Here is a 56,419-nt window from a genome sequence, read left to right as displayed (position 1 = left end):
GCTGCCGCAACGGCTGCAGCCATCCAGGGAAGGGCGATAGCCGAGGATATTGAGGAGATTGATCTCAAAGAACCGCCGATTGGAAGGATCTGCGGGATGACGGTCGAGATGGTCCAGATAGGCGGTGAACAGCCGAAAGAGCCGCGGGTTGGCCATCCCCTCCGGGGAGAGGGCTGCCAGGAGCTCGCAGGCATAACCGGCATGGGCGATCCGTTCGATATCCGTGCGAATCCCCTGGTGGATGGTGATGATCTCCGCCTCCAAAAAGCTGCACAGCCCCGGCTTGATGCCGACCTGCAGCTGCAGCCGGGCAAACAGCTCCAGAGCGCCGCCGAAACGGCGCACGCTCCGCTTCGCCCCCCGGGCAACCCCCGACAACAGCCCGTGTTCAAGGGTATAGACGGTTACCAGGCGATCATTCTCCCGGTAATCGGCAAGCTTGAGGACGATGGCTTCGCATCGCACCGTTTCCATGCCGCTACCCTAGCACTCCGCCGGTGCGGCGTCAACCGGACCAATGGCAGCAGTCCGCTCGTACACGACCAGGGTGCAGCGAGGCTCCGCTGCCAGGAGTTCCCGCCGGACTGCCGCAAAGGCACCTTCCGGCAGGGGGGGGAAATAGGTGTCCCCAGCAACCTCGATCTCCACCTCGGTGAGATAGAGCCGGTGCGCCAGGGGAAGTGCCTGGCCGTAGATCTCCCCGCCGCCGGCCACGAATACCTCGTCGTCCCCGGCGCAGAGCGACAGCGCAGCGGCAAGACCGCCGGCAACCTCGACCCCTTCCGGGCGATACCCCTCCTGCCTGCTGAGGACGATGATCCTGCGCCCCGGCAACGGTCGGCCGATGCTCTCAAAGGTCTTTCGTCCCATGATGAGCGGATGGCCGGTGGTGAGCTCACGGAAACACCGGCGGTCGGCCGGAATATCCCAGGGGATCGTCCCGGCCCGGCCGATGACCCGGTTTGTGGAGAGTGCCGCAATCAGCGAGATGATCATCCGCTCCTCCTGCCCCGCATTGTAACCTCACCGTTCCCCAGGGGCAACAGCTTCGTGTCCCGCGCGCTACAGTGACATTTGTGCGCGGCATGGTAGAGTATACCTCAACTCCTCAACGACCGGAGGCCAGGATGCACTCACTGAGCGATGCAGAACTTCTGAACGAGTTGGAGAACCACTTTGCCCAAACCCGCCTTGCCATGGAAGAGCTCTCGGCGGCCAATGCCTCTCTGATTGCCATGAACGAGAAGCTCAAGGATTCCGAGTCGCTGAAAAGCAACTTTCTCTCCAACATCCGCAATGAGATCAACAACCCCTTAAGCTCCATCATGTTGCTCGCCTCGCGCATCCAATGGGGGCTGGAAGAGGGCCACCCCCTGGGCCAGGCTGCTGCCGTGATCCACGAAGAGGCGCAGAATCTCAATTTCCAGCTCAACAACTTCATCGCCGCCGCAGACCTGGAAGCAGGGGATTGCTCGGCCAGCCTGGAAGAGGTCGATATCGGCACCATCCTGCAGAACATCGCGGACACCTTCGTCACCCCCCTGGCCCGAAAGCAGCTGCACCTCAGCCTGCCCAAAGAACCGGCCGGTACCCTGGTCTTTTTCACCGATGCCACCATCCTGGCCCTTATTCTGGCCAATCTCGTGGATAACGCCATAAAATTCAGCAACAAGGGAGAGACGATCGCCATCATGGCCACCTGCACCGAAGCAATACTCACCCTCACGGTGCAGGACACCGGCATCGGCATAGCACAGGAGGACCAGCAGAGGATCTTCGACCGTTTCGAGCAAATCGAACGGGGCTCCACCAGGACCCACCGGGGCCACGGCCTGGGCCTCAGCATCGTCAAGGCACTCGTGGAGCTCTTGAACGGCACCCTGACCATAACCAGCAGCCCGGGCAAGGGGACCAGCATCTCCGTCTCACTGCCCATGCCGGAGTTCACCAATGAAGTCGACATCTTCGCGGAAGACGGGAACCTCTTCATCTTCGGCGACACCACGGAAAAATAGGATCGACGAGACGCCCCGGCACTTTCTCCTTCCCGGCACCATCTTTGTCCACCCGGAAGAACACCTGGTGACGACAGTCCTGGGCTCGTGCGTAGCAGTCTGCCTTTGGGACCGGGCAACCGGCATCGGCGGCATCAACCACTACATGCTCCCCCTCTGGAACGGCGAGGGGCTCCCCACCCCCAGATACGGCAACATCGCCATCGACCTCCTGATCCGCCGCATGACGGAATTCGGCTGCCAGCCGAAAGGCCTGGTGGCCAAGGTGTTCGGCGGAGCCAACCTCTTGCCGGGCACCGGCATGTATGCCATCGGCGACCGCAATACACGACTCGCACGCAGGGTCCTTGACGGGCTCGATATCCCCATTGTCAGCGAAGAGACCGGCGGCTCCAATGGCCGGCGCATCATTTTCAACACCGCAAGCGGTGTGGTCTATCTCCGCAAGGACACCACCAAGGATTGAGCCCCACCCCGGCGGATCGCATTCCCCTTAAGATTTCCCCCTGAAAACCGAAACATGTAGAGAGTCACCCCCTTGAAAGGATACCCCGTGTCAGAGGAAAAGATCTACCTGGCCCGACAACCGATCCTCGATCTGAACAATGAAATCGTTGGCTATGAACTTCTGTTCAGGGCCACGGATGTCCCATATGCCGATATCGACGACCATGCCCTTGCCAGTGCCAGTGTGATCTTCAACACCCTCTCCAGCTTCGGCTTTGAAAAAGTCCTGGGGAACCACAAGGGTTTCATCAACCTGAACAACGACATGCTGATGAGCGACAACCTGGAACTCCTCCCCCCGCAACACTTCGTGCTGGAACTCCTGGAAATCGTCGAGATTACCAATGCCGTGATCGAACGGTGCCGGGAGCTCAAGCTCAAGGGGTTCTCCATCGCCCTGGACGATAACCTCTTCAGCGAGGCCTACAGCCCGCTCTACGATCTCGTGGACATCGTCAAGATCGATGTCCTGCACATGACCAAAGAGACGCTGACGCGGATGGTGGAACTGCTCAAGCGCTGGCCGGTTACGCTCCTGGCCGAAAAGGTGGAGAATGACCATCAGCAGAAATTCTGCCTCGAACTTGGTTTCCAGCTATTCCAGGGGTACTACTTTGCCCGTCCGACCATGCTCAGGCAGAACCGGATGGACAGTGCCAAGGCAACCCTGATGCGCCTGCTCAACCAAGTCCTGTCCGATGCCGAGTTCGAGGATATCGAACAGACCTTCAAGCAGAACCCCGACCTGACCTACAAGCTGCTCAGGCTGGTCAATTCAGTCATGATCGGCCGGCGGGAAAAAACCTCAACCCTACGCCAGGCAATCGTCACGGTAGGGATGCAACACTTGAAACGGTGGGTGCTGATGGCGCTTTTTGCCAATCGCGACGGCGAACGGCCCGGCTCGCCCCTCCTGGAGATTGCCGCCAGCCGGGGACGGCTCATGGAATGTCTGGTGGAACGTCAGCCGCTCTTGAAAACACGGAGTGATTCCCCCGAACTGGCCTTTCTCGCCGGGCTGCTGTCTCTGCTGGATATCCAGCTCGGAGTGAATATGGAAGAGCTCGCCGAACAGCTCAACCTGATCGAGGAACTGCGTGAGGCCCTGCTCATGCGAAGCGGCCCGCTCGGCACCCTGCTGTCGCTGTGTGAATGCCTGGAACATGAAAACAGCGGCGGGGTGGCAGAGATCCTGGAAAAGATCCGGATAAGCGAAAGTGAGTTTCTCAGGACACAGCTCGAGGTGATCGACTGGACCAATACACTCTGTGGAATTTCCGAATAAGACATGCTCTGCAGAACCGACGGGAGGGATGAAACATGAGCCTGGCATGGGATGAAACTCTGGTAACCGGCATCAGCGAGATCGACGAGCAGCACCAGGAGATATTTTCCCGGTTCACGGCATTTTCGGATGCCTGCGGCAAGGGGGCGGGAAACGAGGGGCTTCAGGAGCTGGTGGCCTTTCTGGAAGAATACACAGCCTCCCATTTCGAGTACGAAGAAAACGCCATGCGGCGGAGCGGTTTTCCCCAGCTCTCCAGCCACCGGGACGAACACCGCACCTTCATGGCCGATTTCACCCATCTGAAGTCGAAGATCGGCGAGCCGGACAACAAACGCGAGGCGCTCATCCTTGCCGAACGTATCATGATCAAGTGGCTGATCATTCATATCGGCCATCACGACAAGGCGCTGGCCGAGCATCTGCAGACCGCCGTAGCAGCCTGAAAAACCAGCGGTCTCCAACAGAAACAGGGCCGGCATCATCCCGGCCCTGTCCCATTATCCTTTTCACCTGTCAGCGCAACGAAACCACGGTGGCCCCGTTTCCCCCCTCGAACCGCTCTCCCAGCCTGAAGGCACTCACCAGCGGATGTCCGTCCAGGTGCTCGTGCACGGCCCGCCGCAGCGCACCGGTGCCGACCCCGTGGATGATCCGCACCTCGCCGTAGCCGGCCAGCGACGAGTGGTTCAGGAAGGGTTCCAGCAGGGCCAGGGCATCGTCAACCCGCTGACCGATCAGGTTGAGCTCCCTGGCTGCCTCCTCGTCGCCTCCTGAGCGCCGCTGTTCGCGATTTCGCGGCGCAACCGCCTTGCCGCTCGGCCGCGCCAGATCGTCCATCGTGACATCCAGCTCCAGCCTCCCCGCCTGCACCCGAAGCCTTCCCTGTCCGACCTTCAGAACCGTGGCGTCACAACCGAGGGAGCGGACCAGAACCCGACTTCCCGGCACGATCTCCGTCAGCTCCAGGGGGCGCTCCCCGCTCAGCTGCCGCAGGGCACCCTCCACCTCCAGCTCCTTGGCACGGAGCTGTTCGCGGGCTGCGTCGCGTTTTTCGTGCCGCGCCTCGTCAAGTATCCGGTTCAATTCGCGACGGGCCGACTGGACCAGTTCCTTGGCATCCTGCCACGCCTTTGCCATTGCATCGCGGCGACGTTCCTCCTCTTCGGCCTGCCGCTGCCGCTGCTTTTGCTCCTGTTCTGCAAGCACCGCCTCCCTGTCCGACAGTTCGACCAGACGTGCCTCATAGGACTGACGCTGTTCCTTGAGCTCTGCAAGCAACCCCTGGAACTCGCTTCCCACCCGCCCAACCAGCCCCTGGGCAAAGTCGATGACGTGATCCGGCAGACCGTAACGCCGGGCCGTTTCCAAAGTGTGCGACTCTCCCGGTTCGCCCACCTTCAGACGGTAGAGCGGGAGCAGGCTCTGGCGGTCGAACTCCATGGCAGCGTTCAGCATGCCATCAGTTCTGTGCACGAAGCCGACGATCTCGGTCAGGTGGGTTGTGGCAAGAACCAGGGCGCCCTTTTCCAGCAGCTCCCGGAGGACGGCACAGGCCAGTGCCGCCCCCTGCAGCGGTTCGGTGCCGGTTCCCAGCTCGTCCAGAAGGATCAGGGTCCGGCTGTCGGCTCGGCGGAGTATGTCCGCAATCCTGGAAACATGAGACGAGAAGGTGGAGAGACTGCTCTCGATGGCCTGCTCATCGCCAATATCCACGAGCAGGTCATGCACCCGGGGGAAGATGGAGGTGGACGCAGCCGGCACCGGGATACCGGCAAGGGCCATCAGGGTCAACAGGCCCACGGTCTTGATGGCAATGGTCTTGCCGCCGGTATTGGGACCGGTGATGACCATGACCCTGTTCGGCTCCTCATCGTGCAGCCTCAGATCCAGGGGGACCACATCGCCCCCCCCACGCCCGGTGTGCATGTTCAGGAGCAGGGGATGCCGTGCACCGACCAGGCGGATGGTAGCACCGTCGTCGATGGTCGGTACCTCGGCCCCGAGTTGATCGGCGCAGGCAGCAATGCAGTTGAGCAGGTCGATCTGGATGAGAATCCGGAACTCCTCCTCGATCCCTGCTGCATCCTCCCGGAGCCAGGAGCAGATCTCGCGCAGGATGCGGATCTGTTCCGCCTTTTCCTCGGCAGCCAGGTTCTCCAGCTCGTTGGCCATGCCGATGATCTCGATCGGCTCCATGAATGCGGTTTCGCCGGTATTGGAGACATCGTGCACCACCCCCGGCACCATCCCCTTGGAGTCCATCCTGACCGGGATCACCCACCTGCCGGAACGCTGGGTGATGAAGTCGTCCTGCAAGAAGATGGCAACGCTCCGTTCGCGGACGATCTCCTCCAGACGCCTGCGGATGCGTGCGGTCAGGGAGCGTTTCCGCTCCCGGATCTCGTACAGAAGTCGCGAGGCGGTATCCAGCATACCGCCGTCGCGATCGATCGTCCGGACCAGCGCCTCCAGGATATCGGGGAAGCCGGTCACATGGCCGGCAAGCTGCACCAGCAGCGGAATATCCTGGCGATAGCCGAACTGGCGCGAAAGCGTGGCCAGGATCTGGAACGGCGCGATGAACGCTTCCAGGTCGATGGGATTGAGCAGGGAATCGGTCGGTCGGACCAGCTCCAGAACCGGCAGGATATCGGTAAAGGGGGCAAGCCTGAGCGGCACCCCCAGACGGGCGAGGGAGCGGATCTCCTCCACCCGGCCGAAACGGAGGATAATCTCCTCCCGCCGGTCCAGGGGAACAATCGCCAGGACCGCTTCTCGAGTCGCCTCGCTCTGGGCATACCCGGCAATCATCTCCAGGATTTTGTTGAACTCGATCTTGCGCAGGGTGTCACTGTTGATCATGGGGTTCACCGGTTGCTGCGGAATATTTGCGGCGCGCCTTCTGCCGGCGTTTCGCCTTTTGCCGGCGGAGTTTCTCCTGCTCCGCGCCACGGGGGGTCACCTGTCCGGCTTGCGCGGCAAGCCGCTCCACCAGTTCGCGCCGGGCCAGAAATCGGTTTACCGACTGGCTCCTGTCGCGCATGCATTTCACTTCCAGCCCGCTGGGGCGATGCTTCAACCAGACGCAGGTGGCGGTCTTGTTCACATGTTGTCCGCCGGCGCCGGACGACCGGACAAACCGCTCCTCCAGGTCCTCCTCGCGGATACCCAGGGCTGCCATCGCCTCCCTGAGCTGGCGGTTTTTCTCTTCGCTCACCGCAAAGGTCATGGGGCCTCCCCCCCAGAGGTAAGATGTCGACATTCAGGTTGTTCAAAAATGGTCAGATCGTCGCACCCGCAGAAAGCCCCGCGGAGGCGTGGCAGCGCCACGCCGCACAAGGCGGCTTTCGAGGACGGCGGCGAGATGGCCGTTTTTGAACAACCTGCTGCTAAAGCGTCAGGCTGACCAGCAGGCCCCTGATCTCCTGGATCTTGGCGGCGATCTTGATCCGGTCCTTCTGTTCGCTCATGATCAGACGGTAGAGAGAATCGGCATGTTTGTCAATGACGGTAATGATCTCGTGATAGGCCGGGGCTTTGGGGGTGCCGCTCAACAGCTCGACGCGATAGGCCTCGGCTGTCACCTTGCGGGCCATGGAGGTCAGGAGTTCGCGAAACTCCTTGAAATGGGCCATGCTCGGGTCGCGTTCCAGATTGTCACCGGCAAGGTCGATCTCCTTCTTCAACTCTTCCAGCTCGACGGCCCGGTCGACGAGGAGATCTCCACTCTTGACCAGAGCAGTGGAAAAGGGGGAGGGACGCGCCCCGCTCCCTTTTCCCGATTCGGAGCGCTGCGCCTTTTTGTCCACACGTCGAGCCGGCAGTTTTTCGTCGATGCGCATTTTATTTTCTCGTTAAATATTTCTTATTTTATTTTGTATACGTTTCTGTTATTATGAGTAAAAATATTTACCAACAATAAAAGGTGTCATATGAAGCTGGAGATCAAGAATATTTCCGGCGAGCAGGTTCCGACCGTCATCGCAGACTGTACACAGTGCGGCGGCGCCATTTCCGTCCGCGAGCGCGATTTCCTTTTTTCGCGCCCCCTGCGCTGCAACTCGTGCAACCACGTACGCACCCTCAGCTACCGTGAATACGTCCTGGCCTGCAACTCCCTTGCCCCCCAGCTTCTGGAGTATTCCATCTCCCGGATGGCCAAACGTCGCGGCATACGTTCGCATCGCCTCTGACCGCCCCCCTTCCTCTCCCGACATTGTACCTGCCCCCTGTCCCTCTCCCCTGTTACGGTTCAAGAAACTCGTCGGTGATCCGCTCGTGCCGAAGCCACCAGATCAGCGCCAGCGGTAGCGCCACCCAGAGTGCGATCATGAACAGGGTGGTCATGAGCCCCACCAGATAGTAGAGCAACGAGGGTGAATCCGAGGATCGCCGAACCCAGCCGACAAAATCGGCAATCTCATATCCCGCACCAATGGCCAGGCCGGCCCACCCTCCCCACTCCAGCCCTTTCAGTGCCCAGTGCTGCAATCTGACGAACTGGCTAGCCACAATGAGCATGCCGCAGCCGTACAGGGTCAGCACCCAGGGGAACAGCCCGTGGCGCAGGAAGATCGCCCCGCGGGAAACCGGTTCAAGGGCAGTCTCGTTGATCTGGGTGTAGAGATCCCTGCCATGATAGCCCATCACCCCAAAAAACCCGAAGGCGGCGACCAGGGCTGCCACGGCCATGACCCCCCAGCCGGTGTAGCGGACAGGCGCCGGAACCAGGGGGATTGCAGCCTCTGGCTCCTTGGTGGGAGCCTTGATGAAATCGTCCTGGCGGTAGCTTCGCTGGAGCCGCTCCATGTCCTGTTTGTGCTGCTCCGCTTCCTCCTGCTTCCGTTTCTTTTCCTGGTAGACACTCCCCTGCAGCCCGCACTTGGGGCAGACCTCGAACATCTCGTCGGTGAACGTCGAGTAGTTGCAGTGGGGACAGACGCTCATCAGGTTGGGGTTCCAGCCCTGGGTGGCCGGCTTTTTCACGTGGAATCCGGTGTTGCAGCGCGGGCAATCGATGTAGCGTCCATCCAGCGGCACGTCCTGGTCATTGAGCTCGCCGGAAAGATGACAGTGCGGGCACTCGATCTTCATGAATGTTGACACTCCCCCTGGAAACTGTGCACTATGCAGCCCTTACACTATACCAACTTCACATCTCGCTGCAATCCGACAGTTGAGAGACCCCGCAGCCGTACCCAAGGAGCAGCCATGCATCTCCCCGACCACCTGCTGAACGGCACCCTGATCAGCCGCTACAAGCGTTTTCTGGCCGACATTGCCCTTGACAACGGCTCCGTCGTTACGGTCCATTGCCCCAATTCGGGGAGCATGAAAGGGTGTGCCCTGCCGGGCAGCCCGGTCATCCTTTCCCGGAGTGACAACCCGGGAAGGAAATACCCCCATACCTGGGAGATGGTCCGGGTCGGCGGGTTCTGGATCGGCATCAACACCTCGCTCCCGCCCCGGCTGGTGGCAGAAGGGATCAGGGAGGGGGTCGTCGCGGAACTGCAGGGATACGCAAGCATCCGGGCAGAGGTCCCCTGCGGCCAGAGCCGCATCGACCTGCTGCTGCAGGGAGGAGCGGCGCCCTGCTGGGTTGAGGTGAAGAACGTCACCCTGGTGGAGGGAAAGATGGCCCTTTTCCCCGACGCGGTAACGACGCGGGGGCAGAAGCACCTGCGCGAGCTGATGGAGATCGTGCAGAACGGCCAGCGGGGGGTGATCTTTTTCGTAGTCCAGCGGGGGGATGCCGAGGCGGTCGCCCCTGCCGACAGCATCGACCCGGCATATGGCACGCTCCTGCGCCAGGCCCTGGATGCCGGCGTCGAAGCCCTGGCATACCGGGCCACGGTTTCACCTGACGGGATCCGTCTGGAGAAACGGTTACCGGTCTTGCCGTAAGCAACGATGCAGAAAAAACTGTCTAATGCCCCGAATCGGGACCTTCGCCATGCGCATGGCATGATTACCGGTCCAGTGCCTCGCGGACCCGTGTGAGAAACCTGTTCGCAGTGAATGGTTTCATCAGCAGGTCCACCTCTCCTTCCAGAATTCCCTTGTACTGTATCACATCGAACGTGTAGCCACTGATAAAGAGGACCCTGATGGCGGGAAGGTGCTCCCTGATCCGGTCGAGGAGTTCCTTTCCCGTCATGCGCGGCATGATCAGGTCGCTCACGACAAGCCTGATACCCGTGTGATCCTTCTGCAGCAACTCCCAGGCCTCATCGCCATCACTGGCCTCAACGACATGGTAGCCCCCTTTCTGCAGCATCAACTTGAGTACCTGACGAACCTCAGTCTCGTCCTCAACAAGGAGAATCCGTTCGTTCCCTCCCCGTGCAGGAGTGTCCTCGACTGCCGCCGTTACGGCCTCTCCGTCCGCCACCAACGGCAGGTAAATCTTGAATGTCGTACCGATTCCTTCGTTGCTGTAAACGCGGATTAAGCCACCATGCTGTTGAATGATCCCATGGACGATCGACAACCCGAGACCGGTCCCCTTCCCCGTCCGCTTGGTAGTGAAAAACGGCTCGAAAATCCTTTGAACCGTTGCCTCGTCCATGCCGATCCCACTATCGGAGATGCACAGAAGGGCAAAACTGCCGGTCACGGGTAACGTACCCTCAAATTCACGGGAGGATGCATCCATCATGGTCTGTAGCGTTACGATGCTCAACAGCCCCCCTGATGCCATTGCATCCCGGGCATTGGTGACGAGATTGAGCATGACCTGTTCTATCTGGCTGACATCGGCATTAATCAGCAGAGCTCCCTCTGCCAGGTCTGTTTTCAGATCAATGTCCTCACCAATGATCCGGCGCAGCATCTGTTCGAGATTACGGATAATTGCATTCAAATCAACCGTCTGCATTTCCATCTTCTGCTTGCGGCTGAAGGCGAGAAGCCCCCGTGTCAGGCTCGAAGCACGCTCGGAAGCGTGAAGGATCTTCTCAGCCACCGACCGCCGCTGCTCATCGACACCGGCCATCTCGATGAGCATGGAGGAGTACCCCATGATGGCTGTCAGGATGTTATTGAAATCATGGGCGATGCCGCCGGCAAGGTGCCCGATGGCCTCCATCTTCTGGGACTGGCGCAGTTGTCCCTCCAGTTCGAGCCGCGCCCGCTCCGCTTGCAGCCATTCCGTTTCATCGCGGAACACGATCACGACGCCGATTGACTCTCCTTGGGCATTAATGATCGGGGCGCCGCTGTCTGCTATGTTCCGCCGAGCACCATCCCTGGCAACCAGCAACGCATGAGCCACAAACTCAATTGCCCGTCCCGCCTCGACGATCCGCTGCAACGGGACAGTGATCGGTTCGCCGGTGTTCTCATCCGCCACCCGGAAGACCTTGTCGAACGGCTGCCCGAAAGCTTCGGTGGCATCCCAGCCAGTGAGAACCTCTGCAGCCCGATTCATCAGCATGACCCGACCTTCCCGATCGCAGGCCAACACGCCTTCGCCGATGCTCCTGATGGTCACGGACAACCGCTCCCGTTCGGCATCCAGCCGCTCCTCAGCAGCCTGCAGCTCGGCAGATGCATGGTTGAGTGCATCTGTCAGCAGATCGATCTCCATGGCACCTCTCGCCACGTTCACCTGGCGGCCTTTATGCCGGTTCAGGTCACGGGCGAAAAAACTGAGCTCGCGGATGGCTTGCAACGGGGGTTTCAAGACAAGGTACATGAGGCCAATGCCGACGACAATCCAGAGCGTACCCATCAGCAGGATATTTTCCCAAATCGACTCGCGCATCTCCTCCACAGCACGGAGGCTGAAGGTGATTTTCAACCAGCCAAGCGGTTTGCCGGCAAGGATTGGGGTCCAGCTGACCAGGCGTCCGTTTTCCTGCAGCATGATCGCATCGCGCCGGGAAGGGACCGCCACCTTGTCCCGCCGATAGGACAGCTTTGGTTCCGCTTTCAGGGATGGGCGGGCCAGATCGCACAACACCGTGCCATCCATCTCCATGACGTTGATGCTCAGGATATTGGGGAGGCGCGCCACCTCCAACATCTGTTCTTCGAGTCCGGCAAACTCGTTCACCACCAGCAGGTGCGCAGCGTTAGCGGCATGGGTTGCGGAAAGCACCCGGGCGTTTTCCGCCATGGTACGGACGTAGAGATCCGATTGACGACTGGCGATACGCCACCCGAAGACGGAAATCATGGTCGTCAGGATCAGGGAAAGGAGCAGAATGATTTGTACATCGAGACGCCTCAGCATGGGCTGCTCGCATTCAGCGTGCTGACTGACTGTCCAGACGCTGGAAATCGACTTCGGCAAAAATGCCATAGTCGCGATTGAATGACGCCTTGATGGGATGATCCAGCTTGACCGCTTTCAAGAGCTCCCGGCCGTCAACGCTCTTGTTCATGGACAATACCGCCCTGGTCACCGCATCCCGAACCTTTTTCGGCAGACGGGGATGGGCGGCAAGAGGATGGGAAGCGACCTTTTCGGTTTCAAGCAGGATGCGGAATTCTTCGGCCATCTTGGGGATATCGGTCATGATGGTCGCATCGAGGGTTGCTCCCGCGTCGGCCTTGCCCAAGAGGACACTCTTGGCCACATTGGCCGTCGATCCGCTGAAGGAGGCATTGAAGTCGATCGCACCGACACCCGTCAACAGGGCTTGACGGGTGATGACGCTGCAGACGTTCTTCGGCCCGACAAAGGCAATGGTTTTACCCTGCAGATCTTTAATGCTGGTGTAGGGAGAATCCTTGCGGACAAAGACGATCCCGCTGAACTTGCGGGAACTCCGCACCAGAGGGATGTACTTCTGCTTCTGATGGGCAAGGTAGAACATGTTGGGAGCACTGAAGATAAAGTCCGGTATGCCATCCTCGGACTCCGTCAGGAAGGTGGCGATCTTGTCGTAGAGCTTGAGTTCTATCTGAGCACCGACTCGGCGTGAAAGCTCCTCGACAAAAGGAGTCCAGTTCCGATGCAGGACAACGGCTGGTTTGTTGGGAATGACTGCGAGGGTATAGCTTTTCTTCTGGGCAGCAATGGCGCTAAGCGGCACGCAGAACAGAACTGCAACAATGATCCATCGGACAGCCCGAAGGGCAAACTGCTCTCTGCCTGCTGCCATCGCCAACCTCCCGCAACCATCGCCCGCAAAAGCCACTAAATTGTAACGGTTTTACTGTAATAGTCAAATTCACCCCCTCCCGAAAGGCCATATCCCGTTCTGGCGGTCAGTGCGCCTCGGCCCAGTTGGCACCGTAGCTCATATCGACCTTCAGCGGTATCCTGAGCGGTACGGCATGCTCCATCTCGTGGACCACCAGTTGCTCCATCCGGACCAGCTCGTCCTCCGGCACCTCGAAGACCAGTTCGTCATGCACCTGCATGATGAGCCTGCTCCTGAGCCCCTCCGCCCGCAGACGCCGGTCGATGTTTACCATGGCCTGCTTGATGATGTCGGCTGCCGACCCCTGGATCGGGTAGTTGATGGCGTTCCGTTCGCCAAAGGAGCGGACCGCGGCGTTGCTGCTGCCGATGTCGGGGATGGGGAGCCTCCTTCCCAGCAGTGTCGTCACATGCCCTTCCGAGCGGGCCTGCGCCACACAGGCGTCGAGAAACGCCATGGCGCCGGCGTGACGCTCCTTGTAGCTGCCGATGAAATCCTCCGCCACCCTGCGCGCCACCCCCAGCTGGCGGGCCAGGCTGAATGCCCCCTGGCCGTAGATCACCCCGAAGTTGATGGTCTTGGCCTGGCGCCGCATCTCCGACGTCACCATCTCCGGGAAGAGACCGAAGACCTCAGCCGCGGTCCTGGTATGGATGTCCTCATCATTTCTGAAGGCATCGCAGAAGACCGGATCGTCCGAAAGATGGGCCAGCACCCGCAGCTCGATCTGCGAATAGTCGGCTGAGAGGATGCAATGCCCCTTTTCGGCCACGAAGGCATGGCGGATCCGCCGCCCTTCCTCGGTGCGGACCGGGATGTTCTGCAGGTTCGGATCGGACGAGGAGAGACGCCCGGTCGTGGTCACTGCCTGGTTATAGGAGGTATGAACCCGGCCGTTTTCGTCGACCTGCCCTGCCAGGGCGTCGGTATAGGTGGATTTGAGCTTGGACAGGCTCCGGTACTGGAGGATCAGCCGGGCGATCTCGTGTTCGTCGGCCAGACGCTCCAGCTCGTCCACATTGGTCGACCAGCCGGTCTTCCCCTTGGTCTTCTTCCCCACCGGCAGTTTCAGCCGCTCGAACAGCACCTCACCCAACTGCTTGGGCGAATTCAGGTTGAACTCCCCGCCGGCAAGCCGGTGGACCTCCTGTTCCAGGATGCCCATCTGGCTGCCGAATTCCGCGGAGAGATCGGCCAGGAGCGCCAGGTCCAGCTTCACGCCGGCCAGCTCCATCTCGGCAAGGATTCGCACCAGCGGCATCTCCAGTTCGAAGAAGAGCCGTTCCATGTCGCTCTCGCCAAGCTTCGGCAGGAGCATGCGGTGCAGGAGAAAGGTGGCGTCGGCATCCTCGCAGGAATAGCGGCTCGCCAGGTCGATCTCCACCTGGGCGAACCCCTTCTGCTCCTTCCCCTTGCCGGTCACCTCGGCATAGGAGATCATCCGGTGGTCGAGAAACTCGGCCGCCAGCGAATCCAGGCCATGGCTGGTCCGGCCGGGGTTGAGAAGATAGGCGGCGAGCATGGTGTCGCACCAGAGGCCGGTCATGGCGACACCTGAACTCCTCAGAACCTGGTAGTCGTACTTGATGTTCTGCCCCACCTTGCGAATGGCGGGGTCCTCCAGGATCGGCCGGAGGCGCTCCAGGACCATCGCCCGGTCGAGCTGGGCCGGCACCCCCGGATAGTCGTGCCCCACCGGGATGTAGCAGGCCTCGTGATCCCGGAACGAACAGGAGATACCAACGACCTCCGCTGCCAGCGGGTTGAGGCTGGTAGTCTCCAGGTCGATGGCAAAGGGGTGTTCCGCCACCAGGTCCCTGAGCAACCCGGCGAAATCCTCCTCGGTCGCAATGGTCCGGTACTGTTCGATGGAAAGGGTGGCGCGGCTGGTCAGCTCCTTCAGAAGCGTGGTGAATCCGTATTCCTTGAAGCAGGCTGCCAGCTGCTGGTTGTCAGGGGGCTCGGCGACAAAGTCGGCGAAATCGTACGAGAGGGGAACCCGGCAGTCGATGGTGGCAAGCTGTCGGGAGAGCCGAGCCTGGTCGGCAAACTCGCGCAGCTTCTCGCCAACCTTCCCCTTGACCTCGCCTGCCCGTGCCAAAAGCTCGTCCAGGGAACCGTATTCCTGGATCAGCTTGATGGCGGTCTTCTCGCCGACGCCGGGAACGCCCGGGATGTTGTCGGAGCTGTCGCCGGCAAGGCCCAGGATATCGATCACCCGCTCCGGACCGACACCGAAACGCTCGACCACCTCGGCCAGGCCGGATTCCTTCTCTTTCATGGTATCCAGGAGGCGGACTGAATCGGTGACGATCTGCATCAGGTCCTTGTCGCCGGTCACCACCACCGTGGTGATGCCGCGCCCGGCGCAGTCGGCGGCGATGGTGCCGATGATGTCGTCCGCCTCGTACCCCTGCAGCTCCAACACCGGGATGCGAAAGGCGCGGATAATCTCCTTGATGGGATCGATCTGTACCCTGAGGTCGTCCGGCATGGCGGCCCGGTTGGCCTTGTAGTCGGGATAGATGTCGTTGCGGAAGGTATGCCGGGAGATGTCGAACACCACTGCCACGTGATCCGGCTGCCGTTCCTTGAGCACCTTGAGCAGCATCTGGGTAAAGCCGTAGATGGCGTTGGTGGGGAAGCCGCTGGGGGACGACAGGTGGCGGATGGCATGGTAGGCCCGGTAGAGGTAGGAAGAGCCGTCGATGAGATAGAGGGTCGCCCGGTCTGACATCTATGCGCCCTCCACGCGGGTGAAGATGACAAAGGCCATGGAGGGCCGCTTCTGCGACTCGCGCATGGCAAAGTGCAGTCCGTCGAAGCGCCACCCCGCAGCGGTCCATTCATTCAGCACCTCTTCCAGGATATCCTCGGACACGGTATTGATCTCCACCACCTTGTATTTCAGCATCGTTCACCCCCCTGCCGTAGTGCAAGCCATGGTAGCCGATTCACCCCTGTCCGTTCAAGGGCTATTGTCTGCAGCACGCGGCACTGTATTGCAGCGACCCGAAAAAATGTTACACTTGTCGCACGAGAAAGGAGGTGCCGTCGAGCAGAACCATTGAGAAACAATCACCCTAAACGCCATTGGAGAGAGGGAGCCAGGTATGACAACAAAAGAGAAGGAAACGATCGAGCTGCTGGCAGAACAGACCGAACTGATCCTCGAAACCGATTATCAAAAGAAGGACCTGAAAGAGATGCGCTCTGTCACGAAAAATACCCTCTACGACGGCTCCAAGAAGCTCAAGCACAGTATCCCCAAAGGAAAACGGGTCTAGCAGGTTGTTGAAAACGAAGTTTCAGCGGAGCTAAAAACAGCCATCTCGCCACCATCTTCGAAAAGCCAACTTGTGCGGCGTAGCGCTGTTTATGCCCTGTGGGTACTACGCCTCCGCGGGGCTTTCTGCGGGTGCGACGATCTGACCGTTTTTGAACAACCTGAATCTTAACAGCCTGCTAGGACCCGCGACAGCATCGAGAGGGAGAGAGAGGCGGACGCCCCTCTCTCCCGCGGTATAAAAACGAAGATCATGGCAACGGAGGCACGAGATGGCAATCGTGAAGTACAATCCGATCAAGGAACTGAGATCGATGCAGGAGCAGATGAACCGGCTCCTGGACCTGGCATGGAACCGGGAAACCGGCGAAGACCTGCGGGAAGGGGTTTGGCAGCCGGCAGTGGATATCTATGAAGACGACGAATCGGTGGTGATCAAGGCGGAGATTCCTGACATCGACCAGAAGGATATCGAGGTAAAGATCGAGGACAACACCCTCATCCTGCGGGGCGAACGAAAACACGACAAGAGCATCCGCAAGGAGAACTACCACCGGGTAGAGCGCTATTATGGCGCCTTCCAGCGCAGCTTCCAGCTTCCCCACACCATCGATCAGGAACAGATCAAGGCGACCTGCGACAAGGGGGTCTTGACGATAACACTCCCCAAGAAAGGCGAAACCAAGCCGAAGCAGATCACGGTCGAGGTGAAATAGGCCGGAAACCGCTCGTTTCTCGGTCACAGCGTGGCGGCCTGCTGCTAGCCGACCGTCGCCTCGTTCATGCTCCCGGTTCGATACCCCTCCAGGTCCAGTGCAACAAACCTGAACCCTGCCTTCCTGAAGAGAGCCACCACCTGCCGGCGGAGCTCAACATCGAGCATCCGCCCGATCTCCTCCGGAGAAAGCTCGATACGCGCGGTATCGCCGTGGTACCGTACCCGGTAGGTGCGAAAACCCGATGCTTTGAGATATTCCTCGCAGACCTCGACCATCCGCAGTTTGGCGGCAGTGATCTCCTCGCCGTAGGGAAAACGGCTCGCCAGGCAGGCATAGGCCTGTTTGTCCCAGGTGGGAAGCCCCAGCTCCCGACTCAGGAGCCTTACCTCGTCCTTGGTAAATCCTGCCTCCAACAGAGGGCTGCGTACGGCAAGCTCGCCTGCTGCCTGCCGGCCGGGACGGTAATCCCCCAAGTCGTCGACGGTGGTGCCGTCGCAGATGCCGGCAAAACCGAACTCTTCGGCCTTGGCCCGGCAGATCAGGAACAGTTCTTTCTTGCAGTGATAACAGCGATCCTTCGGGTTTGCGGCAAAACCGGGGATCTCAAGCTCATTGGACTCCACCACCACCTGCCTGATGCCGATGCCCTCCGCCAGGCTGACCGCCTCCCGGAATTCCGACTCCGGATAGGTCGGCGAGGTCGCGGTAATGGCGCAGGCCCGCTCCCCCAGGACATCAAAGGCGACCTTTGCCAAAAGCGTCGAGTCCACCCCTCCGGAAAAGGCGATCAGTGCCGATTCCATCTCTGCAAGTATCTCCCGCAAACGGGCATGCTTGTCGGACAACAGGGTCATTTACCGCACTTCCGCGATCCCTTGCGGGGAATGGCCGCGGCGTCCTTTTCCAGCCCCATCGCCTCTCCCCGCTCACAGAGGTTCTCCAGGCTGATGCCCGAGAACAGCTCTTCGAGCTTGGCAGTCGCCTCGCACCAGACGGTCTGAGTGACGCACTTGCCATCCAGGGCACAGACGCTTCTCTTCCGCCCGTTTTTCTTTTTCCCGCAGTCAACCAGGAGCAGGTCCCCCTCGGTGGCAGCCACCACGTCCCTGACCGAGATCTCATTCAGGGTTCTGGCCAGGAGATACCCCCCCTGCGGCCCCCGCTTGCTTTTGAGGATACCTGCCCGCTTCAGGCTCTGGAAAATCTGCTCCAGATACCGGGGAGAGATATCCTGACGGTTGGCGATATCCTGGATCTGAACCGGCCGGTTGGCTGCGTAAAAGGCAATGTCGCAGACAGCCCGCAACCCGTAACGACTCTTCGTGGACAACCGCATAAAGCCCCCTCCTTGGGTATTACCAGCATTTCTCGGGTGGATCGACTCGCTCTATAAGCTTGATCTCCCCGTCGATCACCTGAAAGACATCACCAAAATCATTGATCCAGCGATCACCCTCATCCAGCGGCATAGGCACCTCGCGGCGGCCCAGAAAGACCTCTTCTTCGCCAATATAGGTGAACCACTCCAAGTTACCGGTCATCCAAACCTTGTTCTTAAGTTCCACTACAAACCTCCGCGGGAATCAAAATTGCCTGCGGATAATACCCGAATGGGCGTCTCCGGTCAAGCAGCACCTGATTTTACTTGTTGGGCCGATCCATTTCTGCTATGAAAAGAGCGTGTCAACTTCGCCACTCTAGAGGAGCTTTCCGATGAAATTCACCAAGATGCACGGTGCGGGCAACGATTATGTCTATGTGAACTGCTTTCAGGAGCAGGTCGCCGATCCCCCCGAAGTCGCCATCAAGGTCTCCAACCGCAACTTCGGCATTGGTTCCGACGGCTTGATCCTGATCATGCCTTCGGACAAGGCCGACGTACGGATGCGTATGTTCAACTCCGACGGCTCAGAGTCGGAGATGTGCGGCAACGGCATCCGGTGCGTGGCCAAATACGCGTTCGATCACGGCATCGTCACCAAGAAGGAGATCACGGCCGAGACCGGGGCAGGCATCCTTACCCTGCAGCTCTATACCGGCACGGACAACAGGGTGGACAGGGTCAGGGTCAACATGGGAGCGCCTCGCCTCACCCGCGCCGAGATACCGATGCTGGGCGAAGCCGGGGAGCAGGTGGTCGGGCAGCCGCTCAACATCCTCCACACCACCTTCAGCATCACCTGCGCCTCCATGGGCAACCCCCACTGCGTCATCTTCGTCGACGACGTGGAGCATTTCCAGGTGGAAAAATACGGCCCGCTCATCGAAAACCACGAAATGTTCCCACGGCGCACCAATGTGGAGTTCGTCCAGGTCCTCTCCCGCACGGAAGTCCGCCAGCGGACCTGGGAACGGGGCGCAGGCGAGACGCTTGCCTGCGGAACCGGCGCCAGCGCGGTCTGTGTGGCTGCTTTCCTCAATGGCCTCACCGAACGGCGGATACTAAATCATCTGTCGGGTGGCGACCTTGAGCTGGAATGGAGCGAAGCTGGCCCCGTCTTCATGACCGGCCCGGCCACCGAGGTTTTCTCCGGAGAGATCGACCTCACCCGGCTCTGACAGGTTGTTGAAAACGAAGTTTCAGCGGAGCTAAAAGCAGCCATCTCGCCGCTGTCCTCGAAAGCTGCCTTGTGCGGCGTAGCGCTGTTTATGCCCTGTGGGTACTACGCCTCCGCGGGGCTTTCTGTGGGTGCGACGATCTGAGCGTTTTTGAACAACCTGAGTTTTTCAAACAACCTGCGAGAAATCCTGTATCAAGCCCTCAGGCCTTCGGCATCAGGGCTTTTTCTTCATCCGGAGAGGACACTATGCCTGACTGCCCGATGTGCACAAAATGGGACGACGAGCCGGAGCTGCACATAGCGGAGTTCAAGCACTGCTTCGTCCTTCTCAACCAGGACCAGTTTTTCCCCGGCTACACCTTCGTCTTTACCAGATCTCACGTCACCGAGCTGTTCCACCTCTCCCCGCAGGTCCGCTCGGCGGTCATGGAAGAGGTAAACGTCGTCGCCGCGGCACTCTACAACGCCTTCTCCCCGGCCAAGATCAACTACGAACTGCTGGGAAACATGGTGCCACACATGCACTGGCATCTGGTGCCCCGCTTTACCGACGACCCGCTCTGGCCCCGCCCCATCTGGAGCGAACCCCATGAGCCGGTCATCCTCTCGGCAGAGCAGTACCGGAAGCGGATCGGTATCATCCGCACCCTGCTGGAAACGCAACAAAAAAACGGCGCCTGAAAAGGTGCCGTTCTTTTGATTCCACCACCTGCTTCGGAGGCATGACGTTACTTCCTGAACCTCCGGTAGAGACCGAGTCCGGTCAGGCCGAATCCCAAGAGCAGCATGGTGCCCGGCTCGGGGACAGGGGCAGGCTGGTCGGCATCCACGCAGAGGTTGGCCTGCTGGATCCTGAAATCGTTGAGCGGTGCCGAGCAGGATGAGAAATCCAGCGCCAGGACGGTGGTGACGAATTTGCCGTCATCCAGGAAGCTGGCAAGCCCGAGATCCAGAAGGTCGATGGACAGATCGGCATACTTGTAGATGCCGAAGATTTCGGTCAGGCAGTTGCCGAGCGTATAGGACCTCTGTGCCAGCAGCGTAGTGCCGTCATAGATGCCGCTCCGGATCGTCACCTGTTCGTATGCCGCATCGCTGGAGGAAAAGGTCAGATTGAGCCGTGCGGCATTGATGCTGGAACCGGCAATGAACCCGGAACCGTCGGTGGTCGGGTTACGGGTTGCCACGACCTGATTGTGGTTGTTGAACAGCGTGGCCGTATCTCCGGGCGCAGTCAGGTTGAAGGCGAACTGCGCTTTCCATCCTTCCCAAACATCGAAATAGTTGCTATCCTGCTTTGCGCCGAGGAAGGTTTCGCTGTAGGTCAGTGCCTGGGCTGCAGATGCCAGGCTCGACAGGGCAACCGCAAACGCAATGATCACGGCAAACTTTTTCACGGTATCCTCCTGATGACAATTAAAGTAATTTCTTTTCATATATTCAAATAGTGGGCCAAGCCCTTAACCTGTTGATATCCGTATTGCCATATCCATATATTGGCCATGGTAACGCCAAAGATGTAAAACTTTCCGACAATGGATAGTGCTTTTCTTTACAGATTGCACGGTTACTTCCCATCAGCAAAGGAGATCCCATGGATTATCTCGGTGCCCACATGTCCATCAGCGGCGGTCTTCATCTTGCGGCAGAGCGGGGGATAAAGGCCGGTTGCGGCGTCATACAGATATTTACCCAGAACGCCAGCCAGTGGCGGGGAAAGATGCCTTCAGATGCCGACGCCGCCCTGTTCCGCGAGGCATTCGCCCAATCGGGACTGCACGAGGTGGTCAGCCACGACATCTACCTGATCAACCTGGCAGCCGCACCGGGCGAGATTCGTGACAAAAGCCTGGCAGGTTTCAGGGAAGAGATGGTGCGCTCAGCCCGGCTGGGAATCGCCAAGATCGTCATGCATCCGGGCTCGCACCTGGGAGACGGCGAAGAGACCGGTATCAGGAGGATCTGCGAGGCGTTCGACCTGCTGATCGCCGAAACCCCCGAGTTTACCGGCCGCATCCTGCTCGAAACCACTGCCGGCCAGGGGACCAACCTGGGGTATTCCTTCGAACAGCTGCGGGCAATCATCGACGGCTCTGCCTTCCCTGACCGCTTCGGGATCTGCTTCGACACCTGCCACACCTTTGCTGCCGGCTACGACCTCACCAGCCGCGACAGCTACGAACGGGTCTGGGCGGAATTCGACCGGATCATCGGCCTGGAACGCCTTAGCTGTTTCCATATCAACGATTCCAAGAAGGGGCTCGGCTGCCGGGTCGACCGCCACGAGCATATCGGTCAGGGGGCCATGGGGCTGGAGCCGTTCCGCTTTCTCATGAATGACCCCCGTTTTGCCACCATCCCCAAGGTCCTGGAAACCGCCAAGGGGGACAACGACGAGATGGATGCCGTAAACCTGAAGGTACTGCGGGACCTGCAGGCCTGAAAACCGGGAGCGTACAGAGATGAGCATCTTCGACCGACTGAAACAGTCCGGCATGGCCGACCTGATCCGCGACCAGCAGATGAAAGAGCTGCTGACCAGGGGAGAGTTCCGCATCACCGAGGAATATGTCCACCGCGAATTTCTGAGCTCTGCCGGTGACGATGACATCCGTGGCCTCTCCCTCCGTTTTTGCAACGGCCACGGCGAACTGAGCGGGACCGTGAAAAAGCGCCTGCTCCCCGCCATCTCCTTTGCCACCCGCTTCGGCATCCAGGGGATCGAGTTCGGCAGAATGGGTAAACGGATCTACCTGCAGCTGCAAGAGGTGCGCCCCCTGGACCTGAACTGGGTGAACGAGCGGATCATCGGCCGGGTACCGTTTCTCGACTATCACGGTGGCCTGGTCGCCTGCGACCTGGCGCGCATACCCCGCATTGCCGAGCTGCTGGAATACCGGGTCAAGGGGATAAAGGTCGCCGATTTCCTCACCATCAAGGAACTGATCCTTCGTGAAGGGGAGCTGGTGGGGCGACTGGGGTTCTGCCTGTGAACGACTACCTGGTCCGCATCATCACCGAAAACGGTTCGGTCCGGGCTCTGGCCTGTGTCACCACGGCCCTGGTAAACGAGGCCTGCCAACGCCACGGTGCCTGGCCGACGGCGGCAGTGGCGCTCGGGCGGGCGCTTACCGGCGGCACCCTGATGGGAGCCCTGCTCAAGACCGGCCAGCGGGTGGCGCTCTCCTTCGAAGGGAACGGTCCGCTGCAAAAGCTCCTGGTGGAAGCCGACGCCAACGGCGCCGTGCGCGGCTCCGTCAGGGTCCCCGCCGTCCATATGGAGGACTCGGAAGGACGCCTGGATGTGGCCGGAGCACTGGGCAAGGCCGGGCTTCTCACCATCACCAAGGACCTGGGGCTCAAGGAGCCATACAAGGGGATCGTCCCCCTGGCGACCAGCGAGATCGGCGAGGACCTGGCCCAGTATCTGACCGAATCGGAGCAGATCCCGTCGGCAGTGGGACTGGGGGTCTTTGTCGAACCGGACAACAGCGTCTCCGCTGCCGGCGGCTTCCTGATCCAGGCCCTCCCCCCCTCCGACGATGCGGTGGTGGAGCGCCTGATGCAGCGAATCGCCGAACTCCCCCCCCTCACAACCCTGCTCCGACAGGGGACCACCCCCGAAGACCTGCTGGCGAAGCTCTTTGCCGGCATCCCCTACACCGTCCTGGAAAAGCGGGCTCTGGCATTCGTCTGCTCCTGCAGCCGCGAGCGGATCGAACGAGTGCTGCTCTCCCTGGGAAAACGGGACCTGGCAGAACTGTTGGAAAAGCAGGGAGAGACCGAGGTGACCTGCGAATTCTGCCGGGAACGCTACCATTTCGACCGCTCTGACCTGGAGCGGCTTCTCGACAGTATCTGAATTTAGCCCTTGCCAAAAAGGACTAATTTGGTATTATTTGGGACATCCAAGAAATCGAGCAAGGAGCTTACCCATGAAAGATACCATCGAAATCAAGCCGAACGTCCACTGGATCGGTTCCGTGGACCCTGAACTGCGCATCTTCGACGATCTTTTCCCCACCGAGCGGGGGACCTCCTACAACTCCTACCTGATCCGGGGAAAGGACAAGATCGCGGTCATCGACACGGTCAAGGAAAAGCGGTCGGAAGAGTTTCTCGCCAAGGTAAAGTCGCTGGTGGGGAAGGAAAAGGTCGACTACATCATCGTCAATCATGCCGAGCCCGACCATTCGGGTTCGTTGGCCGCCATGCTGGAACAGTACCCTGCGGCCACGGTCGTTTCCACCCAGGCGGCGAAGACCTTCCTGGGCAACCTGGTGCACCGGGAGTTCCCGTGCCAGGTGGTGAAGGACGGCGACACCATCGACCTGGGGGGCGCCAGGCTCCGCTTCATCATGGCCCCCTATCTCCACTGGCCCGACACCATGTTCACCCTGCTGGAAGAAGAGGGGCTCCTCTTCACCTGCGACGCCTTCGGCACCCACTACAGCGGCGATTCGCTCTTCAACGACGAATTGCACGACTTCACCCCGGACATGCATTTCTACTTCGACTGCATCGTTCGGCCGTTCAAGGACAAGGTGATCTCCGCCATTAACAAGATCAGGAACGAGCGGATCGTCATGATCTGCCCGAGCCACGGCCCGGTCATCAGGACCGATCCCGGCCGCTACGTCGCATTCTACGAAGAGTGGGCCAAACCGGTGGCCGGCCCGAAAAAGGTGGCGATCCTCTACCTTTCCCCCCACGGCAACACGGAAAAGATGGCCCAGGCCGTGGCCAGGGGGGCGGCGCTTCCGGGGATCGAGGTAGGGATCTACCACATCAACCACCTCTCGGCCAGCGAGATCCGCGACCACCTGGAAGAGGCGGATGCCCTGATATTCGGGACCCCGACCATTAACCGCGACATCCCGAAGCCGATGTGGGACGTACTCGCCTATCTTTCGACGGTGAAGCTCAAGACCAACATCGGCGCGGCCTTCGGCAGCTACGGCTGGAGCGGCGAGGCCTGCAAGATGGTGGAGGACCGCCTCAAGGGGCTCAACTTCAAGCTGCCGGTCCCTTTTGTCCGCGCCCCCTTCAACCCTCGGGCCGAGATACTGAAGCAGTGCGAAGAGCTGGGCAAGGCCATTGCCGACGAACTGGTGGTCAATGCCTGATCCCGCTGCCTGATCCTGTTGCGACTGAAACGCGGAAGGTACCTGCTTCTTCCGCGTTTCTCTTTTCACCCTTTCCTGTTCCCCGGATTTGGGGCATTATGATTCGGTCATGCCCGAAACCTCTCCCCTCATCGTCGACGTCGTTGTCCCGCTCCCGCTGGAGGCGACCTACAGCTACCGGGTCCCCGACGGGATAACGGGCATCCTGCCGGGAATGCGCGTCCTGGTCCCCTTCGGCCGCCGCACCCTCACCGCCTACGTCATCGGCTTCACAACCCATCCCCCCGCTGAGCTTAAAGAAATCATCGCCCTCCTGGACAGCTACCCCCTCTTCACCGCCGGGGAACTGGAATTCTTCCGCTGGGCCGCCGACTACTACCTCCACCCCTTGGGTGAGGTGATCAGGGCGGCCCTGCCTGCCGGCATCAACCTGACCGGGAAAAAGCAACAGTCGATCACCATCGACGGGACCACGGTCACGGAAGAGGTCCTGGTAGGGGGGCGCAGCATCTGCAGGGAGCGCTTCTACCGGCCCGACGACCGACAGGGAGATACGGCACGGCTGCGCGGCAGAAAGCTCGCGGTCATGGAATTCCTCCGCTCGGCCGGGGAAGCTCCGGCAACGCTCTTGCGGCGGGAGACCGGCATCGATGCGGCGGGCCTGCGACAGCTCGTGCAAGCGGGCTTCATAACCTGCGAGGAGCGCGAGGTCTACCGTGACCCGTTCCGCGAAGAGGTCCAGACCAGGGACGAGCCTCTGGCGCTGACCGATGCACAGGGAGAGGCGGTAAGGCTCCTCACCGCGGCCCTGGATCGCCGTCTGTTCGCCCCGTTTCTCCTGCACGGCGTCACCGGCAGCGGCAAGACCGAGGTCTATCTCCAATCCATCGCCTATTGCCTGGCCCAAGGGAGACGGGCTCTGGTCCTGGTCCCGGAGATCGGGCTCACCCCCCAGCTGGTGCGGCGATTCCGCTGCCGTTTCGGCGACGGCATTGCCGTGCTCCACAGCGGGCTCTCCGCAGGCGAGCGGTTCGACGAATGGCGCCGCATCCGGCGGGGCGAGGTAGAGATCGTCATCGGCGCCCGCTCGGCCATCTTCGCCCCGCTGGAGCGGATCGGCATGATCATTGTCGACGAGGAGCACGAGGGGTCCTACAAGCAGGGAGAAGGCTTCCGCTACAACGCCAGGGACCTGGCGCTGATCCGCGGCAGGAAGGACGGGGCCTGCGTCGTCCTCGGGAGTGCCACCCCGCAGATCGCCACTTATCATGCCGCAAAGAGCGGCAAACTCGGCTACCTGCCGCTCCCCGGCCGGGTCCGCGACCTGCCGCTCCCCGAAACCGTCCTGGTCGACTGTCGCGGCACAAGGAAAGACCCGCTCACCCCGCTGCTCAAGGAAGCCATGGCCGCCAACCTGGCCAAAGGCGGCCAGACGCTCCTCTTTCTCAACCGGCGCGGCTACGCCACCTACCTGGTCTGCGAGGCGTGCGGCCACGTCTTCCGCTGCCCCAACTGCGCCGTCACCCTGACCCACCATCGCCGCAAGAGCCGGCACTACTGCCACTACTGCGACTACTCCATCCCGGCCCCCAGCGTCTGCCCCGGCTGCGGCGGGGGGGAGATCGTCCATCTCGGTCTTGGCACGGAACGGCTCGAAGAGGAGATCCGCCAGCTCTTCCCCGAGGCCAGGGTCATCCGCATGGACCGGGACACCACCTCCGGCAAGGGGGGGCATGACCGGATCATCCGCCAGGTCGAGGCGGGCAGCATCGACATCCTGATCGGCACCCAGATGGTGGCCAAAGGGCACGACTTCCCCGGCGTCACCCTGGTCGGGGTGGTCTCTGCCGATGCGGCCCTCAACCTACCCGATTTCCGCAGCGCCGAGCGGACCTTCCAATTGATCACCCAGGTCATCGGCCGGGCGGGCCGCGGCGACCAGCCGGGACGGGTGCTGGTCCAGACCCTGGCCCCGGAGCACTACGCCCTCACCCATGCCCTGGCCCACGACTATCCGGGGTTCTACGATGCCGAGCTCGCCTTTCGCTCTGAACTCGACTACCCCCCCTTTGCCTTTCTTGCTGCCATCGAGCTCTCCGCTACGGCCGCCCGGACCGTGGAGGAGACGGCGCACAGGGTCGCCGACGAGCTCTCCCGCCTGAAACGGGCCAAGGCCGTGCGGGTGACGATCCTCGGCCCTGCACCAGCCCCGTTGACGATGCTGCGCGGACGCCATCGTTGGCAGATCCTTCTGAAATCGAGGCAGCGAAGCGACCTGCACCGTCTGCTCCGCTCCTTCAGGGAGGCATGCGTTGTCCCGGCCACGGTGCGGCTCTCCATCGATATCGATCCGGTGGATATGCTCTGACTAGTTCCCGTCCGGAAAGGGTTCTTTTCCGCCCTGGCGGCGTCAATCCGCGGGATTCCTTGTGCGGCGTAGCGCTGCTACGCCTCCGCGCAATCCCTTGATTTCCTTGCCAGGACGAAAAATCCCTCCTTTCCGATCCGGGAACCGGTCGGTAGTTTTTCATCCGGAGTTTCCGGATGGAAACTAACTACCAGTTTTACGGGGCTATACCGGTGGAAGTTACAGCGAAACAGCCTGGGATAGGAGCCCGGATCGGCCGGGCTCCGTATGCTGGTCAGTCACTGGGAATCAGGGGAGGGTATCGAGACAGGTCCCGGTGGAACCGGGACCGCAGGTGCGGCCGTCGCTCCAGATGGCGCCACCCAGGGCTGCGCCGTCAAAGCGGGCGGCATTCACGTTGGCAAGCCGCAGACTCGCCATGGAGAGATTGGCATTGCGCAGGTTGGCCCGCTCCAGGTTGGCCTCCTGCAGATCGGCCTGCTGCAGGTTGGCGCCGGAGAGGTTCGCTCCCTTCATGTTGACCCCGATCAAGTTCAGACCGGCCAGGTTTGCCCCGCTCAGGTTCTTGCCCGAGAAATCGCGGTTCCCTTTCAGGATGGCCTGTATGGCCTTGGCCGACAACCGGGGGCCCGACGATGCGGTAACCCGCCCAGTCCCTTTTGTCGCAGCCGTGCGTTTTTTCTTCGAAGTCTTGCCGCCCTTTTTCACTGCTGCCTGAGCCGTTTTTTCGTTGTCAGCGGCGGCCACTGCCGGATGATGCCGCCTTTTCCGATGGACGGCCTTTTTTTTCGGTCCGGCTTCAACCTTTTTCGCCGCAACAGCCTGCCCCTCACCCTTCGGGGAACAGCTCTTCTCCAGGGCCGCCTTCTCGGCAACAAGCCGCTCGGTCTGCTGCTGCAGCAGGCGTTCACGTTCGCTGCTCTCGCGGACCTTCTTTTCCAGTTCGGCCTTTTCCCCTTCGGCCCGCTCCAGAGCCCGGCGCAAGGTCTGTTCCACGGCCTGGCGCTCTTGATCGGCAGGCGGGGACGGCGCAGCTTCTCCGGACTTCATGCCGGCCGGTTCCGGAGTTTCGGCAGCAACAAGGGGGGCGGCACAGGCGACTGCCAGACAGAACAAAACAGAGGGGATTACTCTTGACTGCCGTTGCATCATGATATGCTTCCTGGTCATCGTGTGATACCGCTGGGCGGTGTATTGCCACGAAGTATAGCATCCCTTTGCGTTTCATCCAGACCCCGGCCGCTTCCCCCCTTAACATTTTCCGAAAACGAGGTATCATTAAAACCTGGGCGTCAGGCCCTGTCATGCCGCATCAACCGGGAGGGATCATGTCACTGGAAGGGAAACGCGCACCGGACTTCACGCTTGCCGGGAGCGACGGCGCCGAACATTCGCTGCAGGAGTATGCGGGAAAGACCGTGGTCATCTATTTTTATCCCAGGGACAACACACCGGGCTGCACCAAGGAGGCCTGCGGCTTCCGCGACCTGCACGGCGAACTGGCCGGAAAAGGAATCGTGCTCCTCGGCGTGAGCCGCGACAGCCTCGCCTCGCACGACAAGTTCATCCGCACCTTCGGCCTCCCCTTCACCCTGCTCTCCGACCCCGGCGCCGCCATGATGACGGCATACGGCGCCTTTGGCGAAAAGGTGCAGTACGGCAAGAAGAGCATGGGGACCATCCGCTCCACCGTGGTGATCGGCCCTGACGGCATGGTGATGAAACAGTGGCCCCGGGTGGCCAAGGCGGAGAGCCATCCCGCTGCAGTGCTGGCATGGCTGCAGCAACAGGGGAGCTGAGAGCCTTCCGCATCATACTTCACAGGCAGGAGACGCAGGAAACATGAGACTGGAATGGGACAACAACCTGGCAATCGGTGTCAACGAAATCGACGAACAGCACAAGGAACTCTTCAGGCGCTTCGACAAACTGCTCGAAGCCTGCAACAACGGCCTGGGCAAGGAAGAGATCGGCCATCTCCTCTCCTTCCTCGATGAATACGTACAGACCCATTTTCGCGACGAAGAGCGGCTGCAGGTAGCCTACGACTTCCCCGACTACCCGACCCACCGCGTGGCACACCGAGGCTTTGTCGACAAGCTCGGCCAGCTCAAGCGGGACCTGCACGGGGACGGCGCCTCGCTCTCGGTCATCATCACAACCAACACCATGCTCCTGGACTGGCTGGTGAACCATATAGCCGTCATGGACAAGAAAATCGGCGCGCACATCGCCGCCCGCGGGAAACGCCATGCCTGAGCGAGACACCTACCTGGTGACCTGCCCGTCGTGCGGGACAGCCAACAGGGTACCGGCGGCAAGTGAAGGGAAAAGCGGACGGTGCGGCAACTGCCGCCAGCCGCTCCCGGCGCTCCATACCAGCCCGCTGGCCCTGGGCGACCGTACCTTCGCCGACTTCGCCGCCGCCTATCGCGGCCCGATACTGGCGGAGTTTTGGGCACCCTGGTGACCGCACTGCCAGACCTTCGCACCGGTGGTGCGGGACGTTGCGAGAATCTTTGCCGGCAGGGCCGCGGTGGTACAGGTGAATATCGACGAAAGTCCTGAAACGGCAAGCCGTTACGGCATCAGGGGGGTACCGGCGCTGGTGCTCATCCGCAACGGGAGCGTGGTGGAGAGCACCAGCGGGGCACTCTCCCTCCAGGCGCTGATCGCCTGGCTGAACCGGGCACTTGCCCGCTGAAGATCGAGGTCCCATGCCGACTGACGCTGTTTCCACATTTCCCGAGCTGCTTCCCCTCGGCATCTACACGGCCATTGCCGTCGGCCTGATCGGCATCCTGCTCCTGGCCGCATGGTGGCTCGGTGCAAAGCGAAGCAACCGGAACAAGGGGCTCCCCTACGAATCGGGGGTCATCCCCACCGGATCGGCCCGTCTCGCCTACCCGGTCCCCTTCTACCTGGTGGCGATCTTCTTCATCGTCTTCGACGTGGAGGCGGCCTTCATCTTCACCTGGGCCGTGGCCTGGGACCGGCTCGGCATCGCCGGGCTGATCCACATCACCTTTTTCATCGTGGTGCTGCTCCTTGGGCTGGTCTGGTTGTGGGTCAAAGGGGGGCTGGAATGGGGACCTTCGCGGGAGAGAAACGCGCCTTTTCCGCCAGCTCGGCGTTGAGCTTTACAATGCCTTGTGCGGCGTAGCCTTGCTACGCCTCCGCGCCATTGCTCGCTCGCCTTGATCTGACAAAAAATTCGCGTTTCTCAAAACTCAGGAGTACTGCTCATGGCGGAGAATGAACTTCCGCAGAACATAATCCTTGCCACCCTTGATGACATGATCAACTGGGGACGGGCCAACTCGCTCTGGCCGATGTTCTTCGGGCTTTCCTGCTGTTTCGTCGAGATGATGACCTCCTTCACCTCCCGCTACGACATCTCCCGCTTCGGCGCCGAGGTCCTGCGCGGCACCCCGCGGGAAGCGGACCTGATGGTGATCGCCGGCACGGTCTTCAAGAAGATGGCGCCGCAGATCCTGCGCCTCTACGAGCAGATGGCCGAGCCCCGCTGGGTGATCTCCATGGGGAGCTGCGCCAATTCCGGCGGCATGTACGACGTCTACAGCGTGGTCCAGGGGGTCAACCAGATCATCCCGGTGGATGTCTACGTCCCCGGCTGCCCCCCCCGGCCGGAGGCGTTCCTGCAGGGATTGATGCTGCTGCAGGAAAAGATCCGGACCGGCGAGCGGCCGGCCCGGCCGGTGCTCCACCTTGCCGGCGGCACCCAGGGGACCGTGACGCCGGTTCTGGCGGACGGCGTCTCCAAGTCACGCGATCCGCGGGGTCCGGGCCTGGAAGGGAGCGCCATCCGCGGGACCTCGGTGCAACACCCCAAATTCTGGATGCCCCGTTCCAACGAGATGTGGCGGCCGCCGGCCAAGCGCCACGACTACCCCGATTTCGGCCTGGCCGGCGAGCTGGAGCTGGCCTTCGACCACCGGGTGAAGCGGGACGATGCTGCCACGGACATGCTCACCTACCGGGCGCCGGCGGAACTGGTGCCGGAGGTGCTCAGCTACCTGAAAAACCGCAGCAGCGCGCCGTTCAAGAGGCTGGAGGACATCGCCTGCGTCGACGACTCCTGCCGGCAAGAGCGCGACCGCTACCCTGACTTCACCGCCAACTATCACCTCCTCAACTTCGACATCCCCGGCCATCTCCGGATCAAGACCGAACTGGCAGGGAGCGATCCCGAGGTCCCGAGCGTGACCGGCGTCTTCCCGGCTGCCAACTGGTACGAGCGGGAGGCCTTCGACATGTTCGGCATCCGCTTCAGCGGCCACCCGAACCTGCGCCGCATCCTGATGCCGCACGACTGGGAGGGTCATCCACTCCGGAAGGCTCACCCCTTCCGCGCCACCGAGATGACCCCCTACACCGAGGCGGACGCCCGCAGTCGCCAGGCCCTGCCGGCAGGCGATTTCTTCGAAAAAATCGACGAGGAGACCCTTATCCTCAACCTCGGCCCCCAGCATCCGGGAACCCACGGCATCATCCGCTGCATCCTCAAGCTGGATGGGGAAGAGATCGTGGATATGGACTCGGACATCGGCTACCACCATCGGGGGGCGGAGAAGATCGGCGAACGCCAGCACTGGAACCAGTTCATCCCCTACACCGACCGGATCGACTACCTTGCCGGGGTGCAGAACAACCTGGCCTACGTGAATAGCGTGGAGCGGCTCTGCTCCATCGCGGTCCCGGACCGGGCCATCACGATCCGGGTGATGCTGGCCGAGCTCTTCCGCATCGCCAGCCACCTGGTCTGGCTCGGCACCTTTGCCGCCGACGTGGGGGCCATGACCCCGGTCTTCTACACCTTCACCGACCGGGAAAAGATCTTCGACATCGTGGAGATGATCACCGGCGGCAGGATGCACCCGGCATGGTTCCGGATCGGCGGCGTGGCCGAGGATCTCCCCGACGGCTGGGACGTTCCGGTAAGGGATTTCCTCGACTGGATGCCGGCCCGGCTCAAGGAGTACGAGGATCTGCTCAAGGGGAACCCGATCTTCAAGGCCAGGCTGCAGGGGGTAGGAGTCATCACCAGGGACGAGGCCATGGAATGGGGGCTTTCCGGTCCCAACCTGCGGGCCTGCGGCCTGGAGTGGGACCTGCGGAAGAAGATCCCGTACAACGGCTACCAGCACTTCCATTTCGAGGTACCGACGGAAACGGCCGGGGACTGCTGGGCCCGCTACCGGGTCAGGATGGAGGAGATCCGCCAGTCGCTCCATATCGTGCGTCAGTGCTGGAAGGAGATGCCCGCCGGCCGCTGGATGACCGACGATTACCGCTTTGTGCTGCCGCAGAAGCGGGATACGCTGCACGACATCGAATCGCTGATCCACCACTTCGTCAACGCCACCAGGGGGATGGCGCCGCCGGCAGGGGAGAACTACAGCGCCATCGAGGCGCCCAAGGGGGAGAACGGCTACTTCGTGGTCTCCGACGGCCTCAACGTCCCGTACCGGGTCCGGATCAAGACCCCCAGCTTCCCCCACATCCAGGCCCTCCCCCTCATGAGCCGGGGCTGGCTGGTGGCGGACTTCCTGGCCATACTGGGATCGGTGGATTTTGTTTTGGCGGATCTTGACCGGTGATTCAGAATCCACCACAGAGGCACGGAGACACGGAGAAAAAGCATTCGTTAAGTTTTTGTCCCCATGAGTTCGAATCGTTCATACGGGAATGAAGATCCGGACAGGGCAGGGAAGCATTCTTTTCGATTCTCTCCCTGCCTCCGTGACTCCGTGGTGAAAAAGGTTTTGCATGATTCCAGAACCATTGAAAACAGAGCTCGCCGGGCGCATCGCACATGCCGTCACCCCGCGGGAGGCGGCGGTGGACGTGCTGAAGACGCTGCAGGCCCACTACGGCTGGCTGACCGACGAAGCGGTGGAAGAGGCAGCCGGGCTGCTCGGCCTCTCGCCGCTGCAGGTGGACGAACTGGCCACCTTCTACGAGATGCTCTATCGCCGGCCCGTGGGGAAACGGGTGATCCATGTCTGCGACTCCATCTCCTGCTGGGCCATGGGAGGCGAGACCATGCTCGCCCATCTGGCGCGGCGCCTGGGGGTCCTGGCCGGAGAAACCACCGCCGACGGCATCTTCACCCTGCTCCCCTGCTGCTGCCTGGGGAACTGCGGCGAAGGGCCGACCATGATAGTGGGGGACACCCTGTACGGCAGGCTCACGCCCGAATCCATCGACGCAATCATCGACCAGGAGCGGAAAAACGCCCTGCACCAGACCGGCACAGCCGGAAATTAGAATGCACAAGGAGGAATACACCATGAAGAAGACGCTCTCACTCGCAGCCTGCCTGTTCGCCGTGGCAGCACTTGCAACCACCGGTATGGCCAGCGAAAAGAAGACGCACAAAGAGGGAAAGGGTGAGAAACTGTTCGAGACCCACTGCGCCTCGTGCCATAACGATGGCGGCAACATCATCAACCCGGCCAAGACCCTCAAGAAAGCTTCCCTGGCAGCGAACGGCATCAAGAGCTGGAAGGATATCGTTGCCAAGATGCGCAACCCCGGACCGGGCATGAACAAGTTCGAGAAAAAGGACCTCAGCGACAAGGATGCCAAGGCGATTGCGGAGTACGTCCTGAAGGAGTTCAAGTAGCAGGCTGCGGCGGCCGGCATCGGTCGCCGCTTTCCCGCTTCTTGCCGGAACATGCCATGATCAGGGTCAAGCGGATATACGAACCACCGGCTCCGGAGGACGGGACGAGAATCCTCGTCGACCGGCTCTGGCCCAGGGGGATGGCGCGGGCAGAGGCGCGGCTCGACGAATGGTTGAAGGAGATCGCCCCGAGTGACGGGCTGCGGCAGTGGTTCGGCCACGACCCGGGCCGCTGGGAGGAGTTCCGAGAGCAGTATCGTCGGGAACTCGCCGAAAACGGGGAGATTCTCGCCAAACTGAAGGGTCTGGCGGCAACCGGTACGGTCACGCTCCTCTTTGCCGCCAGAGATGAAGAGCACAACAATGCCACAGTCCTGAAGGAGCTTATCGAGTAGCCACGTGGAACAGGTTCTCTTCCGACATAACAGGCCTGGCCGGCCTGTCACCTTTGCCGAGTACCGGGCCGGCGGCGGCTTTCTGGCCCTGGAAAAGGGGCTGAAGGAGATGGCGCCCGCCGAGGTCCAGCAGGTGGTGATCGATTCCAACCTGCGCGGACGCGGCGGAGCCGGTTTCCCCACCGGCAAGAAATGGTCCTTCGTCCCCCGCGACCTGCCGGGGCCGCGCTGGCTCATCTGCAACTGCGACGAGATGGAGCCCGGCACCTACAAGGACCGCATCCTGCTGGAGGCCAACCCCTACTCGCTGGTGGAGGGGATCGTCCTCGCCTCCTACGCCATCGGCTGTAGCCACGCCTTCATCTTCATCCGTCGCGGCTACGAGACCGCGGCTGCCAACCTGCGGCAGGCCATCGCCGAGGCGAAGCAGGCCGGGCTTCTTGGTGAAAACATCCTGGGGAGCGGCTTTTCCTGCACGGTCGATCTGCACGTCTCTGCCGGTCGCTATATCTGCGGCGAGGAGACGGCGCTGATGAACGCCCTGGAAGGAAGACGGGCCAATCCGCGCGCCAAGCCCCCGTTCCCGGCAGTAAAGGGGCTCTGGGGGGGGCCGACGGTGGTGAACAACGTGGAGACCCTGGCCAACATCCCGGATATCGTCGCGAAGGGTGCCGCCTGGTTCAAGGGGCTGGCAGCCATCCCCGAGGCGGCCGGCACCAAGCTCTTCTGCGTCAGCGGCCATGTGCGGAACACCGCCTGTATCGAGCTGCCGCTGGGGACGACGCTGGGAGCCATCATCGACGGGCCCTGCGGCGGCATGCGTCCGGGGAGCCGTTTCAAAGCCTGCATCCCCGGCGGCGCCTCGACCCCCTACCTCACGGCCGACCATTTCAACGTACCGATGGATTTCGACACCGTTGCCAGGGCCGGCTCCCGGCTCGGCACCGGCGGCATCGTGGTGCTCGATCAGGAGACCTGCATGGTTGCCGCCACCCTGAACATGGTCTCCTTCTATGCCAGGGAGTCGTGCGGCTGGTGCACCCCCTGCCGGGAAGGGCTGCCGTTCGTGCAGGAGATCCTGACGAGGATCGAGCGCGGAGAGGGGAGCGTGGACGACATCGCCATCCTTGCCGGGCATGTGAAGTACCTGAACTATGCGTTCTGCGCCCTTGCACCGGGAGCCATGGGGCCGGTGGAGGGGCTGCTCAGGCTCTTCGAGGAAGAGATCCGGGAGCACATCATCCAGAAGCGGTGCCCTTTCGCAGGAAAGATGCACCGGACGGGAGAAGCCCATGGGCGCTGAAGGGGCCGGCCGGAGCCGGTTTCAATGGGAAAACCTGGGCGACATGGCCACGGCCCGGCCCAACCTGGGGCCGACCACCAATATCCTGGTCTACCGCCTGATGCAGTACACCCTGCGGGACGTGCTCACCGAGCGCTACGGCAGCGACGAGGCAAGCCGGATCGTGCGGGAGGCGGGGCAGCTGGCCGGCGAGGAGTTCTGCCGCAACCTGCTGGATACGACCCTCCCGTTCAACCCCTTTGTCGCGCTGCTCCAGGAACGGTTGAAGACCCTCGGGATCGGGATCCTGCGGATCGAGAAGAGCGACGCCCAGGCCATGGAGTTCGTGCTGACGGTCTCCGAGGATCTGGATTGCTCCGGACTGCCGATCATCGGCGAAACGGTCTGCGAATACGACGAGGGGTTCATCGCCGGCATCTTCAGTGTCTATACCGGACGGCCGTTCACGGCCCGCGAGATCGACTGCTGGGCCACCGGCGAACGGACCTGCCGGTTCCTCACAAAACCGGCTGGGGAGGAAACCCCATGACAGAGCCAGAGAAAGAACTGCTCTGGGCCATGACCGAGCAGCTCTCGGCCCTGCTCCGCGGAGAACCTGCCTCGGCGGTTGCGGCCACCAGCGGAGATCCGGTCGAGGTCAGGGCGTTGGCCGAGGCAGTGGACCGCCTGATTCTCGCCTTTTCCGAAGCACGACCGTTTCTCATGGCGCTGGCAGCAGGAGACCTGGATCAGGAGCCGCCCCCCCGCAACCAGCTGGTCGCGCCGTTCAAGGAACTCCACTCCTCCCTGCGCCATCTGACCTGGCAGACCCAGCAGATCGCAGCGGGTGATCTGACCCAGCAGGTCGACTTTCTCGGCGGCTTCTCTGCCGCCTTCAACAAGCTGATCGACTCCCTGCGCGACAAGCAGCAGGCAGAGGAACAGCTGCGCTACGTGAGCAGCCACGACACCCTGACCAGCGTCTACAACCGCTGCTATTTCAACGAGGAGCTGGCGCGGCTGGACCGGGGGCGTCACTTCCCGGTCAGCATCATCGTGGTCGACCTGGACCGGCTCAAGGAGATCAACGATACCCGGGGCCACGCCGCCGGCGACCGCCTCATCCAGCAGGCAGCACGGGTACTGACGTCAGCGGTCAGGGTCGAGGACGTGGTGGCGCGCATCGGCGGCGACGAATTCGCGATCATCCTCGCCGGTGCCGACCTGGAGGCAGCCGCCAGGGTTATCGAACGAATCAGGGACGGAGAGGCGGCCCATAACGCGGACGAGCCGGAATTCCCCCTCGGCATGTCGCTGGGGGTGGCAACTGCCACGAGCCGCGGGGACCTGGACATGACCCACAAGCAGGCGGACCGGCTGATGTACGAGGACAAGGCGGTCCGCAGGCACAACATGACGCGGAGCGGACTGTAAACATGCCAAGGCTGATCATCGACCGGATATCGGTGGAGGTCCCCCCAGGCACGAGCGTGCTGGAGGCGGCCAAGACCGTCGGGATCTGGATCCCCCATTTCTGTTCCCACCCGGCCCTGGGAAACGTGGGAGCCTGCCGGCTCTGCGCGGTGAAGCTCCTGGACGGGCCGGTGAAGGGGCTCCAGATGTCGTGCATGCTGCCGGCCCAGGACGGCATGGTGGTCTCCACCACCGACGAGGAGGCGCTGGCCATGCGCCGAAACGTCATCGAATGGCTGATGCTCAACCACCCCCACGACTGCCCGGTCTGCGACGAGGGGGGCGAATGCCTGCTGCAGGATTACACCGTTGCGGGCGGGCACGGCATCCGGCGCTACCAGGGGAAAAAGCGGACCCACCGCAACCAGAACCTGGGGCCGCATATCCAGCACGAGATGAACCGCTGCATCCAGTGCTACCGCTGCGTCCGCTTCTACCAGGAATATGCGGGCGGGACCGACTTCGGGGTCATGGGGAGCGCCGGCCGCGTCTACTACGGCCGCTTTGCCGACGGCGACCTGGAATCCCCCTTCAGCGGCAACCTGGTGGACATCTGCCCCACCGGCGTCTTCACCGACAAAACCGCCCGCTTCCGTGCCCGCTACTGGGACTACCAGATGGCCCCCTCCGTCTGCCCCCACTGCTCCCTGGGGTGCAACACCACCCCGGCCGCCCGTTACCGGGAACTCCTCAAGACCATGGCACGGCGCAACGACGCGGTCAACGGCTGGTTCATCTGCGACCGGGGCCGTTTCTCCAATGCCACCGTGAACGACCCGGCGCGGCCACGGATGCCGCTGGTGGACGGGGAGGAAGTTTCCTGGCAGGCAGCCCTGGACACCCTCATGGTGCGGCTCGCCGAGCTGGGAGAACTGTACGGACCGGAAAGCCTGGCAATCGTCGGCTCCCCCCGGCTGGCACTGGAGGGGAACGCCCTCCTCCTCCGGCTGGCCGGCCTGCTCGGAGCGGGCGTTCTCTGCTACTTTGCCGACCAGGAGGAAGGGGAGCGGGTCGCAGCCGTCGTCGACCTCCTGGCCGGAGGCAATGCCGCTTCCATGGCAGACGTGCGGCAGGCCGACTGTGTCGTCATCCTGGAATCAGATCTCCGGGATGAGGGGCCCATGATGCTTCTGGCGGTCCGGCAGGCATGGCGCAACGGTGCCCCGGTCTTCCTGGTGGGGAAACACGCGCCGCTGGATCAGGCACGGTCCGTCTCCGTCGAAGCCATCGAACTCAGTTTCCTGGAAGAGGTCCCGCTGGGGATATTCGAGCGGGCCGTGGTCATCTGCGGGACCGGGAACAACGCCCCAGCCGCCATTGCAATGCTTGCCCGGACCGAGGCCAAGGTCGCATGCCTCCTGCCCGGCCCCAATGCCTTCGGCGCAGGGCTCCTGGCGAAAGAGCACGGGACTGCCACCCTTGCCGAGGCAGTAGCCTCGGGGAAGGTGAAAGGGATTCTCGCTCTGGAGGCCGACATCCCGGCAGAGTTCCTGGCCGAGGTCCCCTTCGTGGCCGCTGCCGACTGGTTGCCGACCCCGGCCGTGCGGCAGGCACAGGTCGTGCTCCCCACCACTGCCTGGGTGGAGATGGACGGCACCTATATCAACAACGAGGGGCGGGCCCAGCGCTTCCGGCAGGTCATGACGCCGGGAATCCCCAACCGCTCCCCATCCCCAGGACCGCAGGACGGGACCCTGCACCCGCCGCGGGTCCATCGTCTCGAACCGCCCGGCAGCCTCCCGCTTTCGGCTCAGCACCTGCTGGTCAGCCTGCTGGAGCGGCTCGGAGATGATGTAACAGACCCGTTCACCGGCAACCGGGAACAACTGCGCGATCTGGAAACAACCGAACAAGGGAGGCTCATCCATGAAATTTCCTAGTCAGATCATCCGGCGACTGATCCTTGCCGCCACCCTGTCGCTCCTCGTGCAGACGGCGGCATGGGCCGAACTCTGGGGTTCGGCCAAGTCCCAGGTCTATCATCTGCCGACATGCCGCTTTGCAGCCAAGATCCTCCCCGAGAACCGGCTGAAATTCGCCAATGCCGACGCGGCCCGCAAAGAAGGCTACCGCCCCTGCGGGACATGCCGCCCGCCCGAAGGGGGACAGCCGGCGGTCGGTCAGAAGAAAAAGCCGTGACCCGGCACGCCAGGGTTGCAGCAGCTCACTGAAACACGGGAACCCATGGACATCTCAATCATGCTCATCCTGGCCAAGATCGGCCTGGTCTTTTTTGCAATCCTCACCGCGGCGGCCTACCTGGTCTTTGCCGAACGGAAGGTACTTGCCTGGATCCAGGACCGCAAGGGGCCGAACCGGGTCGGGCCGCTGGGGCTTCTGCAGCCGCTGGCCGACCTGATCAAGATGCTCGCCAAGGAGGATGTCAAGCCGGACGGGGCCGACAGGTGGCTCTTCTACCTCGCCCCGGCCATGGCCGCCATCCCGGCGATCATGATCTTCAGCGTCATCCCCTTCGGCGCCCCCCTGACCCTTCTGGGTGAGGACGTACCGCTGCAGGTGGCTGACCCGCATGTGGGGCTCCTCTTCTTCATGGCCCTCTCCTCCATCGCCGTCTACGGTGTCGCCCTGGGGGGATGGGCCTCCAACTCCAAGTACGCCCTGCTCGGCGCGATCCGCGGCCTGGCGCAGCTCATCTCCTACGAGCTTTCCATGGGGCTCTCCCTGGTGCCGACGGTGATGCTCGCCCGCTCCTTCCGGCTGTCGGACATCGTCGCCGCGCAAGGCGGCGGCAACTGGTTCATCCTCACCCAGCCCCTGGCCTTTGCCATCTTCTTCATCAGCATCCTTGCCGAGTGCAAGCGGATACCCTTCGACATCCCCGAGGCCGAGGGAGAACTGGTGGCGGGCTTCCACACCGAATACTCCGGCATGCGCTTCGGGCTCTTTTTCGTCGGTGAATACATCAACGTCATCGTGCTGGGGGGACTGGCCGCAACATTTTTTCTCGGCGGATGGCATGGGCCATTGCTTCCGCCCTCACTCTGGTTTATCATAAAGGTGCTTGCCTTCGCCTTTGTCTTCATCTGGATGCGGGGGACGCTGCCACGCCTGCGCTACGACCAGTTGATGCACCTCGGCTGGAAAGTATTGACTCCCTTAGCTTTGATTAATATACTTGTCACCGGTTGGTGGCTGCAGTTGCTGTAGAGAGGTCTCATCACGTTTTCTTTGACACCTGCAAGGAAAGGAGAAGGCCGATGGACACTGCATTTGTAACGGGGAAGACGATCAGAAAGGGGGACGGGACGATGGTGAATGTCAACATGAAGGACAGGCATGGGCACTCGCCGCTTATGGAGGCCGCCAAGACCGGAGACCTGGAGGGGGTCAAAGACCTCCTGAAACGCGAAGCTGAAGTGGATGCACGCAGTGAAAAGGGAAAGACTGCTCTCCATTACGCCGCCGCCAACGGTCATGTCGAGGTGGTCAAACTGCTGATCGAACATGGCGCCGAAATCGACGCACGGGACCGCGACGGTCACACCCCCCTGATGTTCGCCGCGATCTATGGCTGCAACCACACCGTCCAGGCACTGCTGGTCAATGGCGCCGACACCCATGCCCGCACCAGGGTCGGCAACACCGCCCTGGTCTATGCAGAAAACAACAATCACCCCATTACCCTGGCCCTTTTGAAAAAAGCGCAACGTCCCAAGGAAGCAACGGCCTGATCGGAACCCCTGAAAGGGCAGGCCTGACGGCCTGCCCTTTCCATATCTGCCTTCTGCACGAAAAGCACGTAAGCCACATGCCGCAGTGAGCGGCGATGAACGCTGCTGACGACGGGCCATGGAGATCTCATGCCGTTTGCCGTGTTCGATGCCATCAAAGGGAATATCCGGACGTTTCTCGGCGGCGCCGAGGTGGACCTGGTCCCGGACACCTGCGAGGAAAAGGGGAGCGAGACCACTATCCTCGAAGCCATCTCCATTGATGGTCAATCCTATTGTTTCTTCGCCCGACGCGAGGCGATCCCCTTCACCCGCATTGAAGAGGTCTTCTGCCGCGAGCTCTTGACCGCCTTTTCCGCGCTCTACAGCGGCTTCCGACAGGAAGGGTACGCGGCCCATTTCCGCACCGCCCTGCTCGCCTCCATCATGGACATCACCATGGCCCGCTTCCTCCGCGGCGACCGGCGCAAGGGGTTCTGGCCGATCCAGCAGTTGATCCAGCTCCTGAAAAACCTCTCCTACCAGCGCTACGAGGGAAAGCAGGCGACCACCGGCTTCATCGTCCACCGGACCACGCACGCCGAACTGCGCCGGCTGGTACGCCAGCGGATGCACACCCTGCTCCCCATGAAGCCGCAGCAGACCGTATCCGCCACCTTTTTCGACAACCCGCTCACCTACCGCTTCATCGACGGCACCAATCTCTTCTTCATCGCCAACATCCAGATGCAGGTGACCGGCATCCTCCGGACCAGCAACGCCATAGTCCAGACCGATGTGGAGCAACTGACCCACCGGGAGATCTTCTCCCTGGTCAGGCATGCCGGCACCGGCGCCTTTGCCGTCACGGTCAACGACGCCGCCGAGATCGAGGTGATGATCAACCCGGACAAGCTGCTGATCAGGCGCAAGGGGAGATGGGCCATATTCGATCCCGACATCATCCGCACCTTCCTCTGCGAGAGCCTCGATCCGGGGGTCATCGACGACCTGATCTGGACGGTCTACGCCCTTTCCAAGATCCGTCTCGGCACGGTCGTGCTGGTGCATGCCAGGGGAGGGCGACGGCTGGCCGAGCTGAAAAAGGGTTCGGTCGGTGGAGAAGACCATATCGGCAGGCTCCTCATCGAACGGGTCAAGGGACGGAGCATCGCCGAGCTGAAGCAGGCCGGCACCCTGCTCCGCATCCTCTCCGCAGACGGCATGACCGTCTTCAACCGGGCCGGCAAGCTCTTGGAGACCGGCTTCATCATCGACACCTCCCACGCCCGCGAGGTGGTCTCCGGCGGCGGGCGCACCACCGCTGCCAGCGCCGCATCGGTCTTCGGCAAGGTGATCAAGGTCTCCCAGGACGGCCCCATCGAGCTCTACCAGGACGGCAGGCAGGTCTACTGCTTCGGCTGAGCGAAATTGCCCGCCATCCCTTGCAAAATCGGTATTCTCCGGTATTTTTTCTACTGATCCCACAACAGCAGACAGCAGGCGATAGAGGTCCGACCGATCAGCGATGGACTTCTATCGAATGCCTTATCCGGACCGACATGAACATTTTCAGCGACATCAAGGCCATCTCGGTCGGCATGTTCACCACCTGGAAGCATATCTTCCGCCGGCCGGTGACCATCCAGTATCCCGAGGAGAAGCGGACCCCCTATCCACGCTATCGGGCCAGGATCGTCCTCACCCGCGACCCGGACGGCGGCGAGCGGTGCGTGGCCTGTTATCTCTGCTCCGCTGCCTGCCCGGTGGACTGCATCTCCATGGAAGCGGCCGAGATGGAAGACGGACGGCGCTTTGCCGCCTGGTTCCGGATCAACTTCTCCCGTTGCATCTTCTGCGGCCTCTGCGCCGAGGCCTGCCCCACCCTGGCAATCCAGATGACTCCGGACTTCGAGATCTGCAAGCGCGACATCATGGACCTGGTCTATGAAAAGGAAGACCTGCTCATCGCCGGCTGCGGCAAGGACGCAAGCTACAACTTCTACCGTCACGCCGGCATCGGCATCGCCCAGCCGCGCGGCAAAGGGGCAGAGGAGTGCCCGCCCGTGGACGTGCGGGGGCTCTTGCCCTAATCGATATGGAACAGGCCCTCTTCTACATACTGGCTGCAGTCACCGTCATCGCCACCCTCTTTGCCATCACCGAGAAGCACCCGGTGCATGCCATCGTCTACCTGGTCACCTCGTTCTTCGCCCTGGCCGTGGTCTTCTACCTGCTGCTGGCCCCGCTGGTGGCGGTCTTCGAAGTGATCATCTACGCCGGCGCCGTCATGGTCCTCTTCCTCTTCGTCATCATGATGCTCGACCTGGGGCATCCGGAAAAGGGGCACCGCCCGACGCTGGCTCGCTGGCTGCCGGCCCTGCTCCTTGCCGGGATCATCCTCGGCTCGGTGCTGCTCCTGGCGGGCAGCTACCTGCCGGCCCAACCGGCAACCACCGGCAGCATGGGGGTCCACGACTTCGCCGTCACCCTCTTCAGCCGCTACGGCGTGGCAGTGGAAATCATCTCCATGCAGCTGCTGTTTGCAGTCGTCGGAGCGCTCTACCTCGGGAGGCGCAGATGAGGGGAAAATCCACGCTCCTGGACCGGATAGTGACATGATCGTGCCGCTCCTCCACATCCTGATCCTCGCCGCCATCCTCTTCTGCCTGGGGCTGGCCTGCGTGCTGGTCTGGCGCAGCAACGTCATCATGCTGCTGATCGGCATCGAGATCATGCTCAATGCCGCCATGCTCGTCTTCGTTGGCGGAGCGGCCCACTGGCGCACCCTGGACGGCCAGGTCTTCGCCCTCTTGATCATGGCCATGACCTCGGCCGAGGTGTCGCTCGCCCTGGCCATGGTGGTCTACCTGCAGCGCAAGCGCAAGACCGTGGACGTGGATGAATTCCGGGAGCTGAAAGGGTGACCATCTACCTCGCCCTCATACTCCTCCTGCCGCTCTTCGGCGCGACGGTCAACGCCATTGTCGGCCGGAAACTGCCCCGCCGGCTGGTGGAAGGGCTTGCCTGCGCCGTGATCTGGGGGGCGTTTTTCTGCGCCCTCTTGGCAGCCGGGGCCTACAGCCGTCCCGAGACGGTCACCCTGATCTCCTGGCTCGCCGACTTCGACCTGCAGGCGCCGCTCACCCTCTACCTCGACCCGCTCGCGCTGTCGCTGACGCTCATGATCACCTTCGTCTGCGGCCTGATCCACGTCTATGCCGTGGCCTACATGGCCAAAGACCCGGCGCCGGCCCGCTTCTTCGCCCTGCTCAACCTGTTCGTCTGCGCCATGCTGGTGCTGGTGCTGGCCGAGAACCTGCCGCTCCTCTACCTGGGCTGGGAGGGGGTCGGATTCTGCTCCTATGCCCTGATCGGCTTCTGGTACACGGAGAAGAAGAACGCCGACGCCGGCCGCAAGGCGTTCATCACCACCCGGATCGGCGACACCGCCCTGGGAATCGCCATCGTCTGGCTGTTCGAGCTCTGCGGCACCGTCTCCATCACCCAAGTGGACGCCATGGCCGCCACCCTGCCGGCAGGGACCGTCACCGTGCTGGGAATCCTCTTGCTGATCGGCGCCATGGGTAAATCGGCCCAGGTGCCGCTGATGGTCTGGCTTCCCGACGCCATGGCCGGGCCGACGCCGGTCTCGGCCCAGATCCACGCCGCCACCATGGTCACGGCCGGGGTCTATCTGCTGATGCGTCTGGCACCGCTCGTCAGCCTCTCGCCAACCGCCATGGCGGCCATCGCCGTCACCGGGGCGCTGACCGCCTTTTTCGGCGCCACCTGCGCCGTGGCCCAGCGCGACCTGAAGCGGGTCCTTGCCTACTCCACCATCAGCCAGATCGGCTACATGGTGCTCGGCGTCGGCTGCGGCGCCATCACCGCCGCCACCTTCCACCTGATCGTCCACGCCTTCTTCAAGGCTCTCCTTTTCCTGGGTGCCGGCTGCGTCATCACTGCCCTGCACCATGAACAGGACATCTTCCGCATGGGTGGGCTGCGCCGCACGCTCCCGCTCACCTTCTGGCCGTTTCTGGCCGGCGCCGCCTGCCTGGCGGGCCTGCCGCTCACCGGCGGCTTCTTCAGCAAGGACGCCATCCTGGCGGCTGCCTGGTTGAAGGGTGGTGCGCTCTACGGCGGTCTCTTCGTGGTCGGGCTCGTCACCGCCCTATTGACGGCATTCTACACCTTCCGGATGGTCTACCTGGTCTTCGGGGGAGAGAGCGGAGAGCACCATCACGCGCCACGGCTGATGGAATCGATCCTGCTGCCTCTGGCGCTCCTGGGGCTCTGCGGCGGGTTCCTCAACCTCCCCGGCTACCTGGGGGAAGGTTTGCTGGGGAGCTTCCTGGCGACGGCAGGGATGACAACGGCAGAGCCGTCTCACGGGACAGAGCTGGCGCTGCAGGGGATCGCCGCGCTCATCGCCGTTAGCGGCCTCGCGGCAGCCCACCTCCGCTACGGCGGCAGCCGGCGCGACGCGCGGATCGCCGAAGCTGCGCAGCCCGCCACGGGCCTGACCGCCTTCCTGCAGCAGGGGTGGTACGTGGACGATCTCTACCGCTTCCTCATCATCCGCCCCTACGAACGGCTGGCAGGCTTCCTCTGGCAGCGGGTGGACGAAGGGGTGATCGACGACTCGCTGGACCGGCTGGCCGACGGGCTCGGCAAGGCCGGTGAAAACCTCGGCCACTGGAGCTGCGGCCGAGTCTCGGTCTACCTGGCGAGCTTCGCTGCCGGCGCCGCGCTGGTGGCGGGATGGCTGGCATGGGTGCTTTTATGAACTCCGGCCTGCCGATCCTCAGCATCCTGATCTTCCTCCCCCTCCTGGGTGGACTCTGCCTGTTCGCGTTCCGGCAGCAAGAGGCATGGGTGCGCCGCTTCGCCCTGGGGGTCGGGCTGGTCGAACTGCTGCTGGCCGGCTGGCTGACCTGGCAGGCCGGGACCCTGGCGAACCTGCCGACAACGGACCTCCCCGGCTTCTTCCTCCTGGAGGACCTCCCCTGGATCGACCGGTTCGGCATCCGCTACCTGGTCGGCATGGACGGCATCAGCCTGCTCATGGTGCTGCTCACCGCCTTCGTTACCGTCGTCGGGATGGTGGTCTCCTGGCAGGCGGTGCGGACGCGGGTCGCCCTCCACTATGCGCTGCTGCTGATCATGGCGAGCGGCATCATGGGGGTCTTCCTCAGCCTGGACCTGTTCCTCTTCTACCTCTTCTGGGAGGTGATGCTGATCCCGATGTTCTTCCTCATCGGCATCTGGGGCCATGGCAGGAACGTCTATTCTGCAGTGAAATTTTTCCTCTACACCCTGGCCGGATCGCTGCTCATGCTGCTGGCGGTGATCGGCATCTACCTGCTGCACGGTGCCCAGAGCGGCATCTACACCTTCAGCCTGCCGGCGCTGATCGGGACCAGGGTGGATACCGGCGCGGGACTCTGGCTCTATGGCGCATTCCTCTTCGCCTTTGCCATCAAGTTCCCGCTCTTCCCGCTCCATACCTGGCTGCCGGACGCCCACACCGACGCGCCCACCGCCGGCAGCGTCGTCCTGGCCGGGCTGCTGCTGAAGACCGGCGCCTACGGCCTGGTCCGCTTCGGCTACCCCCTCTTCCCCGAGGCGGCACGGACCCTGGCGCCGCTCCTGATGGTCCTCGCCGTCACCGGCATCCTCTATGCCTCGTGGATCGCCTTTGCCCAGACCGACATGAAACGGCTGGTGGCCTATTCCAGCGTCGGCCACATGGGGTTCGTCGCCCTGGGGATCGCCTCCTGGACGCCGGTGGCGCTCTCCGGCGCCCTGATGCAGATGGTCAACCACGGGGTAACCACCGCAGCCCTGTTCGCCCTGGTCGGGATGCTGGACGAACGGAGCGGCACCCGCGAGATCGGCGCCTTCGGCGGCCTCTGGGGCAAGGTACCGGTCCTCTCCTTCTTCTTCCTCCTCTTTGCCATGGCCTCGGCCGGACTGCCGGGCCTCAACAACTTCGTCGGCGAATTCCTCATCCTGACCGGCTCATTCCGCGGGCATCACCTGGCCGTTGCCCTTGCCTTCCTCGGCATCGTCCTGCCGCTGGTCTATACGGTGCGGCTGCTGCAGGAGGTGCTCTTCCAGAACGAGTCGCGGCCGCTCACACTGCCCGACCTCTCGCTGCGCGAGGGGAGCGTGCTGACGGTCATGGCGCTCATCGACCTCTACCTGGGGCTCCACCCGAAACCGCTGCTCGACCTCTTGAAGGTGCCGGTGGCGCTGCTGACCGGAGGGACGCCATGACCACGGCCGATCTCTGGAGCCTGATGCCGCTGTTGATCCTTGCCGCCGGGGCGCTGCTGGTGCTCCTCCTCGGCGCTCTGGTGCCGGGAAGGTACCCATCTGTCATTGCCGCGGTGACGGCCGCCGGCGTGGCCTGCTGGATGGTCATGGCGCCGCCGCTGGCGTCGCTGCCGGGGCTCGGCATCGCCCTTACCCCCTTTGCCCGGCTCTTCAGCGCCCTGTTCGGCCTCACCGCCGTGGGAGCGCTCCTCTTGTCGCTTCGCTACAACGACCGCCAGGGGATCGTCGGCGAGGAATACCCCGCCACCCTGCTCTTCTCGCTCTTCGGCATGGTCGCCCTCAGCATGGCCACCAACCTGCTGGTCCTCTTCCTCGGGCTGGAATCGCTCACCTTCGGCTTCTATTTCCTGGTCGCCTGCGACCGGAGCCGGGCGGCATCGGCCGAGGCCGGCCTCAAGTACCTGTTGAGCGGCGCCGTGGCAGCCGCCTTCACCGCCTTCGGCCTCGCCCTGATCTATGCCGGGACCGGTACCCTGCTGATCGCGCCGGCCATGCAGGCGGCACTCTCATCCGCCAATCCGACGGCTGCGGCCGGTGCGGGACTGCTCCTGCTCGGGGTCGCCTTCAAGGTCTCGCTGGTCCCGGCCCATCTCTGGACCCCGGACGTCTACCAGGGGGCGCCCACGCCGGTCACCGCCTTCCTCGCCACCGCCTCCAAGGGGGCGGCGCTGGCCGCGCTCCTCCTGCTCTTTTCCGGCTCAGCCGGCAGCGGCAGCCTGCACGGGCCGCTCTGGTGCCTCTCTCTCTTCTCCATGCTGCTCGGCAACCTGGCAGCGCTCCGTCAGGCCGGGCTCAAACGGCTCATCGCCTACTCCTCCATCGCCCAGATGGGCTACGTGGCTCTTGCCCTGACCAGCGGCTCCGGCGGGCACGGCGCAGTCGCCTTCTATGCCGTTGCCTACAGCGCCATGAACCTGGCAGCCTTCGGCGCCCTGGCCGCGCTCGCCGACCAGGGTGGGGACCGGCTGGAGGAGCTGCGCGGTGTCGGCTACCAGCGCCCCTTCCCGGCCGCCATCCTGGCCCTGTCCATGTTCTCCCTGGCCGGCATCCCGCCGACGGCCGGTTTCATGGGAAAATTCCTGATCTTCGCCGCTGCCCTCAAGGGAGGGGAGATCGCGCTGTCGGTCATCGGCATCCTGACCGCCGCCGTCTCCGCCTACTACTACCTGCGGGTAGTGACGACCCTCTACCTCCGCCCGGCAGAGCCTTCTTCCCCAGCTCCTGGCGATGGCATGACCGCTGCCGAATACGGCGTCCTGGGGTGCGCCGGGCTGCTCATCATCGTTCTCGGCATTTTCCCCTCACCGCTCCTGGAGCTGATCGACGCCGCGCTTCGGTAGTTTCCATCCGGAAACTCCGGAAGAGAAACCCGCTTGCATCCGGGCTGCGACCGGCTATTATATAAAAAATTACCATTATAAAAGGAGTTACCCATGAAAAAAATCCTTGCCCTGCTTGCCCTCACCCTCTATTGCACCACTGCCGCCCTGGCAGCCGATGGTATGAAGACCCTGCCGGCAAAGGTGGGGGACGTGAGCTTTCCCCACGCCAAGCACCAGGAGCTGCTGAAGAGCTGCACCCCCTGCCATGCGGACTCCAAGGGGGGGAAGATCGACAAGCTCGCCAAGAAGGACGAGGCGCACAAGCTCTGCAAGAGCTGCCACGAGACCAAGAAGAAGGGCCCCACCAAGTGCGGCGAGTGTCACAAGAAGAAGAGATAACAGCGTTCACGGATCACACGGGGGTGGCGCTGCCACCCCTTTTTTTCGCCCGCCTGACCGCCCCGCCAGTACCCGCCCAGCCGCTCCTGCCGACGGCACAACCCACGCCCTCAACCAAACCCACACTTAATGAATGAATGTCATATTTGTTATTGATACATACTACACATTATCAATAATTGAAGTATGTTTCATAACTGTAAGACATGACTGGCTCTGAGATAAAAACAACTGGTTCAAAGACGATTTACTTGACAGAATAGACACATATAGATAGTTTTGGCTTTGTAATTACAGGGAATCGAGACAACGGGTCAATCTCAACTTGCATCTTGGAAGCCTGACCCCGACGCGACTTTCGGCCATGACCTCATAAAGGGAGAAATACATGAAGGTACTTGGTGTCGTACTTCAGAAAAACTATCTTAGATTTGCCATCGTGGGAGGTGACAAAGATGCCCCTAATTTAGTGGCTAAAGGACGACAAGCAACCAGTGACCCGGACGATACTGCCGGGTTGATGGATTGGTATGAAACACATTTTGAGCATCTTATTACTGAATATGAACCAGATGCTATTGCATATAAATTAACCTTGGAACCAACATTGGAGCAACTACACACGCTAGCGTTTCCAATGGGTGTACTTAACCTACTGGCCAAGAAGAATAATATTCCTGCTTATGAATATTCATCCCGTGGAATAACAACTGCTAAACTAGGATTACCTAAAGCAACTGACCTAATGAAACTCGTGGACACTGTCTTCGGAGAGCATCCACCTTACTGGGATAAAAGCCAAAAAGAAGCTATTTTAGTAGCCTGGTTTCGTCTATGACGGCAACACCAACAACAATTGGGAAATATGTCCTTGAAAAGCGGCTGGGCGGAGGGCACTTTGGGGAAGTATATTTAGCTCATGATAGGGCTCTTGCTTGCAATAAGGCCATTAAATTAATTCCAATAACTAATCCGACAGAAATAAAGCAAAAACTTGAAGAAGCACAAATACTCGACAAATGCCGTCACAAGCACATTGTCCAAATAAATGAAGCTAACGTCTTCGACAACGGCGGTGTTCACATTCTGGTTCTCGATCTTGAATACCTCCCAGAGGGATCACTTGAAGGAGAACTAAAAAACCGCTGGATATCAATAAAGGAAGCCTGTACGCGCATGAGTTGTGTGCTTTCTGGGCTTTATTTTGCGCATACGAACGGCTATTTGCACAGGGATGTAAAACCAGGGAATGTCCTTATAGCAGCAGATTCCACTAAATTATCGGATTTCGGGTTAGCGACAACAGCATTAAGCCTCGTCGGCAGTGATCAAGGTTACCTAGCACATTGCCCACCAGAGTTCTACACGACTGGGCAAACGACAGTCCAAACTGACATTTTTGCGAGCGGATTAACACTGTTCCGTATAATCAACAATATCAATGATTGGCGCGGATTGTTGGATAACATTGACAACTTTGACCGTCACATATGCCGTGGAACATTAGTTAAAACTATTGGCTACCAAGATTATGTACCAGAGAAGGTGAAAAGAATTATCAACAAGGCTTGCAACCCAGACCCAATTAAAAGATATCAGACGGCATTGGAAATGAAGAACGCTTTGGATGCTCTCAGGTTTGATATTGAGTGGAACAAAACATCAAGGAATGCTTGGTCTGGTTATGCCGAAGGTAATACCTATGAAATTTCTATAGAATCGAAGAAGGGACAACATCTCGTCACGTTCAAAAGGAACGGCAGAAAAGACAACTCTAAGTGCCATACATGTGACAACAAAGTCGAAGCACGTGTGCAAGCTGAAATTCTTATCTCTGAGACCAGCATGAAGTGAGATGGTTAACCAGCGGAGGAATTCGTGTGGGGGTTCCGGTGACAGGGGCAGGGTTCCGGTGACGAGGGAGACTGCTTTGGAGGGCTTGAGCCGTATGACGGGAAACTGTCACGTACAATTCTGAGAGGGGAAAGGAGCCGAAAGGCTCCTGACCTACCCGGTGTACGGAATTGAGAAAAGCATTTCGACAATTCGCGGAAAGGGGGGCAGACACTAATACGATCTGCGAGGAAAACTATACAGATCGCGCCTACAGCTTTCAGAAAAATGAAACCTGCAGTCGCGAATCACGAGAAGAGGAGGAACAGCATGCAACTAAGGATGATTTGGGTGGTTGGTATAACATTACTTGTCACCTCTTGTACTCAGGTTCCAAAACAATCAGTTGAGCTTTCAGCAACAATCGGCCGTGATTTGATCACAGTTCACAACTCTCACAAGGCACTTGCAGAGCTTATCTTTGCCCGCACGGAAAGCGACATCAATCGTTTCGTTGACGATATCTACACGCCATATCAGGTCCGAGCGGTAATGGAGCGACAGTTTTTGCTGGCAAAAAGTGCTAATCCGGCTGATCAAAAAAAATCATTGCTGCTAGCCATAAATAACTCCTTTAAGCCCGATGCTTCGCCCCAACTTCAAGCAGCGGTATTGAAGGGCATGTCCATAATGGTACAGAGTATCCAAAACGACATCGATAAAATGCGAAGCGACCTGCTTACCCCTCTGAGAGAGCAAAGAAAAGAGCTTCTCGCTTCAATCGACCGGTCATATCAGCAACTACAGTATGCGAATTCGGTCGTAACCGGTTATCTGGCGTCAGTTGTCCAGGTACATGACGCGCAGGCAGAGATCTTAAAGGCTGTTGGAGTTGATAGGGATCTCAATAAAGAAATTGGGGAGAACTTGGCAAAAGCTTCGGAAAACATCGGCTCGATCGTTGAAAAAGCAGAAGGCATGGAAGACAAACTCGACAAAGCCGAGGAAATAGCCAAGAAACTCAAAGAAAAGATCGACGAACTGAAAGCGAAACTCAAAATATCACAGAAGGAGGGATAACAGATGGCTGACGAATTTGATCTGGCTGGATTTGAAAGCGATCTCAAGGAAACACTGGAACATAGTGCAGAGGCTTTTAAAGGGCGCTATAAAGATGAGCTGAACAAACTGGCCGGTTTTTCTCTCGAAGAAATTGACGCGATTACTCCCGACACAACTGACCTGCAAAAATACGATGAGTTGATTGTAGTTGTCAAAGCGGCATCGGCAGCAAATATTGCCCAAGCGGAACTTAAGAATCAAATTGAAAAACTTGGGGCCATAGCAGTTGAAATTGCAAAACGCGTTCCTACGTTAGCAGCACTTTTTGTCTGAGTCAGACAAAAGAGGGGGCTCTTGCCAACCACGCCGTCCGACACCGCCCGCCCGGAAAGACCGGGGGGAATTCGGGGGACATAATGCAATTAAAGGCCGCCCACAAAAGGAGTTTTACCCCCCCCGAATGCCTTCCGCACCGCCATCACAAACAATATTCCCCAGAAGGAGAGATGCGTGTGCATAAACTGATAGTCAAAGGGTTGATTCTGTTTTCTCTGTCTGCATTACTTTTTGCGTGTGGGGGTGGCGGTGATACTGCCGTAGTTGGGGTAAGTACTACGCGAATGCTGCAAGCTGGAGACAGTTGGGTATTCGACTTTAGCGGACAAGGTCACACCGTTAGTGAGACTTATACGTACACAGGCACTGCCACCATGAACCTTACACAAGAAACACTGAACACAGAAACTGTTCTTGCCATGACAGATACTGAGACAGCCACTTTCAGTTCAGGATCTGCCACGACTATTACGGCGATCACATACCTGCAGCAAGATCAGAGCTCCGGCGATATCAGGTTGTATGGCATGCTGTATCCGAACAGCACACTCAAAACAGTTACAGACCAACCATTGCCTGTAATCTGGCCCGGAAGTTGGGAAGCAGGTAAAACCAATACAGCAATCATCCATTACAGCGATGGCACCACCGACGCAACCACATATTCCTACACCATCATGGGAGCAGAATCGGTGGCGACCCCGGCAGGGACTTTCGCAACATGGAAATATGTCATTACGTCAAGTGGAGTTACCAGGACATACTGGTTTTCACCGCAGCTTGGGTTTTATGTAAAAATCGACATCACCGACGGAACGGACTCAAATAGTTACACCCTCCGGAGCACCAACGTACTCTTATAGAAGCACTTGCGAAAGCGAGCAGGAGCTTTACGCGGGGAATGAAACGGGAACATCCATGACAAGCAATGTTAAGAGGGAAACGTGGTAATTCGTGAGACATAATACTATGACTGGGGCAATGCGATAGTACGTATTATGTCTCCCGAATACGCCGCAGAACAATACTGAATATTGCGTCACTGGGTCAGGGAATACATGAGCATGAGATAGACCACGTTCAGAATCATGATAGCGAGCGAATCCCAGGCCAAAAAGAGAAGTTTCTTTTCTGAGCGATAGGTAAGACCGATGATCGCAATGCTCGTCATGGCGATGGCGATCACTGCTGAAATGATATGACCACGATGCACATTGGACAGAATCTGGTCGTGGAAATAGAACACATCGTCTAGCGCCAGAATGAAGACATTGAAAATATTGCTCCCGAGCAGGTTGCCGATTGCCAGATCTATCGCCCCAATCTTGACGGCCGTCACGGATACCACCACCTCAGGCAGTGACGTAACCATGGCAATGAAGATATTCCCGACAAAGGTCTCCCCGAGACCGGTAGCCACGGCGATCCGCTCTCCAATGCCCGGCAGGAAGATGGCAGCGATGGTCACAAGAAGGGCGTTCCAGCCGTAATTGACAGCTGCCGACCTGAGCTGGATCCCCTCGTACTTCAACTGTTCGGCCCGCTCACTAATGAATCGGGCGATCTGTCGTTTCTCGAAGGCGAAAATAATCCTGATGGCAATAACATAGACGACAATGAAAGCAAGGCTGTACCACCCGATCCAGCCAACGGGCGGTATCCGCCCCCCCCAGCAAAGGCTTATGCTGACAAGGGAAAGGAGCAGTATACCGAATCCCCCCGAGAGAACGTGGCCGTGGTGTGCTTTAGCCGACAGGGTTTTTTCCCGTTCGGTAATATCCAGGAAGGCAAGGATGACGAGGTTGAAGACGCAACTCCCCATAACACTGCCGACGGCGATGTCAGGAGTATGGGAATACGTCACCGCACTTATACCGGTAACGAGTTCGGGGAGTGAGGTGACGGACGCCATGAGCAGGACACCGATCCAGGTCTTTCCCATGCCGGTCTTCTCTGCAATGACGTCACCATACTTGGAGAGTTTGGCGCCGGAATACAGAATTGTAACCGAACAGACGATGAAGCCGAGCCAGTTGATCATGCATTCACCTTTGAGGTCGCCAGATGTGCCGTTGCCGATTCCAAGTATACATTTTATTGCGACGCTTGCCTCCCTGTAGACTGTCAAACGGTTTGCCCCCTTCCCCCTTTTCCGAAAAGGATTGAGCGGAAGCGGCAAAGATAGTATCTTCGTCCGGATGGACCGCAATTTTTCCGATAACTCCCTCTCAGCCATGCGCGAGGCCATTGCCGACGCAGGCGGCAACGAGGTCTTCTTTCTCGGCCGCACCGACGGCGCGGGCCGCGTCATCGACGTGGAACCGCTGGCGCGCGGCAACCGCGACGCCGTGGCAGCCATCGTGGTGGCCGCCTCATGCGGCGACGTGGTCATCCACAACCACCCCTCCGGCGTCCTCACCCCCTCTTCGGCCGACCTGGAGATCGCCTCGATCATGGGCAACCAGGGGGTCGGCTTCATTATCATCGACAACCGGGCCGAACACTGCTACGTAGCAGTCACCCCCTTCATCCCGCCGGTGGCCGAACGGCTGGACTTCGGCGACATCGAACGCTTCTATGCCGCCGGCGGCACCCTGGCCTCATCGCTGCCAGGGTACGAGCACCGCGAAGAGCAGATCCGGATGGCCTTCCTGGTGGCGGAGGCGTTCAACGAAGACAAGATCTCGATCATCGAGGCCGGCACCGGTACCGGCAAATCGCTCGCCTACCTGCTCCCCGCTGCCCTCTGGGCGGTGCGCAACAAGGAGCGGGTGGTGATCTCCACCAACACCATCAACCTCCAGGAACAGCTGACACGGAAGGATATCCCCTTTTTGCTGAACCATGCCGGCATCCAGTTCAAGGCGGTGCTGGTGAAGGGGCGGAGCAACTACCTCTGCAAGCGGAAGCTGGCGGCGATCCGCCAGGAACCTGCCCTTTTCCAGGACGAGGCGGGCGAAGAGCTGCAGACGCTGATCTCCTGGAGCGAAAAGACCGTGGAAGGTTGCCGCAACGACCTCTCCTTCATCCCCCGGCAAGAGACCTGGGAAGAGCTCTGTTGCGAGGCCGACCAGTGCAGCCGGATCAAGTGCACCTGGTATGCCGGCTGCTTCTTCTATGCGGCCCGCCGCGCCGCAGCCAGCGCCGACCTGCTGGTGGTGAACCATGCCCTGCTCATGGCCGACGTGGTGGTGCGGCAGGAGGCCGGCTTCGAGACCGCCGCCATCCTGCCGCCGTTCAAGCGACTGATCTTCGACGAGGGGCACCATATCGAGGACGTGGCGACCAGCCATTTCTCCAGCCAGTTCTCCCGCCAGGGTCTGTTGAAGGTGATGGGACGACTCCAGCACCCGCGCAAGCCCCAGCGGGGCCTGCTCCCCCAGCTCGCCTCCCGGCTCGCCAAGGAGATCCCGGAAGAGCTGGACAACCTCTACATGGACGCCGCGGCAGTGCTGGAGGAGCGGCTGATCCCGGAGCGGGGGAAGCTTGCCGACGCGGTGACCCGCACCATGGACGCCATCGCCGTGGCACTCCTGGCCCACCTGCGGCCTGCCGGCGCCCGCCAGGGGGAGCAGACGCTCCGCCTCACCCCGCCGGTCTATGAGACCCCGCTCTGGCGCGAGACCGAGGGGAAGGTACGCGCCCTGGCCGGGCAGCTCTCCACCTACGCCACGGCGGTCAAGGACTGCTGCAGGATCTGCGAACGGCTGCCGGACGAGGTTCTGGCAAAGCTATCCAGCCTGCTCGTCGATCTGAAGGGGATTCGCGGACGGCTTGAGGCGGCAGCCGACGGCCTGCTCTTCTTCCTCAACCGCGATGACGGCTACTGCCGCTGGCTGGAAGTCCGCAAGGGGACCAAGGGGATGGCGGTGAAGCTCTGCTTTGCGCCGCTGGAGGTGGCCGATTCCCTGCGCAAGGCGGTGTTCGAGCGGGTGAAGACCGTGGTCATCACCTCGGCCACCCTGGCAGTTGGGGAAAAGTTCGACTACCTCAAGCAGCGAAACGGCATCGACCGGCTCCCGCCGGAACGGATCAGCGAGCTGCTCCTTGCCTCCCCCTTCGACTTTGCCCGCCAGGCCTATGTCGGCATCCCCACCGACCTCCCCCAGCCGACGGCGCCCGGCTTTTCGGCCGCGCTGGAGCCCTGCCTGCTGGAGGCGCTGGAGATCACCCAGGGGCATGCCTTTGTCCTCTTCACCTCCTACGACCTGCTGGGACGGGTTTTCGAACGGCTGGCGCCACGGCTGAAGGAACAGGGGATGACGCCGCTCCGCCAGGGGGAGGCGAGCCGCCACATGATCCTGAACCGGTTCCGGCGGGAGCCGAATGCGGTGCTTTTTGCCACGGATTCTTTCTGGGAAGGGGTCGACGTGCAGGGGAAGGCCCTGGAGCTGGTGGTAATAACCCGCCTGCCGTTCCGGGTCCCCACGGAACCGCTCCTGGAGGCGCGAGCCGAGCACATTGCCGAGGAGGGGGGGGACCCGTTCATGGATTACACGGTTCCCCAGGCGGTGATCAAGTTCAAGCAGGGATTCGGCAGGCTGATCCGGAGCCGCGACGACCGGGGGGCAGCGCTGATCCTCGACAGCAGGGTGTTGAGCAAGGGGTATGGACGCCATTTCCTCCGCGC

Annotated in this window: 59 protein-coding genes (2 of these 59 cut by a window edge); 43 read left to right on the top strand and 16 right to left on the bottom strand. The window is 61.0% G+C overall.

Features of this window, described 5'->3' with window-relative positions; all coding sequences use genetic code 11:
* Both recO and GJT30_10270 read right to left on the bottom strand, forming a co-directional pair.
* Nucleotides 1–474 carry the 5' portion of a DNA repair protein RecO gene (gene recO / locus GJT30_10275; protein ID MSM39992.1) on the bottom strand. 270 nt of this gene lie to the left of the window's left edge, so the window shows 474 of its 744 coding nt (coding positions 1–474); the start codon lies at nt 472–474; its stop codon lies beyond the left edge, outside the window.
* A 9-nt stretch (nt 475–483) separates the two neighbouring features.
* The gene (locus tag GJT30_10270; GenBank protein ID MSM39991.1) at nt 484–996 is read right to left on the bottom strand and encodes a dihydrofolate reductase; all 513 of its coding nucleotides are present in this window, start codon (nt 994–996) and stop codon (nt 484–486) included.
* 89 nt (nt 997–1,085) lie between these two features.
* Between GJT30_10270 and GJT30_10265 the strand changes: the two genes are divergently transcribed.
* From GJT30_10265 to GJT30_10250, 4 genes are all read left to right on the top strand, one after another.
* Nucleotides 1,086–2,015, top strand: a complete 930-nt coding sequence (locus GJT30_10265) for a GHKL domain-containing protein (GenBank protein ID MSM39990.1) — start codon at nt 1,086–1,088, stop codon at nt 2,013–2,015.
* Nucleotides 1,951–2,481 carry a chemotaxis protein CheD gene (locus GJT30_10260; GenBank protein ID MSM39989.1) on the top strand — a complete coding sequence of 177 codons (531 nt, stop codon included), beginning with the start codon at nt 1,951–1,953 and terminating at the stop codon, nt 2,479–2,481. Before GJT30_10265 ends, GJT30_10260 begins: the two co-directional genes overlap by 65 nt.
* An 87-nt stretch (nt 2,482–2,568) precedes the next feature.
* Nucleotides 2,569–3,807 (top strand): EAL domain-containing protein, encoded by a 1,239-nt coding sequence (locus GJT30_10255; GenBank protein MSM39988.1) that lies wholly within the window; start codon nt 2,569–2,571, stop codon nt 3,805–3,807.
* Between the two features lie 35 nt (nt 3,808–3,842).
* A complete protein-coding gene (locus GJT30_10250) occupies nt 3,843–4,253 on the top strand; it encodes a bacteriohemerythrin (protein MSM39987.1) in 411 nt (136 codons plus the stop codon).
* A gap of 70 nt (nt 4,254–4,323) precedes the next feature.
* On the opposite strand, the gene GJT30_10245 is transcribed toward GJT30_10250, so the two are convergent.
* From GJT30_10245 to GJT30_10235, 3 genes are all read right to left on the bottom strand, one after another.
* Nucleotides 4,324–6,672, bottom strand: a complete 2,349-nt coding sequence (locus GJT30_10245) for an endonuclease MutS2 (protein MSM39986.1) — start codon at nt 6,670–6,672, stop codon at nt 4,324–4,326.
* The gene (locus GJT30_10240; protein ID MSM39985.1) at nt 6,659–7,039 is read right to left on the bottom strand and encodes a peptide chain release factor-like protein; all 381 of its coding nucleotides are present in this window, start codon (nt 7,037–7,039) and stop codon (nt 6,659–6,661) included. The genes GJT30_10245 and GJT30_10240 overlap by 14 nt, the downstream gene beginning before the upstream one ends.
* 160 nt (nt 7,040–7,199) lie before the next feature.
* The gene (locus GJT30_10235; protein ID MSM39984.1) at nt 7,200–7,652 is read right to left on the bottom strand and encodes a DUF327 family protein; all 453 of its coding nucleotides are present in this window, start codon (nt 7,650–7,652) and stop codon (nt 7,200–7,202) included.
* A 90-nt stretch (nt 7,653–7,742) separates the two neighbouring features.
* Between GJT30_10235 and GJT30_10230 the strand changes: the two genes are divergently transcribed.
* Nucleotides 7,743–8,003: a hypothetical protein gene (locus GJT30_10230; GenBank protein MSM39983.1), complete on the top strand. Its 261-nt coding sequence runs from the start codon at nt 7,743–7,745 to the stop codon at nt 8,001–8,003.
* A 52-nt stretch (nt 8,004–8,055) separates the two neighbouring features.
* On the opposite strand, the gene GJT30_10225 is transcribed toward GJT30_10230, so the two are convergent.
* Nucleotides 8,056–8,904: a hypothetical protein gene (locus GJT30_10225; GenBank protein ID MSM39982.1), complete on the bottom strand. Its 849-nt coding sequence runs from the start codon at nt 8,902–8,904 to the stop codon at nt 8,056–8,058.
* Nucleotides 8,905–9,021: 117 nt separating this feature from the next.
* Between GJT30_10225 and sfsA the strand changes: the two genes are divergently transcribed.
* Entirely contained in the window at nt 9,022–9,714 is a 693-nt protein-coding gene (gene sfsA / locus GJT30_10220) for a DNA/RNA nuclease SfsA (protein ID MSM39981.1), read from the top strand.
* A gap of 64 nt (nt 9,715–9,778) precedes the next feature.
* On the opposite strand, the gene GJT30_10215 is transcribed toward sfsA, so the two are convergent.
* The 4 genes from GJT30_10215 to GJT30_10200 form a co-directional block, all read right to left on the bottom strand.
* Nucleotides 9,779–12,115 (bottom strand): response regulator, encoded by a 2,337-nt coding sequence (locus GJT30_10215; GenBank protein MSM39980.1) that lies wholly within the window; start codon nt 12,113–12,115, stop codon nt 9,779–9,781.
* Nucleotides 12,060–12,920 (bottom strand): PhnD/SsuA/transferrin family substrate-binding protein, encoded by an 861-nt coding sequence (locus GJT30_10210; protein MSM39979.1) that lies wholly within the window; start codon nt 12,918–12,920, stop codon nt 12,060–12,062. Before GJT30_10210 ends, GJT30_10215 begins: the two co-directional genes overlap by 56 nt.
* Nucleotides 12,921–13,026: 106 nt before the next feature.
* Entirely contained in the window at nt 13,027–15,699 is a 2,673-nt protein-coding gene (polA, locus tag GJT30_10205; GenBank protein ID MSM39978.1) for a DNA polymerase I, read from the bottom strand.
* Complete coding sequence (locus GJT30_10200) at nt 15,700–15,876, bottom strand: DUF4177 domain-containing protein (GenBank protein MSM39977.1); 177 nt, start codon at nt 15,874–15,876, stop codon at nt 15,700–15,702.
* A 644-nt stretch (nt 15,877–16,520) separates the two neighbouring features.
* On the opposite strand from GJT30_10200, the gene GJT30_10195 reads away from it, so the two are divergent.
* A complete protein-coding gene (locus GJT30_10195; protein ID MSM39976.1) occupies nt 16,521–16,964 on the top strand; it encodes an Hsp20 family protein in 444 nt (147 codons plus the stop codon).
* A 44-nt stretch (nt 16,965–17,008) separates the two neighbouring features.
* Here GJT30_10195 and larE read toward each other — a convergent pair whose 3' ends face one another.
* The 3 genes from larE to GJT30_10180 are packed head-to-tail and all read right to left on the bottom strand — an operon-like array spanning nt 17,009 to nt 18,532.
* Nucleotides 17,009–17,821 (bottom strand): ATP-dependent sacrificial sulfur transferase LarE, encoded by an 813-nt coding sequence (gene larE / locus GJT30_10190; GenBank protein MSM39975.1) that lies wholly within the window; start codon nt 17,819–17,821, stop codon nt 17,009–17,011.
* Nucleotides 17,818–18,303 carry an Rrf2 family transcriptional regulator gene (locus GJT30_10185; GenBank protein MSM39974.1) on the bottom strand — a complete coding sequence of 162 codons (486 nt, stop codon included), beginning with the start codon at nt 18,301–18,303 and terminating at the stop codon, nt 17,818–17,820. Before GJT30_10185 ends, larE begins: the two co-directional genes overlap by 4 nt.
* Nucleotides 18,304–18,322: 19 nt before the next feature.
* Entirely contained in the window at nt 18,323–18,532 is a 210-nt protein-coding gene (locus GJT30_10180; protein ID MSM39973.1) for a hypothetical protein, read from the bottom strand.
* Between the two features lie 148 nt (nt 18,533–18,680).
* On the opposite strand from GJT30_10180, the gene GJT30_10175 reads away from it, so the two are divergent.
* Nucleotides 18,681–19,526: a diaminopimelate epimerase gene (locus GJT30_10175; protein MSM39972.1), complete on the top strand. Its 846-nt coding sequence runs from the start codon at nt 18,681–18,683 to the stop codon at nt 19,524–19,526.
* A gap of 248 nt (nt 19,527–19,774) precedes the next feature.
* Entirely contained in the window at nt 19,775–20,209 is a 435-nt protein-coding gene (locus GJT30_10170) for an HIT domain-containing protein (GenBank protein ID MSM39971.1), read from the top strand.
* Nucleotides 20,210–20,256: 47 nt separating this feature from the next.
* Here the strand turns inward: GJT30_10170 and GJT30_10165 are convergent, their stop codons facing one another.
* Nucleotides 20,257–20,964, bottom strand: a complete 708-nt coding sequence (locus tag GJT30_10165; GenBank protein MSM39970.1) for a PEP-CTERM sorting domain-containing protein — start codon at nt 20,962–20,964, stop codon at nt 20,257–20,259.
* 158 nt (nt 20,965–21,122) lie between these two features.
* Here GJT30_10165 and GJT30_10160 point away from each other — a divergent pair, with 158 nt between their 5' ends.
* The 5 genes from GJT30_10160 (at nt 21,123) to priA (ending at nt 27,022) form a co-directional block, all read left to right on the top strand.
* A complete protein-coding gene (locus GJT30_10160; GenBank protein ID MSM39969.1) occupies nt 21,123–21,971 on the top strand; it encodes a deoxyribonuclease IV in 849 nt (282 codons plus the stop codon).
* A 19-nt stretch (nt 21,972–21,990) separates the two neighbouring features.
* The gene (locus GJT30_10155; protein MSM39968.1) at nt 21,991–22,521 is read left to right on the top strand and encodes a hypothetical protein; all 531 of its coding nucleotides are present in this window, start codon (nt 21,991–21,993) and stop codon (nt 22,519–22,521) included.
* Nucleotides 22,518–23,390 carry an Hsp33 family molecular chaperone HslO gene (locus GJT30_10150; protein ID MSM39967.1) on the top strand — a complete coding sequence of 291 codons (873 nt, stop codon included), beginning with the start codon at nt 22,518–22,520 and terminating at the stop codon, nt 23,388–23,390. Before GJT30_10155 ends, GJT30_10150 begins: the two co-directional genes overlap by 4 nt.
* A gap of 73 nt (nt 23,391–23,463) precedes the next feature.
* Nucleotides 23,464–24,654 carry an MBL fold metallo-hydrolase gene (locus GJT30_10145; protein ID MSM39966.1) on the top strand — a complete coding sequence of 397 codons (1,191 nt, stop codon included), beginning with the start codon at nt 23,464–23,466 and terminating at the stop codon, nt 24,652–24,654.
* Nucleotides 24,655–24,763: 109 nt separating this feature from the next.
* Nucleotides 24,764–27,022 carry a primosomal protein N' gene (gene priA / locus GJT30_10140; GenBank protein ID MSM39965.1) on the top strand — a complete coding sequence of 753 codons (2,259 nt, stop codon included), beginning with the start codon at nt 24,764–24,766 and terminating at the stop codon, nt 27,020–27,022.
* A 288-nt stretch (nt 27,023–27,310) separates the two neighbouring features.
* On the opposite strand, the gene GJT30_10135 is transcribed toward priA, so the two are convergent.
* On the bottom strand, nt 27,311–28,072 hold the full coding sequence (locus tag GJT30_10135) for a hypothetical protein (protein MSM39964.1): 762 nt from the start codon (nt 28,070–28,072) through the stop codon (nt 27,311–27,313).
* Nucleotides 28,073–28,350: 278 nt separating this feature from the next.
* Between GJT30_10135 and GJT30_10130 the strand changes: the two genes are divergently transcribed.
* The 28 genes from GJT30_10130 to GJT30_09995 all read left to right on the top strand — a co-directional run bounded on the left by GJT30_10130 (nt 28,351) and on the right by GJT30_09995 (nt 52,652).
* Nucleotides 28,351–28,821, top strand: a complete 471-nt coding sequence (locus tag GJT30_10130) for a redoxin domain-containing protein (protein ID MSM39963.1) — start codon at nt 28,351–28,353, stop codon at nt 28,819–28,821.
* 43 nt (nt 28,822–28,864) lie between these two features.
* Nucleotides 28,865–29,281, top strand: a complete 417-nt coding sequence (locus tag GJT30_10125) for a bacteriohemerythrin (GenBank protein MSM39962.1) — start codon at nt 28,865–28,867, stop codon at nt 29,279–29,281.
* Entirely contained in the window at nt 29,274–29,726 is a 453-nt protein-coding gene (locus tag GJT30_10120) for a thioredoxin fold domain-containing protein (GenBank protein MSM39961.1), read from the top strand. The genes GJT30_10125 and GJT30_10120 overlap by 8 nt, the downstream gene beginning before the upstream one ends.
* Nucleotides 29,727–29,739: 13 nt before the next feature.
* A complete protein-coding gene (locus tag GJT30_10115) occupies nt 29,740–30,159 on the top strand; it encodes an NADH-quinone oxidoreductase subunit A (GenBank protein MSM39960.1) in 420 nt (139 codons plus the stop codon).
* Between the two features lie 108 nt (nt 30,160–30,267).
* Nucleotides 30,268–32,643, top strand: a complete 2,376-nt coding sequence (locus GJT30_10110; GenBank protein MSM39959.1) for an NADH-quinone oxidoreductase subunit B/C/D — start codon at nt 30,268–30,270, stop codon at nt 32,641–32,643.
* 169 nt (nt 32,644–32,812) lie between these two features.
* Nucleotides 32,813–33,313: an NADH-quinone oxidoreductase subunit NuoE gene (gene nuoE / locus GJT30_10105; protein ID MSM39958.1), complete on the top strand. Its 501-nt coding sequence runs from the start codon at nt 32,813–32,815 to the stop codon at nt 33,311–33,313.
* A 22-nt stretch (nt 33,314–33,335) separates the two neighbouring features.
* Nucleotides 33,336–33,671 carry a c-type cytochrome gene (locus GJT30_10100; GenBank protein ID MSM39957.1) on the top strand — a complete coding sequence of 112 codons (336 nt, stop codon included), beginning with the start codon at nt 33,336–33,338 and terminating at the stop codon, nt 33,669–33,671.
* Between the two features lie 56 nt (nt 33,672–33,727).
* Nucleotides 33,728–34,066, top strand: coding sequence for a DUF488 family protein (locus tag GJT30_10095; GenBank protein MSM39956.1), 339 nt, complete (start codon nt 33,728–33,730; stop codon nt 34,064–34,066).
* 4 nt (nt 34,067–34,070) lie between these two features.
* The gene (gene nuoF, locus GJT30_10090; GenBank protein MSM39955.1) at nt 34,071–35,369 is read left to right on the top strand and encodes an NADH-quinone oxidoreductase subunit NuoF; all 1,299 of its coding nucleotides are present in this window, start codon (nt 34,071–34,073) and stop codon (nt 35,367–35,369) included.
* The gene (locus GJT30_10085; protein ID MSM39954.1) at nt 35,359–35,898 is read left to right on the top strand and encodes a 4-vinyl reductase; all 540 of its coding nucleotides are present in this window, start codon (nt 35,359–35,361) and stop codon (nt 35,896–35,898) included. Before nuoF ends, GJT30_10085 begins: the two co-directional genes overlap by 11 nt.
* Complete coding sequence (locus tag GJT30_10080; GenBank protein ID MSM39953.1) at nt 35,895–36,782, top strand: diguanylate cyclase; 888 nt, start codon at nt 35,895–35,897, stop codon at nt 36,780–36,782. The genes GJT30_10085 and GJT30_10080 overlap by 4 nt, the downstream gene beginning before the upstream one ends.
* A gap of 2 nt (nt 36,783–36,784) precedes the next feature.
* Nucleotides 36,785–38,701: an NADH-quinone oxidoreductase subunit NuoG gene (gene nuoG, locus GJT30_10075; protein MSM39952.1), complete on the top strand. Its 1,917-nt coding sequence runs from the start codon at nt 36,785–36,787 to the stop codon at nt 38,699–38,701.
* On the top strand, nt 38,688–38,960 hold the full coding sequence (locus GJT30_10070; protein MSM39951.1) for a hypothetical protein: 273 nt from the start codon (nt 38,688–38,690) through the stop codon (nt 38,958–38,960). Before nuoG ends, GJT30_10070 begins: the two co-directional genes overlap by 14 nt.
* Nucleotides 38,961–39,005: 45 nt before the next feature.
* On the top strand, nt 39,006–39,989 hold the full coding sequence (nuoH, locus tag GJT30_10065) for an NADH-quinone oxidoreductase subunit NuoH (GenBank protein MSM39950.1): 984 nt from the start codon (nt 39,006–39,008) through the stop codon (nt 39,987–39,989).
* Between the two features lie 101 nt (nt 39,990–40,090).
* Nucleotides 40,091–40,513: an ankyrin repeat domain-containing protein gene (locus tag GJT30_10060; protein MSM39949.1), complete on the top strand. Its 423-nt coding sequence runs from the start codon at nt 40,091–40,093 to the stop codon at nt 40,511–40,513.
* Nucleotides 40,514–40,642: 129 nt separating this feature from the next.
* A complete protein-coding gene (locus GJT30_10055) occupies nt 40,643–41,917 on the top strand; it encodes a hypothetical protein (GenBank protein MSM39948.1) in 1,275 nt (424 codons plus the stop codon).
* A 137-nt stretch (nt 41,918–42,054) separates the two neighbouring features.
* Complete coding sequence (gene nuoI, locus GJT30_10050) at nt 42,055–42,585, top strand: NADH-quinone oxidoreductase subunit NuoI (GenBank protein MSM39947.1); 531 nt, start codon at nt 42,055–42,057, stop codon at nt 42,583–42,585.
* A gap of 5 nt (nt 42,586–42,590) precedes the next feature.
* A complete protein-coding gene (locus GJT30_10045; protein ID MSM39946.1) occupies nt 42,591–43,076 on the top strand; it encodes an NADH-quinone oxidoreductase subunit J in 486 nt (161 codons plus the stop codon).
* Between the two features lie 34 nt (nt 43,077–43,110).
* Nucleotides 43,111–43,419 carry an NADH-quinone oxidoreductase subunit NuoK gene (gene nuoK / locus GJT30_10040; GenBank protein ID MSM39945.1) on the top strand — a complete coding sequence of 103 codons (309 nt, stop codon included), beginning with the start codon at nt 43,111–43,113 and terminating at the stop codon, nt 43,417–43,419.
* Complete coding sequence (nuoL, locus tag GJT30_10035) at nt 43,416–45,284, top strand: NADH-quinone oxidoreductase subunit L (protein ID MSM39944.1); 1,869 nt, start codon at nt 43,416–43,418, stop codon at nt 45,282–45,284. The genes nuoK and nuoL overlap by 4 nt, the downstream gene beginning before the upstream one ends.
* Nucleotides 45,281–46,777, top strand: coding sequence for an NADH-quinone oxidoreductase subunit M (locus GJT30_10030; GenBank protein ID MSM39943.1), 1,497 nt, complete (start codon nt 45,281–45,283; stop codon nt 46,775–46,777). The genes nuoL and GJT30_10030 overlap by 4 nt, the downstream gene beginning before the upstream one ends.
* The gene (nuoN, locus tag GJT30_10025; GenBank protein MSM39942.1) at nt 46,774–48,177 is read left to right on the top strand and encodes an NADH-quinone oxidoreductase subunit NuoN; all 1,404 of its coding nucleotides are present in this window, start codon (nt 46,774–46,776) and stop codon (nt 48,175–48,177) included. Before GJT30_10030 ends, nuoN begins: the two co-directional genes overlap by 4 nt.
* Before the next feature lie 93 nt (nt 48,178–48,270).
* Entirely contained in the window at nt 48,271–48,558 is a 288-nt protein-coding gene (locus tag GJT30_10020; GenBank protein MSM39941.1) for a cytochrome C, read from the top strand.
* Between the two features lie 388 nt (nt 48,559–48,946).
* On the top strand, nt 48,947–49,396 hold the full coding sequence (locus GJT30_10015) for a hypothetical protein (GenBank protein ID MSM39940.1): 450 nt from the start codon (nt 48,947–48,949) through the stop codon (nt 49,394–49,396).
* Complete coding sequence (locus GJT30_10010; protein MSM39939.1) at nt 49,393–50,412, top strand: protein kinase; 1,020 nt, start codon at nt 49,393–49,395, stop codon at nt 50,410–50,412. The genes GJT30_10015 and GJT30_10010 overlap by 4 nt, the downstream gene beginning before the upstream one ends.
* A gap of 309 nt (nt 50,413–50,721) precedes the next feature.
* Nucleotides 50,722–51,471 (top strand): hypothetical protein, encoded by a 750-nt coding sequence (locus GJT30_10005; GenBank protein MSM39938.1) that lies wholly within the window; start codon nt 50,722–50,724, stop codon nt 51,469–51,471.
* A 3-nt stretch (nt 51,472–51,474) separates the two neighbouring features.
* Nucleotides 51,475–51,786 carry a hypothetical protein gene (locus tag GJT30_10000; GenBank protein MSM39937.1) on the top strand — a complete coding sequence of 104 codons (312 nt, stop codon included), beginning with the start codon at nt 51,475–51,477 and terminating at the stop codon, nt 51,784–51,786.
* 179 nt (nt 51,787–51,965) lie between these two features.
* Complete coding sequence (locus GJT30_09995) at nt 51,966–52,652, top strand: hypothetical protein (GenBank protein ID MSM39936.1); 687 nt, start codon at nt 51,966–51,968, stop codon at nt 52,650–52,652.
* Nucleotides 52,653–52,828: 176 nt separating this feature from the next.
* Here the strand turns inward: GJT30_09995 and GJT30_09990 are convergent, their stop codons facing one another.
* A complete protein-coding gene (locus tag GJT30_09990) occupies nt 52,829–53,830 on the bottom strand; it encodes a sodium:calcium antiporter (GenBank protein ID MSM39935.1) in 1,002 nt (333 codons plus the stop codon).
* Nucleotides 53,831–53,987: 157 nt separating this feature from the next.
* Here GJT30_09990 and GJT30_09985 point away from each other — a divergent pair, with 157 nt between their 5' ends.
* Nucleotides 53,988–56,419: the 5' portion of a helicase gene (locus GJT30_09985; protein ID MSM39934.1), read on the top strand. Its footprint extends 76 nt past the window's final position; 2,432 of the gene's 2,508 nt are visible here — the first part of the coding sequence; it begins with the start codon at nt 53,988–53,990; the stop codon falls past the right edge of the window.

This window comes from Geobacter sp., from assembly GCA_009684525.1.
Taxonomy (GTDB): Bacteria; Desulfobacterota; Desulfuromonadia; order Geobacterales; family DSM-12255; genus Geoanaerobacter.
Note: the sequence above shows the minus strand (reverse complement) of the source record. Positions and strands in the feature narration are given on the sequence as shown.

What these genes read in the sequence shown, in the direction of transcription:
- GJT30_10270 (MSM39991.1), bottom strand. Translation starts at nt 996, where the DNA reads ATGATCATCTCGCTGATTGCGGCACTCTCCACAAACCGGGTCATCGGC.
- GJT30_10265 (MSM39990.1), top strand. Translation starts at nt 1,086, where the DNA reads ATGGTAGAGTATACCTCAACTCCTCAACGACCGGAGGCCAGGATGCAC.
- GJT30_10260 (MSM39989.1), top strand. Translation starts at nt 1,951, where the DNA reads ATGAAGTCGACATCTTCGCGGAAGACGGGAACCTCTTCATCTTCGGCG.
- GJT30_10250 (MSM39987.1), top strand. Translation starts at nt 3,843, where the DNA reads ATGAGCCTGGCATGGGATGAAACTCTGGTAACCGGCATCAGCGAGATC.
- GJT30_10245 (MSM39986.1), bottom strand. Translation starts at nt 6,672, where the DNA reads ATGATCAACAGTGACACCCTGCGCAAGATCGAGTTCAACAAAATCCTG.
- GJT30_10240 (MSM39985.1), bottom strand. Translation starts at nt 7,039, where the DNA reads ATGACCTTTGCGGTGAGCGAAGAGAAAAACCGCCAGCTCAGGGAGGCG.
- GJT30_10235 (MSM39984.1), bottom strand. Translation starts at nt 7,652, where the DNA reads ATGCGCATCGACGAAAAACTGCCGGCTCGACGTGTGGACAAAAAGGCG.
- GJT30_10230 (MSM39983.1), top strand. Translation starts at nt 7,743, where the DNA reads ATGAAGCTGGAGATCAAGAATATTTCCGGCGAGCAGGTTCCGACCGTC.
- GJT30_10225 (MSM39982.1), bottom strand. Translation starts at nt 8,904, where the DNA reads ATGAAGATCGAGTGCCCGCACTGTCATCTTTCCGGCGAGCTCAATGAC.
- sfsA (MSM39981.1), top strand. Translation starts at nt 9,022, where the DNA reads ATGCATCTCCCCGACCACCTGCTGAACGGCACCCTGATCAGCCGCTAC.
- GJT30_10215 (MSM39980.1), bottom strand. Translation starts at nt 12,115, where the DNA reads ATGGCATTTTTGCCGAAGTCGATTTCCAGCGTCTGGACAGTCAGTCAG.
- GJT30_10210 (MSM39979.1), bottom strand. Translation starts at nt 12,920, where the DNA reads ATGGCAGCAGGCAGAGAGCAGTTTGCCCTTCGGGCTGTCCGATGGATC.
- polA (MSM39978.1), bottom strand. Translation starts at nt 15,699, where the DNA reads ATGTCAGACCGGGCGACCCTCTATCTCATCGACGGCTCTTCCTACCTC.
- GJT30_10200 (MSM39977.1), bottom strand. Translation starts at nt 15,876, where the DNA reads ATGCTGAAATACAAGGTGGTGGAGATCAATACCGTGTCCGAGGATATC.
- GJT30_10195 (MSM39976.1), top strand. Translation starts at nt 16,521, where the DNA reads ATGGCAATCGTGAAGTACAATCCGATCAAGGAACTGAGATCGATGCAG.
- larE (MSM39975.1), bottom strand. Translation starts at nt 17,821, where the DNA reads ATGACCCTGTTGTCCGACAAGCATGCCCGTTTGCGGGAGATACTTGCA.
- GJT30_10185 (MSM39974.1), bottom strand. Translation starts at nt 18,303, where the DNA reads ATGCGGTTGTCCACGAAGAGTCGTTACGGGTTGCGGGCTGTCTGCGAC.
- GJT30_10175 (MSM39972.1), top strand. Translation starts at nt 18,681, where the DNA reads ATGAAATTCACCAAGATGCACGGTGCGGGCAACGATTATGTCTATGTG.
- GJT30_10170 (MSM39971.1), top strand. Translation starts at nt 19,775, where the DNA reads ATGCCTGACTGCCCGATGTGCACAAAATGGGACGACGAGCCGGAGCTG.
- GJT30_10165 (MSM39970.1), bottom strand. Translation starts at nt 20,964, where the DNA reads ATGAAAAGAAATTACTTTAATTGTCATCAGGAGGATACCGTGAAAAAG.
- GJT30_10160 (MSM39969.1), top strand. Translation starts at nt 21,123, where the DNA reads ATGGATTATCTCGGTGCCCACATGTCCATCAGCGGCGGTCTTCATCTT.
- GJT30_10155 (MSM39968.1), top strand. Translation starts at nt 21,991, where the DNA reads ATGAGCATCTTCGACCGACTGAAACAGTCCGGCATGGCCGACCTGATC.
- GJT30_10145 (MSM39966.1), top strand. Translation starts at nt 23,464, where the DNA reads ATGAAAGATACCATCGAAATCAAGCCGAACGTCCACTGGATCGGTTCC.
- priA (MSM39965.1), top strand. Translation starts at nt 24,764, where the DNA reads ATGCCCGAAACCTCTCCCCTCATCGTCGACGTCGTTGTCCCGCTCCCG.
- GJT30_10135 (MSM39964.1), bottom strand. Translation starts at nt 28,072, where the DNA reads ATGAAGTCCGGAGAAGCTGCGCCGTCCCCGCCTGCCGATCAAGAGCGC.
- GJT30_10130 (MSM39963.1), top strand. Translation starts at nt 28,351, where the DNA reads ATGTCACTGGAAGGGAAACGCGCACCGGACTTCACGCTTGCCGGGAGC.
- GJT30_10125 (MSM39962.1), top strand. Translation starts at nt 28,865, where the DNA reads ATGAGACTGGAATGGGACAACAACCTGGCAATCGGTGTCAACGAAATC.
- GJT30_10115 (MSM39960.1), top strand. Translation starts at nt 29,740, where the DNA reads ATGCCGACTGACGCTGTTTCCACATTTCCCGAGCTGCTTCCCCTCGGC.
- GJT30_10110 (MSM39959.1), top strand. Translation starts at nt 30,268, where the DNA reads ATGGCGGAGAATGAACTTCCGCAGAACATAATCCTTGCCACCCTTGAT.
- nuoE (MSM39958.1), top strand. Translation starts at nt 32,813, where the DNA reads ATGATTCCAGAACCATTGAAAACAGAGCTCGCCGGGCGCATCGCACAT.
- GJT30_10100 (MSM39957.1), top strand. Translation starts at nt 33,336, where the DNA reads ATGAAGAAGACGCTCTCACTCGCAGCCTGCCTGTTCGCCGTGGCAGCA.
- GJT30_10095 (MSM39956.1), top strand. Translation starts at nt 33,728, where the DNA reads ATGATCAGGGTCAAGCGGATATACGAACCACCGGCTCCGGAGGACGGG.
- GJT30_10085 (MSM39954.1), top strand. Translation starts at nt 35,359, where the DNA reads ATGGGCGCTGAAGGGGCCGGCCGGAGCCGGTTTCAATGGGAAAACCTG.
- GJT30_10080 (MSM39953.1), top strand. Translation starts at nt 35,895, where the DNA reads ATGACAGAGCCAGAGAAAGAACTGCTCTGGGCCATGACCGAGCAGCTC.
- nuoG (MSM39952.1), top strand. Translation starts at nt 36,785, where the DNA reads ATGCCAAGGCTGATCATCGACCGGATATCGGTGGAGGTCCCCCCAGGC.
- GJT30_10070 (MSM39951.1), top strand. Translation starts at nt 38,688, where the DNA reads ATGAAATTTCCTAGTCAGATCATCCGGCGACTGATCCTTGCCGCCACC.
- nuoH (MSM39950.1), top strand. Translation starts at nt 39,006, where the DNA reads ATGGACATCTCAATCATGCTCATCCTGGCCAAGATCGGCCTGGTCTTT.
- GJT30_10060 (MSM39949.1), top strand. Translation starts at nt 40,091, where the DNA reads ATGGTGAATGTCAACATGAAGGACAGGCATGGGCACTCGCCGCTTATG.
- GJT30_10055 (MSM39948.1), top strand. Translation starts at nt 40,643, where the DNA reads ATGCCGTTTGCCGTGTTCGATGCCATCAAAGGGAATATCCGGACGTTT.
- nuoI (MSM39947.1), top strand. Translation starts at nt 42,055, where the DNA reads ATGAACATTTTCAGCGACATCAAGGCCATCTCGGTCGGCATGTTCACC.
- GJT30_10045 (MSM39946.1), top strand. Translation starts at nt 42,591, where the DNA reads ATGGAACAGGCCCTCTTCTACATACTGGCTGCAGTCACCGTCATCGCC.
- nuoK (MSM39945.1), top strand. Translation starts at nt 43,111, where the DNA reads ATGATCGTGCCGCTCCTCCACATCCTGATCCTCGCCGCCATCCTCTTC.
- GJT30_10030 (MSM39943.1), top strand. Translation starts at nt 45,281, where the DNA reads ATGAACTCCGGCCTGCCGATCCTCAGCATCCTGATCTTCCTCCCCCTC.
- nuoN (MSM39942.1), top strand. Translation starts at nt 46,774, where the DNA reads ATGACCACGGCCGATCTCTGGAGCCTGATGCCGCTGTTGATCCTTGCC.
- GJT30_10020 (MSM39941.1), top strand. Translation starts at nt 48,271, where the DNA reads ATGAAAAAAATCCTTGCCCTGCTTGCCCTCACCCTCTATTGCACCACT.
- GJT30_10015 (MSM39940.1), top strand. Translation starts at nt 48,947, where the DNA reads ATGAAGGTACTTGGTGTCGTACTTCAGAAAAACTATCTTAGATTTGCC.
- GJT30_10010 (MSM39939.1), top strand. Translation starts at nt 49,393, where the DNA reads ATGACGGCAACACCAACAACAATTGGGAAATATGTCCTTGAAAAGCGG.
- GJT30_10005 (MSM39938.1), top strand. Translation starts at nt 50,722, where the DNA reads ATGCAACTAAGGATGATTTGGGTGGTTGGTATAACATTACTTGTCACC.
- GJT30_10000 (MSM39937.1), top strand. Translation starts at nt 51,475, where the DNA reads ATGGCTGACGAATTTGATCTGGCTGGATTTGAAAGCGATCTCAAGGAA.
- GJT30_09990 (MSM39935.1), bottom strand. Translation starts at nt 53,830, where the DNA reads ATGATCAACTGGCTCGGCTTCATCGTCTGTTCGGTTACAATTCTGTAT.